Genomic DNA, 55622 nt, shown 5'->3' with positions numbered 1-55622 from the left:
CCGGTACAAGACACCTGGGCAGAGTTCACCGTGACAGACACCGGTCCCGGATTTTCAGAGGCCGCACTGGAACATGCCCTGGAGCCGTTTTTCACGACCAAGGGTGGCGAGGGCACGGGGCTGGGCCTTGCCATGGTTTATGACATGGTCAAGCTTGCAGGTGGCCGGGTCCTGATCGGCAATACCGATCGCGGCGGCAAGGTCAGTCTGCGTCTGCCGCTGCGACCGGCCGCGCTGCCGCTTGTGCCGGGTCTCGTGCTTCTGGTCGAAGACAGCCCAGACCTGCGCATCGGCATCCGCGAGATGCTGCGCGACCAGGGCCACGCGGTCATCGAAGCCGCCAGCGTCAATGAGGCGCTTGCCCTGCTGGATCAGCTGCCGGATATCGCGCTGATCCTGTCCGACATCACCCTTGAGGGGGATGAAACCGGCCTTGACCTGCTGGACCGGCTGCCCGCAGGCCATCCACCCTGCCGTCTGATGACATCCTTGCCGCGGGACCACCCTTACCACAAGAGCGCCGTCGACCGAGTGCCCGTGCTGATGAAACCCTTTACCGCAAGCGGCCTGTCGGCATTCCTGCAAAGCGGAGGCACGACGACATGAGCGCACCACTGGTCACGATCCTTGATGACGAACCGGCCATCCGGAACATGCTGGCCCATGCCCTGACCGAGGCCGGTTTCCGCACGATGAGCTTTGGCCGCGCCACCGAATTCGAAGCCGCGCTGAAAACGGCAACGCCCGATATCTGCCTTGTGGACCTGTCTTTGCCGGATCGCGACGGTCTGACACTGGTGCATCGCCTGGCGCTGGAACAGGGGGCCGTGGTCATCATCATCTCGGGCAGGGCGCAGGTGCAGGACCGGGTGACCGGGCTGGAACTGGGGGCGGATGACTACATCATCAAACCCTTCGATCCCGCCGAGGTGGTCGCCCGCATCCGTGCCCGCCTGCGGCGCGGCCAGCCCGTCACGCAAACCGGCCAGACCGCGCTTTTCAATGGCTGGACAGCCCATTTCGACCGCTACGCGCTGGAAGACGAAAACGGCGCTGAAACCCCGTTTTCCCATGCCGAAGGCGAGGTACTGCGCCTGTTTCTGGAACGCCCCAAACGCCTGATCTCGCGCGCAATGATGCAGGAGATATTGGGCGGGGCCGCGGGCGAGAGTTTCGACCGGGCGATGGATGTCCGCATATCGCGGCTACGCACGAAACTGCGCGAAGATCCCAAGAACCCGCGCCTGATCAAGACCATCTACGGCGCAGGCTACATCTTTCTGGGCGATGTCGCCTGGACCGGGTAGGTCGTCAGGGTGGTTCACCGCGCAGCGGCAAGGGCGGGCAGCGCATCGGCCATGACATGAAGCCCGGTCAGAAGATCGGCTTCGTACGTATCCTCGCCAAAGGCATGACTGATCCCGCCGATCGAGGGCACGAACATCATCGCGGCAGGCATCAGGGCGGCCACGTTGGTGGCGTCATGCAGGGCGCCTGATTGCATCTCGCGCCAGCGGCCGGGCACGCGGATTTCGGCGGATTGGCCCAGCGCGGCGCGGAAGGCAGGATGCATCACGACAGGTTCCAGCCCCAACATGTCCGAGAAAGACAGGTTCATGCCATGGGCGGCGGCGATTTCGGCCAGGGTGTCGCGGATGACATCTTCCATCCGCTTCAGGCGCGTGGTGTCGCCGTCGCGCCATTGCATCGAGAACTCGACGCGCCCCGGCACGATGGAATGGGCGCCGGGATGCAGGCTGACATGGCCGATGGTCCAGACCGACTGCGGTGTCACGATGTTGCGGAGCCGGTCGTTCAAGGCCGTGTTGAAGGCCGACAGCGCCTGAAACGCGTCGCGGCGGCGGTGCATGGGCGTGGTGCCTGCGTGGTTCTGCTCCCCCTCCATGGTGATGGTCATGTCCCTTATGCCGACAATATCCGTCACGACACCGATCACCTGTCCTGCCTCGTGCAACCATGGTCCCTGCTCGATGTGGCATTCCACGAAGCCGGTGAAGCGTGCGGGATCAATCGGATCACCGGCCAGATGCGCCATGGCGGCGCGGGCTTCGGCAAAGCTGACGCCCGCACTGTCGGTGAGGGTATCGGCACGGGCCAGCGGCAACTGGCCCGACCAGATCGCGCTGCCCGTGGTAACGCCAAAGCGCCCTTCCTCGTCCTGGAAATTGGCCACTGAAACGGCGGGGCCACCTGCCTCTTGCGCGGCGCGGGCGATTTCCAGCGCCATGACCACGCCCAGCGCCCCGTCCAGCCAACCGCCCTCGGGCTGGCTGTCGCTATGCGACCCCATCAGAAGCGAGCGCCCCGGCGCGAGGCCGAACAGGTTGCCCACGGCGTCGAAGCGCGGCTCCAACCCCGCATCCGACATGCGCGCGGCCAGCCATTCACGGGCTGCCACATCGGCCTTTGAATAGGCCGGGCGCACCACGCCCTTGCCCACGCCAGATGCACCAAACTGCCGCAGATCATGCAGATCCTTGAGAAACCTTTCGCCGTTCACCCGCATTCCCTTGCCCTTTCCTGTCTGCTGGCTGCTACACAATCTTCATCCGCCGGGTATGTCCAGACGCCGCCTTGCGGGTTGTCTTGCCCCGCGCGCTGACCTAGGTCTGCAACGCAAGCAATCGGAGACGTCCCATGTCGCAGATCACCCTTGTCCGGCACGGGCAGGCCCAGACCGGGGCGCGGGACGAACACGGCTATGACAGCCTGAGCCCGCTTGGCCATCAGCAGGCCGCCTGGCTGGGCGAACATCTGCGGGACACGCGCGAACAGATTACCCGCGTCTATTGCGGCACGCTCATACGTCACGTGGAAACGGCCTCGGCGATGGGCGCGGGCCAGTATGCCGAGATCGTGCAGGATGCGCGGCTGAACGAGATGGAGTTCTTCACCCTGGCCCATCTTTACGGACAGCAGCACGGTGTTCATCTGCCGAACACGCGCGAGGGGTTCGTCAGCTACATGCCCCGGCTTCTGACCGCCTGGCAATCCGGCGAGATCGACAGCCCGCCCGAAAGTTTTGCGGATTTTCACGCCCGCGTCCAGGATGCGATCAGCGACATTTCGGGCGGACGTGGTCCGGCGCTTGTGGTCACCTCAGGCGGTCTGATCGGGATGGTTCTGCGCCAGACCATGGGGTTGGACACCCCTGCCTTCGCCCGCGCCTGCATCGCGATCATGAACACGTCGGTCCACCGTCTGCACCGGTTGGGGGAACATATGGCTCTGACCCAGTTCAATGCGGTGCCGCATCTGGACCGGCCAGATCGCCAACACGCGCAAACGCATCTTTAAGCCGCCCTTGCGCTTGGCTATGCTTCGCGCGACACGTCCACCGAAAGAGTTGAACCATGACACATCTGTGGGTCCGCGCCGAACAGCGCGCCAATGAAGAGCGGGTCGGCCTGACCCCCGATGGCTGCGCCGCGTTGATCAAGGCGGGCCTTCGCGTGACGGTCGAGGATAGCGACGTGCGCGCCATTCCGATCGACGGCTACCGCGCGGCGGGCGCCGTGATCGCGGCGCAGAACAGCTGGCCCGAGGCCCCTGCCGATGCGATCATCTTCGGCCTGAAAGAACTGCCCGAAGACGGCACAGCCCTGCCACATCGTCACATCATGTTCGGCCATGCCTTCAAGGGCCAACCGGCAGGCCAGGAGTTGCTCAAGCGGTTCAAGGCTGGCGGCGGGACGCTGTATGATCTGGAATACCTGGTCGATGAGAATGGCCGCCGTGTCGCGGCCTTCGGGTATTGGGCGGGATTCGCTGGGGCGGCGGTTTCGCTGAAATGCTGGCTGGCGCAGCAACGGGGCGAGATCTGCGGCCCCGTTGGCGTCTATGCGGGACGCGACGCGCTGGTGGCCGACCTGACCGCCGAGATGCGCGGCATCGACACCGGCAGACCCCGCGCCATCGTCATCGGGGCCTTGGGGCGCGTGGGCACCGGGGCATCGGATCTGTGCGAAGCGATGGGCATGCAGGTCACCCGCTGGGACATGGCCGAAACCGCCAGCGGCGGGCCGTTTCCGCAAATCATGCAGCATGAGATCTTCCTGAACTGTATCCTGGCGCGGCCCGGTACGCCTGTTTTCGTGCCTGCAACGGCCCCGACAGACCCGCGCAAATTGACGGTAATCGGCGACATCGCCTGTGATCCGACCAGTGATTTCTCGCCCATCAAGGTCTATGACCGCACCACCACATGGGCCGAACCCGCGTTGCGGGTGCACGATGCCCCCCCGCTGGATGTGACCGCGATCGACAACCTGCCGTCCATGCTGCCGGTCGAAAGCTCGCAGGATTACGCAGCGCAGCTGCTGCCGACGCTTCTTGAACTGAACCACCTTGAAACCGGCGTCTGGGGGCGTGCGAAAGACACGTTCCTGACCCATCTGGCGAAGGTTTGACATGACGCCACTCTACATCGGCTACGCAGCCGCCATACTGGGTACGATCTGCTGGATCCCCCAGGCATTGCAGGTCTGGCGCACCCGCGACACCCGCAGCCTGTCGCTTGTCGCGCAGGTCCTGTTCCTGGTCACGGTCTCGCTTTGGCTGGCTTACGGGATCATGATCGTCGACTGGCCGTTGATCCTGGCCAATATCGTGTCCGTCACGGCGATGATCGCCATCGTCACGGCCAAACTGAAATTCAAGTAAGGAAAGGAAAGCCCATGACCATCCACTGGTGCGGCACCGGCCTGTCGGCCATCCCCGGCCTGCGTCGCCTGATCGAGGCGGGGCATGAGGTTACCGTCTGGAATCGTTCCGCCGACAAGGCGCGCAAGGCGGTGGGCGATCTGACCGACCGGATCAAGGCCTTCGATATCGAGGCTTTGGGCGCCGGTCTGGCCAAGGGTGATGTCATGGTGTCGATGCTGCCCGCCGACTGGCATGTGCCGCTGGCGAAGCTGTGCCTTGAGAAGGGCGCGCATTTCGTGTCGTCGTCCTACATCGCGCCGGAAATGCGCGCGCTGGATGATGCGTTCCGCGACAAGGGCCTGTGTTCTGTCAACGAGGTGGGGCTTGATCCGGGCATCGACCATCTGATGGCGCATCATCTGGTTGCTGAATACCGCGCGTCGGATGCATATGACCCGACGAATGCAATTTCGTTCCTGTCCTATTGCGGCGGCGTGCCCAAGATCGCCAACGCGTTCCGCTACAAGTTCAGCTGGTCACCGCTGGGTGTGCTGAAGGCGCTGCGCTCGCCCTCGCGGTCGATTCGCAACTTCTCGGAGTTGCGGGTGGATCGTCCGTGGAACGCGCTGAGCAGCTATGACGCCCCCTTGCCGACGCCTGAGACGTTCGAGGTCTATCCGAACCGCGATTCGATCCCCTTCATGGAGGATTACCGTTTCGATCCCGCATGGCCGGTGCGCGACTTCGTGCGCGGCACCCTGCGCCTGAACGGCTGGTCCGATGCCTGGGCCGATATCTTTGCCGAGATCGAGACGCTGTCCGGCCCTGAGGGCGATGCACGGCTGAAGGACATGTCCGATCAGTTCTGGTCGGAAAACGCCTATGACGAAGGCGAGCCGGACCGCGTGGTTCTTTGCGTGGAATTGAAGGCCGAAAAGGATGGCAAGACCGTCTGGCACAAATCCTATGTGATGGATGCCTGGGGCGATGCGCGCGGCACGGCAATGGCGCGGCTGGTGTCTGTGCCTGTATCCCTGGCGGTCGAGGCCGTTCTGGCCCGCGAAATACCGGCCGGTGTCACCGCGGCACCATCGGATCCGCGACTGGTATCGCGCTGGATGGCCGAGATCGACAAGCTCGCGCAGCATCTGCAGATCGTGGACCGCGCCGCCGCCTGATCCAGACCCGCACCGCGACAACATAAAACCCCGCCCAGGATGACCTGGACGGGGTTTTTTTGAACAACAGGGCGCTGTTCATTGACGCAGGGGGAGGAGGCCCTGCGTCAGGGGGGCTTAGCGCGGTGCGAAAGTCACGGCGCTGTTGTTGGCCGGTGCGTTGAAGCTGTAGACGGTCACTTGGCCGTTCTCTGCAATCGCCAGATCGCGGGGCTCCAGGATCAGGCCGGCGTCGACCATCCGCTCGGTCCCTGCGGTCGCAGAGATCATGTCGCTGCCGGAAATGCCACGGTCACGTTCGAAGACGATGACGCTGGCGGCTTCGGTGCGGGTGCCCAGGGTGTCGTTGCTGGATACCATGTCGCCTGCATAGGCAACGGTTCCAAAGGTAGCGGCGGCGATTGCGGTCATGATGATGCGGTTCATTGTGTAACTCCGTTTGTTTCGGTTACGATCGTTTTTGATCTGAACCCAATATGACGTCACATCATCGCACATTCAAAACACGCCTGCTCAAGGGAATGTGTGACCGCGCCATCTTGAAAGCTGAAACTTTTTCGAAAGGGTGAAAATCCAGATTTTTCTGTTTTAAATACATATGGTTATGGAATTTCTTCCAAAGACGGACTGAAATGTTGCTAACGGCTCACGCGAATGGCACCAGAATGAGAGGCATTTCGTGAAGCCCGAAAACAGCCTGACTTGAGGTCAGTTCCCGAAATGCCGCACTCGCTTGGTGCATGAACGCACAGATCCGGCAACATTCGACCAAATCAGGCTTTGGAAGCGTCTAACCGCCTCGAATCAAATCATCTTCTTCGTCGATGGCTGACAGGCCAAGCGCATCCAGACCGTTTTCAAGATGATCGGACAGATGGGGCGTGCCCAGCAGGTAATCGGCGGTGGGGGTTGTCGCCTCCTGGGCGGCTGTCCGGATCGCCTCTTCCAGCTCTTCCGGTTCGAAAGAGCCGCGCCCGATCCACATCAGGGCCACGAGGCTGGTCTGCTCTTCCTCGCTCAGCCTGTCGATGAAGGCGCGCAACTCGCCTTCCGCGCGGTTCAACTCGCGGGACATCAGAACGATCTGGGCAATCTTGTTGACTGAAATCTCCAGCATGGCAGGGGTCCTCCTGGTGGCACTATGCCAGACAGTGGTGATCCCTCCAAACGGAAGCGTCCTTGATCTCAGGCAAACAGGCGGTAATACATCCAGTCCGGCATGAACTGGGACAGACGGAACAGCCAGCTGAACACCGTGGGAAAGCTGCGCTTGAAGCGGCCCTGATCGTTCATCAGCTCGAACATGTCCTGCGCCGCCTGATCCGGTTCCATCAGGAAAGGCATGCGAAAGTCGTTCTTGTCGGTCAGGCGGGTGCGGATGAAGCCGGGGTTGGCCACCTGAACCCGCACACCGGTCTTGTGAAGATCGGCATAGAGGCTTTCGGCAAGGGACATCGTGCCCGCCTTGGACGCCGCGTAGCCGATCGCGCCGGGCAGGCCGCGAAACCCGGACAGCGAGCCGGTGATCACGATATGGCCCGCGTCACGTGCGACCATCTGCGGGATCACGGCACCCACCGCGCGCACGGCGCCGGTAAAGTTGATGTCGGCCATCGCCTCGGCCTGATCGGCATTCCAGTCTTGCGCCTTCATCGGCCAGTAGACCCCGGCCAGGTAAACCATCCCGTCGATCTGCCCCACCTGCGCGGCCGCTTTTTCGACGCTGACGCGGTCGCCGACATCGACAGGCACGAACGATGCCTTGCCCGGCAGTTCAGCCACCAAAGCCTTGAGGCGATCCTCGTTACGGGCAGAGACGATCACCTCGACTCCGGCCCGGCTCAGCTTGTGGGCCAGGGCAGCACCCAGACCCTCGCTTGCGCCGATCAGCCAGTACCTCTTGCCTTGCCAGTTCATCATGCCGCGTCCACCTTGCGCATTGTCGCGACCAGTTCGGCCACGGGAATCCCGAATTTGCGGAATTGGCTGCGGTTCATCACCGTGCCATTGGGGGCAAGATACATCCAGTCCACCGTGTCCAGAACATGCCCGCCGGAATCCTGCGGCAGGCGAATACGATATTTCAGCTGCACCGCAGACCCCGACATCCGGCCGCTGCCCGGCTCCACCAGATCGTCGGCATCGGCCTTGATCTGACCGTCATTGCCGATTTCCAGACGCCATTCGCGGTCTTGCGTGGCGCCGCTGTCATAGATGAAATGCTCGCGCATCACGCCACGGTTTCCATCCCAACGCGCCTCGAACTTGCCCACAAACCGCGAGGTCACGCGGCCCAGCGGGCCATAGATCACGCCCTCGCACAGGATCGGCCCGTTCAGATGCTCGCGCAGATCAAACTGGGGCGCACCCTTTTCATAGTCCTGCGGGGTCTGGGAGGTGAATGACCAGAACCTTGCCTTGGCCCATAGCGGGCCAAGAACCAGAACCATCCCGAGAAGCGTGAAGAGAAGATAATCCGCCATCTAGTCCTCTTTCCAGTTGGTTGTGGCCAGCAGGCCAATGGCAAGCAGTTTCAGAAGGCACGGCACCAGCCCGTAGGCCAGGCTGAGCGCCAGAAGCGCATCGTCTGTATTCTCGACCCCGGCACGAAATCCGGCGGCCTCCAAGGCGGGCAGCAGGGCAACGGCGGCAAAGGCCAGCGACAGTTTCGACACGAAGGACCACAGGCCGAACGCGCCGGAAGCGCCAGGTGCAATCCGCGCCATGCGCGCCGCGAAGATCGCGGGCAAAAGCGTCATGTCCGCGCCCAGCGCCGCGCCCGACGCGATGCATATCACCGCGAAGGCCAGGGTGTCGCCGGCACCCAGGGTCAGGGCAAAGGCGAAGGCCGCAATCGACAGGATCATGCCCGCGACAAGAACCCGTTTGGGGCCGTAAACCTCGGCCGCCTTTCCCCAGAACGGGGTGGCAACAGCCGCCGACAGGAAGAACAGCAACAGGAAGGGACCTTCCCACCCGGGGGCGGCAAGCCTGCTTTCGACAAAGAACAGGAACAGGGTCGAGCTGACGGCCACGGGCGCTGCGTTGACCAGCGCGATCAGCAAAAGCCGCCGCGCCACCGGATCGCGCAGCACGGGCGCCATGCCTGCTTCGGGTATTGTCAGCTGGCCGCCCCATTCGTGCCGCATCAGCCAGACAGCGCCAAGCCCCAGAAGGGCAAAGCCAAGGGCAAAGCCTTCGAAACCGCCCAGAACCACAGGCGCCACTGCGGCAACGCAGACCCCAAGAAGGGCGCCTGTTTCACGCCACCGGGCAAGCCTTATATGACCCGTGGCCCCCATCGTCCCGGCGGTTTGCACGCCCTGGGCATAAAAACAGATGGTCAGGAAACTGAAGGCCGAGAATACACCCGCCAGCATCAAGGCGAACCAGATCAAGGGCGCGACGGGTGGAGCGACGGCAAAAAGGCCCAGCATGGATGCAACCATCAGGGCGACACCGCCCGTCACCGCCACTGCGCGCTGATGCCTGAGCGCCCCGGCAAGCCGCGCCAGCAACGGGTCCTGGATCACGTCGAACAGGCGAAGACCGAACAAGACCGCACCCAAAGCCGCCAACGACACGCCATATTCATCCACATACACCTTGGGGGCGTGAATGTAGATCGGCAGCCCGGCTGCGGCCAAGAGGGCCGCAAAAACCCCATAGGCTGGCAGCGCAGGGGCTGCGGGCATCGTGGCGCTCAGGGCTTTCACCTGCTGACCTCTTCGATGGGCGGCTCGGGCCGGGGGCGATAGGCCACGCCCTTCCACCAGAGCTTCAAAGCCTGCCAATGGATCAGGGCCAGAACCCGCCGGGATCCGAACGGACGGCGCAGCGCGCCGCGCAGGATGCCCGCGTTTGTCAAAGGTTTGCGCGCGCCGACAAGCGTGGCGATCACACCGCCATTGCCGCCCGTGTAGTCGATCCAGATGCCGATCCGGTCAGACCGGATGTCAAAGCGAAACTCATACCCGCCCTCGACCGGCTGAAACGGGCTGACATGCATCAGCTTGGTGGCGCGCATCCGGTCATGGGCCGTGATCGGCCCATGATCTTCGCGATGCACCAGATACGAATGGCGATCGCCGAATGTATTCGTGACCTCTGCGATGACCGCGCGCAAGTTCTCATCCGCATCACGGCAGAGCCAGAATGAAACCGGGTTGAACACATGCCCCAGAACGCGCGGCTGGGTCAGCAGTTCGATCCGCGCCGGCGCTTCAAGATCATGCACCGTCAGCACCTCACGCACCCAGGCAGCACCGCGTCCCTGTTTGGGCGGCCCCCCATGGTCGCTGTCCCAAACGGATGTCAGGTTGCCCCGGTTGCGTCCGAAAAGGCTGGGCGCGTCCTGCGGATGTTCCGCATCCAGCAGCAGGTAATCCACCCCGTAGCGAAAGGCGTTATCGACCCCGCCCTTGCGCCCATGCCAGGTGTGACCGGCGATATGGTCTATTCCTGTCACTGCGCCGCCACCAGTGCCACGTTGTTGCGCGACAGCGCCTCGACCACATCGACCGCGCTGGACAGGCCGTCCTCATGGAAACCGTGGCGCATCCACGCCCCGCAGAACCATGTGTTGCGCGTCCCGTTGGTCGCGCGGATCCTGTCCTGCGCGTCCAGTGCGGCCATGTCATAGACAGGGTGGCGCAGTGTCACCTGATCATAGATCAGCTCTTGCCGGATCGGGCGCGTGCTGTTCAGCGTGACGAAATGCGGATCGTCCTGCGGGATCGGCTGGAGCGAATTCATCCAGTAGGTCAGATCGATCTTGTCGGACTGCTTGCCCATGATCTCGGTATAGTTCCAGGATGACCAGACAACCTTGCGCTGCGGCATCACCGCAGGGTCGGCATGCAGCACGATGTCGTTCGGCTGATAGGCGATGGCGCCAAGGTTGGCCTTCTCGTCGGGTGTGGGATCTGCCAGCAGGCGCAGGGTATCGTCGGAATGGGTGGCAAAGATCACCTCGTCAAAGGTTTCCCATTCACCGCCCCTTGCCTTGACCTCGGCGCCCAGATGCAGCCGGCGCACGGCATCGATCGGCGTGCCCAGGCGGAAGGTCACGCCCTGCGCGCGCATCGCGTCACCCAAGCGGCGCACGTATTCGACCGATCCACCCTGCACCGTGAACCATTGGTGCTGCCCCGTGGTGTTCAACAGCGCGTGGTTCTCGAAGAACCGGATCATCGCATGGGCGGGAAAATCCATGATCTGCTCGACAGGCGTGGACCAGATCGCGCCGGACAGGGGCAGAAGATAGTAATCGCGGAACCAGTCGCCGGTGCCAAGCTGCGCCAGGAATTGCCCGGTCGTCAGGCTGCGGTCCTGCGCGATGATCAGCGCCTGCGCGTTGAATTTCAGAATATCGCGCACCATGCCCAGGAATTTGGGGTTCACGATGTTGCGCTTCTGCGCGAACAGCGCTGACAGGCTGGTCAGCGCGTATTCCAGTTGCCCCCCCTTGAGAGAGGCCCCAAAGCTCATGTTCGATTTGACAACCGGCACATCCAGACGATCGAACAGCGCTGCCATGTGCGGGTAGTTGGCATAATTGAACACGATGAAACCGGTATCAACCGGCTGATCGCCGTTCTTGCCCGCCACGATGGTACGGGCATGGCCGCCAAGTCGGGGCTCTGCCTCGAACAGGGTCACGTGATGGGTATCCGCCAGCATATGCGCGGCCCCCATGCCTGAAATCCCTGCTCCGATGACGGCTATTTTTCTTGGGGCGACGCGGCCCGCTTCGAATGGCATGTGGTTCTGACTCCGGTCTTTCTGGATTGGTCTTTGGGGTAGATACGCAGTAAATCGCGTTTTGGATGATTTACAGAAAAATCAGATGCGTGGTGATCCAGTCGCGTCATGCCCCCGTAATCACTTGCATGTTCAACGTCGTTGATCCTTCGGAAGCAAATGTCGCCTCGTCCCCGGCCGCCCTGCGTGCTAGGACAGGGGGCAAGACAGATTTGTCCACGAAGGCGCAGCCGTTGGCCATGAAGACAAAATACGATCCGACCGACTGGATCACCCACATGACCCGCATCAGGGATGATCAGGATCAGACGGCCTTTGCCGAGCTGTTCCAGTATTTCGCCCCGCGGGTTAAGGCATTTCTGATGCGGTCCGGGGCCGACGCAACCCTGGCCGAGGAGTGCACGCAAGAGGTGATGGCGACGCTGTGGCAGAAGGCGCATCTGTTCGATGCATCCCGCGCCTCGGTCGCCACCTGGGTGTTCACGATCGCCCGGAACAGGAAGATCGACGCGCTGCGCAAGCAACGCCGCCCCGAGCCGGAAGATCTGGACTGGGGCCCCGAGGAAGAGCCGGATCAGGCAGACATCCTGAGCCTGCAACAGGAAAGCGAACAACTGGGGCGCGCGATTGCCGCCCTGCCCGCGAAACAAAGGGAACTGATCGAAAAAGCCTATTTCGGCGATTTGTCGCATAGCGAAATCGCAGATCAGACGGGTCTGCCCCTTGGCACGATCAAATCCCGCATCAGATTGGCGTTGGACAGACTGCGCCATGCAATGAAGTGAATATCGAGATGCATAACGTGAAACATCATCTGACCGACCAGCTGCTGATGGCCTATTCCGCCGGCACGCTGCCGGAGGCGTTCAACCTGATCGTCGCCGCCCATGTGTCGATGTGTGACGACTGCCGTGCACAACTGGCAAGTTTCGACAGCGTCGGCGGCGCGCTTCTGGACGGCACGGACAGCCAACCCGTGGCCGAGGATTGTTTCGCCGAGACGATGCGCCTGATCACATCCGGGGCGCTGAGCCCCGTGAAGCGGCCTTCGCCCAGCGCGCAGGGCGCTTCGGTCTTGCCGGCCCCGCTGCGTGACTACGTGGGTGGCGATGTCGACAAGGTGAAGTGGAAACCCATCGGCATGGGCGTGAAACAGGCGATTCTGCCGACCTCCAAAGAAGCCTCGGCACGGCTGCTCTATATCCCTGCAGGCACGGCCGTGCCTGATCATGGCCATCGCGGGATGGAGCTGACGCTGGTTCTGCAAGGCGCCTTCGTGGATGAGACCGACCGTTTTGGCCGCGGCGACATCGAGATCGCGGATGAGGATCTGACCCATACTCCGGTTGCGGACATCGGCGAGGATTGCATCTGCCTTGCAGCGACGGATGCGCCGTTGCGGTTCAACAAGCTGATCCCGCGCATCGCGCAACCCTTCTTCCGTATCTGATCCGGCACGGATCCAGACACCAAAGGGCGGTCCATCAGGGCCGCCCTTTTGCGTTCAGGGATCGCGTCTTTGCCCCTGCGCCAGAACAAGAGGTGGCTGATCGGCCTCGACGTCGGGTACGACATCCTCGAAATCGAAATTGTCCAGCCGTTTGGCGCGGCGCCCGGCCTTGTCGGCGCTGACCTTGATATCCGCAATGTCGCGCGCGGCCTGGCCGAAATGACGATCCAGATTCTCGACCCTTTGGCCCAGACGGTCCACATCCTGCGACAGAAGGCCCAGTTCACGCCTGATGGCCCCCGCCTGTTCGCGCATGCGCGCATCCTTGAGGATCGCACGCATGGTGTTCAACGTGGCCATGCAGGTGGTGGGCGACACGATCCAGACGCGCGCGGCAAAGCCTTCGCGCACCAGTTCGGGGAAATTGGCGTGCAATTCGGCATAGACCGCCTCGGAGGGCAGGAACATCAGCGCACCGTCGGCGGTTTCGCCTTCGATGATGTAACGCTCGGCAATCGCCTTGATATGGCCGCGCACGGATTGGCGCAGCAGGCTGGCCGCGCGATTGAGGTCGTTCGGATTATCCGCACGCCGCAACGCCTCATAGGCTTCCAGCGGGAACTTGCTGTCCACCACGATAGGGCCAGGCGGGTTGGGCAGATGGATCAGGCAATCGGCCCGCCGCCCGTTCGACAGCGTCGCCTGCATCTTGTAGCTGTCCGCAGGCAGCGCCTTGCCGACAATATCGTGCAACTGGATCTCGCCGAAGGCGCCGCGCGTCTGCTTGTTGGACAGGATATCCTGCAAGGACAGCACATCGCCCGACAGCTTGGTGATGTTGTCCTGCGCCTTGTCGATAGCGGCCAGCCTTTGCTGCAATTCGCCCAGCGACTGCGCGGTGCGGCGGGCCGATCCATGCAGGGTTTCTGTCATCTGTCCGGTGACATGGGCCAGACGTTGCTCCATCAGACGCATCATCTGCGCCTGCGATGCCGCCTGCGCCTCGGCCACATGGGTCAGACCACCGGAAAGCTGCTGCTGCCCATCGCCCAGGCCCTGCACCCGCGAGGCCATATAGGCCATCTGCTGCGCCAGTGGTTCCGCCAGCCTTGCAGACCGGGCCGCAGCACGCAGCGCAAGGATCAACAGGATCACGACCAGCAGCGCCAGCAGCAGACCTGCCAGCACCAGCACCACCGCCGGATCATCCAGCGCATAGGTCTGTCCGCCCAGCGTGATCATCGCCGTCCGAACAGCCGCTCTATATCGGCCAGCTTCAGCTCGACATAGGTGGGGCGGCCGTGGTTGCACTGGCCCGAATGGGGTGTGGCTTCCATCTCGCGCAGCAGCGCGTTCATCTCTTCGGCGCGCATCCGGCGGCCTGACCGGATAGAGCCGTGACAAGCCACACGGCTGAGGATCGCCTCAAGCCGGGTCTGGATGCCCGTGGTTTCCCCCTGATCCGCCAGTTCATCAAGGATATCGAGGATCATGGCCCGCGCATTGACTGCACCCAGCAGGGCTGGCGTTTCGCGCACGGCGATGGCCCCGCCGCCAAAGGGTTCAATCCCAAGCCCCAGCCGCGCCAGATCATCGGCATGATCCAGCAGGCGCGCGCAATCGTTAGGGGACAGCTCGACGATCTCGGGGATCAGCAGGGCCTGTGACGCGATGCCATTCTCGGCCATCTGGCGTTTGAGGCGTTCATAGACCAGCCGTTCATGGGCGGCGTGCTGATCGACGATCACCATGCCGGTATCGGTCTGGGCGATGATGTAATTCTCATGCACCTGCGCGCGGGCGGCCCCAAGCGGCAGCGCGGTTTCCTCGACTTCGGGGGATGTGTCCTCGACCCGTGCCGCATAGGTGCTGGCGGGCATATCGGCAAAACCGGGGGCTTGCGCGGCATAGGACGCCTGGCGCGCGGTAAGGCTGGGCCGGTCCATCTGATAGACGCGGGCGGGCTGGCCCGGTGCGACGGGTTCCGGGCGGAAGGCGCCAAGAGTGGCCGATGCAACCGTGGTCGAGGCGCGATGCCCCGCCTCGGCCAGCGCATGACGCAGGGCGGTGACGATCAGGCCACGCGCCATGCCTGGGTCGCGAAAGCGTACTTCGGATTTGGCGGGATGCACGTTCACATCCACCATCTGCGGGTCGCAATCCAGAAACAGGGCGGCCGCCGGGTGACGGTCGCGGCTGAGGAAATCGGCATAGGCCCCGCGCAGCGCGCCGATCAGCAGACGGTCCTGCACCGGACGGCCATTCACGAACAGGAACTGCGCCACGGATGAGCCGCGCGAATAGGTGGGCAAGGCCGCATATCCCGTCAGGTGAAAGCCTTCGCGTTCCGCGTCGATCCGCAGGGCGTTGTCGGCGAATTCGGTGCCCAGAACACGCGCCAGCCGCCCGTGCAGCGCATCGAACAGATCGCCGCTTTCGGCATCGGCCCGGAACAGGACGCGGCCCTCGCCACCGCCCGACACATCGCGCAGGGTAAAAGACACGAAAGGCTCGGCCATCGCCAGCCGCCTGATCACCTCGCTTGTCGCCTGCTGTTCGGCCCGGTCCGAGCGCATGAACTTCAGGCGCGCCGGGGTGGCGTAGAACAGATCGCGCAGTTCCACCACCGTGCCTGCCGTCAGGCCGGCCGGTTTGACCGGGCTCATCTGCCCCCCCGCCACCGTGATCTGCGCTGCGCCCTGCCCGCCTGCGCGGCTTGTGATCGTCAGCCGCCCGACCGCACCAAGCGAGGGCAGCGCCTCGCCCCGGAAGCCGAAGCTGTGGATGTTCAGCAGGTCCGAGCCGTCGATCTTGGAGGTGGCATGGCGTGAGAGGGCCAGGGGCAGGTCATCCGGCGACATGCCGCAGCCATCATCGGTCACGCGGATCAGGGTCTTGCCGCCGTCGGCCAGCGCAATGTCGATCCGCCGCGCACCGGCATCAAGCGCGTTCTCGACCAGTTCCTTGACCGCAGAGGCGGGACGCTCCACCACCTCGCCTGCCGCGATCCTGTTGATCGCGGCCTCATCAAGCTGTCGTATGATGGGGCGATTTTCGCCTATCTTGGGGTTCGGATGTGCCATGCCGCAAAACCTAGCATGACCGGATCCGATTCGACCACCATCGAGCAGCGCGTCAGCGCAGATCAGCCGCCGGTGGCTGCCTTGTACCAGGCCACGATGGCGGCACGTTCCTCTGCCTCCATATAGGACAGGTTCGCGGGGGGCATCGCATGGCTGATACCGGCCTGAAGATAGATCGCGCGCGCCGCGCCGGCGATATGCGCCTCGGTGTCCAGGCGCACACCTTTGGGGGCCCACAGCAGCCCCTCCCAGAAAGGTTCTGCGGCATGGCACATGGAACAGCGGCCCATCACGATGTCATGGACCTGCTCGAAACCTTCGGCCTGCGCGAAGCGCAAGGCGGCCCCCTGCGCTTCCTCTGGCGCATCGGACCGGAACATCGGCGCGGTGCTCAGCCACATGATCGCGATGAAGATCAGAACGGTGGCCGCCCATGTCCATGTGGGGTTGCCGGTGCGTGCGTGCATCGAATTGAAGTAATGCCGGATCGTCACGCCCATCAGGAACACAAGGCTGGCGATGATCCATGTGTTCTCGGTCGCAAAGGCCAGCGGATAGTGGTTCGACAACATCAGGAAGATCACGGGCAGCGTCAGATAGTTGTTATGCGTGCTGCGCTGCTTGGCGATCTTGCCGTATTTCGGATCGGGTTTGCGCCCGGCAATCAGATCAGCGACCACGATCTTCTGGTTGGGGATGATGATGAAAAAGACGTTCCCGCTCATGATCGTGGCGGTGAAGGCGCCCAGGTGCAGCATCGCGGCGCGGCCTGAAAAGACGCTGGTGTAGAAATAGGCCATCGCCACCAGCACCACGAACAGCGCCAGCATCAGACCCGTCTGGTTCGCATCCACGAAGACCTTGCAGAGCGTGTTGTAGACGATCCACCCAAAGGCGAGCGAGGCGAGTGAAATCCCCACGGCCTGCCACGTGGCCAGTTCCATCACGGCGGGGTCGATCAGGTAGAATTCGGCCCCCAGGTAATAGACCAGCACCAGCAGGAAAAAGCCACTCATCCAGGTCCAGTAGCTTTGCCATTTGTGCCAGATCAGCCCGTCGGGCATATGCGCCGGGGCCACCAGGTATTTCTGGATGTGGTAGAAACCACCGCCATGCACCTGCCATTCCTCGCCATCGGCCCCGGTCGCCAGGTTGCGATCGCGGTGCAGGCCCAGATCCAGCGCGATGAAGTAGAACGACGATCCGATCCAGGCGATCGCCGTGATCACGTGCAGCCAGCGCACCGCAAATTCAAGCCAGGCACCCATTGCAGCCAGATCATACATCACGCTCTCCTTTGGACGGGGTTGGGATCAGGCTATCGCAGCACCAACTTGTTTGTTAATCCTTCGAATGACGGGAACAGTTTCAAGCAAAGACTGATAATGGCTTATGTAAACAATATCAGAATGTTCCTGCGCGTCTTCGAATTGGGCAGCATGAGTGCGGCAGCGCGCGACCAGAGGACATCGCCCGCCGTGGCCTCGGCCCGGATCGCCGAGCTTGAGAAGCATCTAGGCGTACGCCTGTTCAACCGCACCACCCGCGCGCTCAACCCCACGGAACACGGGCGTTTGTTCTATGACGGGGCCGCGCGCATCCTTCAGGCCATAGACGAGGCCGAAGCCGACGTTATGGCCGCGACCCAATCGCCGCGCGGCACGTTGTTCGTGGCCGCCCCCCTGGGCGTCGGGCGGCGCTTCATCGCGCCTGCGGTGCCGGGGTTCAAACGGGACTATCCGCAGATCGACATTCGCCTGCGCCTGTCGGACCGGGTCATCGACGTGACGGGTGAAGGTCTGGACCTGGCCTTTCACCTTGGACCGCTGACCGATAGCGACCTGAAAGTGCGCGTGATCGCGGATTGCCCGCGCGTCCTGTGCGCTGCACCTGCCTATATCGCGCAGCGCGGGATGCCTGCCGACGGGGCAGCGCTTGTGCGGGACCGGCACGATTGCCTGAACCTGCGCTTTCCGGGCGCAAAGGAATTCCAGTGGACATTGCTGACGGCAGACGGACCCAAGCGGTTCGAGGTGTCGGGCCCGCTGGAATCCGATGATGGCGATGTCTTGACCGGCTGGGCGCTGGATGGGGCCGGCATCGTGATGAAACCGATCTTCGAGGTGGCCGAACATCTGCGGCGCGGCGCGCTTGTGCCGGTGGCCACGGCCACGCCCCCGCTGCCCACGCAACTGGCGTGTCTGTCGCCCAGCCGCAAGTATCGCGACCCCAAGGTACAGCGCTTCACCGAAGTGATGATCGCCCATTGCAAGGACGCGCTTGCGCGCCTTGATATCCCGCTTGAAACGAAAAACCCTGAAAGGACCGACTGATGAAATCCGAAACCATTGGCAACGCCGTATTCGAAACCTGGACCGCAGAAGAACTGGCTGCCGCATTTGACCGGAACGAGGTGGTGATCATCGACGTACGCACACCCCAGGAATACATGTTCGAGCATATCGAAGGCGCGCTGCTGATGCCGCTGGCCTTTTTCGCGGCCAGCAAGCTGCCCGGTCAGAGCGATAAGCGAATCGTGTTTCATTGCGGCTCAGGCGTGCGTAGCGAACGTGTTTGCCGCGCCGCGATCGAGGCGGGGATCACGCCTATCGCCCATCTGGAAGGCGGGTTTGGCGCCTGGAAAGCCGCCAAGCTGCCGTATGTCGGCACGAACATGGCCACTGGTGCACCCCAGCGGGTTGCCTGACACCGGATCAGCGTCTGGGAATGGGCAACCCCGTGATATCTGTCGGGGCCACGCGGCAGACATGAAAAAACCCGGGCGGGAGCGCCCGGGTTCTCTTTCGTGCTGATCTCTCGGGAGGAAAGGATCAGCCCTTGGTGAATTCGGGATATGCTTCCATCCCCAGTTCGGACACGTCCAGACCGTTGATTTCGGCCTCTTCGCTGACGCGGATCCCCATGGTTGCCTTCAGGATCAGCCAGACAACGGTGCTGACCACGAAGACGAAGGCGCCGATGATTGCGAAGCCGATGATCTGGGTCACGAAGGACGTGCCTTCGGTGTAGAAGGGAACCGCCAGGGTGCCCCAGAAGCCTGCGATCAGGTGCACCGGGATGGCGCCGACCACGTCGTCGATCTTCAGCTTGTCCAGGAAGGGCACGGCCAGAACCACGATCACACCGCCAACAGCACCGATCCACAGCGCGCCGAACAGCGTCGGATCAAGCGGACCCGCGGTGATCGAGACCAGACCGGCCAGTGCGCCGTTCAGAACCATCGTCAGGTCGACCTTCTTGTACATGATCTGCGTCAGGATCAGCGCGGCAACCGCACCGGCCGCAGCGGCCATGTTGGTGTTGGCGAAGATGACGGCGACAGCGTTCGCATCAGCTTCGGTGCCCAGCGCCAGCTGCGAACCGCCGTTGAAGCCGAACCAGCCCAGCCACAGGATGAACGTACCCAGGGTTGCCAGCGCAAGGTTGGAACCCGGCATCGGGTTGACGCGGCCATCCTTGTACTTGCCCAGACGGGGGCCAAGGATCAGCGCACCGGCCAGGGCTGCAAAGCCACCTGCGGCGTGCACCAGGGTCGAGCCTGCGAAGTCGGAGAAGCCCATCTCGGACAGGAAACCGCCGCCCCACTGCCAGGATGCTTCGATCGGGTAGATGAAGCCGGTCAGGATGACGGTGAAGATCAGGAAGGGCCACAGCTTGATGCGCTCGGCCAGGGTGCCCGACACGATCGACGCGGTTGTGGCGCAGAACATCAGCTGGAAGAAGAAGTCGGAACCCGTCGCATAGCCGGTTTCCAATGCGGGATCACCGCCGATATCGGCCGTTGCGAAGATCGGACCAAGCAGGCCCTGCATCCACCAGCCATCGCCAGGATACATCAGGTTATAGCCGACCAGCCAGTACATGATGGCCGCGATCGAAAAAAGCGCGATGTTCTTGGTCAGCTGGGTGGTCACGTTCTTGGAACGCACAAGGCCCGCTTCGAGCATCGCGAAACCCGCCGCCATCCAGAACACCAGGAAGCCGCCGATCAGGAACAGCAGGGTATTGAAGATGAAGGCGTTATCCACGGCCGCTGCGGCCTCGGACGTATCCTGGGCCAGGCCCATCACCGGCACGACAGCCAGTGCTGCGGCAAGCGGCAGCAATTTCAGAGATTTCATGTCCATGTATCCTTTCCCCCGGCGCGGTTAGACCGCGTCCTCATTGGTTTCGCCGGTCCGGACGCGCACGGCCTGTGCCACATCCAGAACGAAGATCTTGCCGTCACCGATCTTGCCGGTCTTGGCGGTTGCCGTGATCGTGTCCACGACCTGATCGGCCATGGCATCGTTCACCACGATCTCGAGTTTGACCTTCGGCACGAAGTTCACGGCATATTCGGCGCCGCGATAGATTTCGGTATGGCCCGACTGAGATCCAAAGCCCTTGATTTCAGTGACCATCATGCCGCGTACGCCGATGTCGGTCAGAGCTTCACGGACCTCCTCGAGCTTGAACGGCTTGATCGTTGCAATGATGAGTTTCACCTGTGTCCCCTTCGTCTGGAGCGGGATGAGGCCCGCATGTTGCAGTTGCAGCAAAACGATGTGGGGGCCGGATTTGAAAGGCTGCGCGGGGAATCCGGCCCGCGAATCCGAAATATTTGTCTAATATTTGTGCGCTTATATTTTTTTGATTATTTATTGTGCAAAACAAAAAGCTGAAAGCGGTGCGGCAAGGGTCAACATTTCCCGGAGAGTCGCTATATTCGCGCGAACAACAATGGCCGGGCAGAGCAGAGCATGAGTGATTCAGGTCGCAGGAAGCCACCCCTGGTGGCGGATAAACGCGTTGGCGCGAAGAAGGCGGGCGCAACGGCCAGGACATCCTCACCCAAACCGGCGAAACCCGCCCGGCGCAAACCCGCGCCGCGGCGCGCAGGCCGGCGGCGCAACCCGATCGTGGCGCTTTTCGCAGCTCTGTTCGGTTGGATCTGGCGCATTGTCTGGGGCTTCACGTGGCGCGTCGGTCTGATCGCAGGGCTGATCCTGGCCGGGGCGATCGGCTATTTCTACACGACCCTGCCCGAGGCAAGCGCGCTTCTGGACGGGCGCCAGCGCGGGTCTGTCACGCTGCTGGATGCGGATGGGCGCGTCTTTGCCTGGCGCGGGAACCAGTTCGGCGGCGTTGTCAGCGCCGAGACGATTTCCCCGCATCTGAAGAATGCTGTCATCGCAACCGAAGACAAACGGTTCTACCGCCATCTGGGTATCTCGCCGCGCGGGATCGCCGGGGCCATCCGCATCAACCTGCGTGAAGGGCGCGGGCCGCTGTCGGGCAACGGGGGGTCCACGATCACCCAGCAGACAGCCAAGCTTTTGTGTCTGGGCGTGGCCTATGACCCGCAACTGTGGGAAACCGAAACCGCCTATGAGGCCGATTGCCGCCGGGGGTCGCTGTCCCGCAAGATAAAAGAGGCTGTCTATGCCTTCGCACTCGAGGCGAAGTATTCCAAGGACGAGATTCTCGCGATCTATATCAACCGCGCCTATCTGGGCGGCGGCGCCTATGGGGCCGAAGCGGCATCGCAGCGGTATTTCGGCAAGTCTTCGGGCCAGCTGATCCCGGCCGAGGCCGCAATGCTGGCCGGGCTTCTGACCGCGCCGACAAGTCTTGCGCCAACCAACAACCTGCAGCGTTCGCAAGACCGGGCCGCCACCGTCATCCGGCTGATGCAGGAACAAGGCTACCTGACCCAGGCGCAAGCGGCTGATGCCCTGGCCAACCCCGCGCAGCTGTCCGAAGCCGCAGAGGCTCGGGCGGGCGGTTTCTTTGCCGATTGGGTCATGTCATCAGGGCCCGAGTTCTTTACCCGCAACACGACCGAAGATGTCGTGATCCGCACCACGCTGGACCCCCGGATCCAGCGCGCCGCCGAAGAGGCGATGCTTTACGCCTTCGAGAACAAGGTGCGCGAAGGATCCAAGGCGCAGGCCGCGATCGTGGTCATGTCCTCGGACGGGGCGGTGCGCGCCATGGTCGGCGGGCGCGACACGCGGGTGGTGGGCGCTTTCAACCGCGCCACGCAGGCGCGGCGCCAGACCGGGTCGGCCTTCAAGCCGTTCGTCTATGCCGCCGCGCTGGATCTTGGCTATTCCCCGAATGACGTGATCGACGATTCGCCCTATTGCGTGAACATCCCCGGATCCGGCGAATGGTGCCCCAACAACTATGACCGCAAGTTCAGCGGCCAGGTCACGATGACCGAAGCCCTGTCTCGGTCGTTGAACATCCCGGCGGTGAAGGTGGCGCAAAGCGTCGGTCTTGAAACCGTACGGACGGTGGCCACGCAATTCGGCATCCAGTCTGACCTGGCGGCCGGGCCTGCCCTGGCGCTTGGCGCCTCGGAGGCCACGTTGATCGAGACGACGGGCGCCTTTGCCGGCATCCTCAACGGCGGTTCGGCCGTGACACCCTATGGCCTGGTGGAGCTGCGGATGCAGGGCGAAAGCGAGCCATTGATGACCGCGACGGGCGGCATGGGCGAGCGTGTGATCCGGCAAGAGGCCGCAGAGCAGCTGACATGGATGCTGCATCAGGTCACGACGCGCGGCACCGGCACGCGGGCGAACCTCAAGGATCGTGAGGTCGCCGGCAAGACCGGCACCACACAGGCAGCGCGCGACGCCTGGTTCATCGGTTATTCGGCGGATTATGTGGCCGGTGTCTGGATGGGATATGACGACAACACGCCCCTGACGGGTGTCACGGGCAGCGGCCTGCCTTCGGAAATCTGGCACGAGGTCATGACCCGGGTGCATGAGGGTCTGCCACCCCGGCCGCTTCCGATGATGGCGCCAGCCGCACAGCTAGCCGTTCCAGGGCCAGAGGTGAATGCGGGTCAGGACCCGTGGCAAGGCCAGGCGCCACGCCGCACCAACAATGGCCAGCCAGAAACCCAGACAGCGATCGAACAATTGTTCCGGGATCTTTTCGGCGCCGGGCGCAACTGATCTGCCATTCGCCGGACACGAAAGCCGGGCACGAAAAAAGGCGCGTCCCATCGGGCGCGCCTGTCTTTTCGGTCAGGATCGCGGCGGTGTCCTGTCAGGCCGCCGCGCGCAGATCGGCAATCATCGCATCGATATTGCCACCGCGCCGATCCATCATCGCGCCGATCTCGGTCCGTTCGGTCAAGAGCATGTTGATACCCTCGATGAACAGGTTGAAGAACAGGTCCTTGCCACTACGATCCGACACCAGGAACGTCACTTCGAACGGGGCCTGACCGCGCAATATCGCAAGGCTTTTCACCTCGTAGAAGCTTTTGACGGCGCGCGCCTCTTGCACTTCGATCTGGCCGCCGATGAACTCGCGGAAGCGTCGGCCATACTTGACCGAGATATAGCGCTGGAACACGGTCGTGAACTCGCGCATCTGCGCCGGTGTTGCGCGACGCGCATCCACACCCAAGGCATAGCTTGCGATCGTGGGCACATCGGCATAGCGGGCGAAGATCCGCTCGAATTCGACATACATCGCCTGCTCGGATTTGCCCGAGGCGATCACGCCATTGATATCCGCCACCAGTGCGTCAACCAGGGTTTTTGCCCGCTCTGTCGTCATCGCCATCGCCGGCAAGCCAAGGCCGGCCAGACCGACCGTCGATGCAAGGGATCCGATGGCGAAGCGGCGTGTCACATCAATCTTCATAGGGGTCCTCATAGGGGTCATCATAGGGGTCGATCGAACCCGCTGAATATGGGTCATCATAGGCGGCACCACCAGACCGGTTGAGCGTAAACCGTCTGTTCTGCAGGTAAATCAATCGCGATTGGGCATAGCTGTCGGCACTGTCGTAGAGGATGGAATCGACCGTGTCGCCGAACCGGCCGCGATCCGCGATCACATCCACGACCTGCGCCCCGATCCGTATCTCGTTCTCGGTCCCCGACAGAACCGTGGACAGCGGGTTTGTGAAAAGGTCCACGACATGGCCCACCGCATCGCGCTGCGTCGAAGGACCCCGGAAGGGCAATTCGACGAAATTCCCCTCTTTCGCGCCCCAGACATGCAGGGTTTCACCGAAATCGGTATCTACCTCGGCCACGCCCGTGATGTCGCCCACATCGACCAGGCCGGCAAAGCCGATAGTGCTGTTGATCGCGAAACGGTAGGTATTTGCCAGCGCCCCCTTGACGTTTCCTTGCAGAAGGTTGTTCACCACCAGCCCTGGGGCCGACAGGTTGGCGGCGAAATTATCTGCCAGCAGCCGGATATCTTCGGGCACGGCACGCGTGTAGCCGCGCGACAACGGGCGAAGAACGGCCCGGTCCACCCCCTTGTTGAACGCGTGGACCCGACGGTTGTGCGCCTCAAAGGGATCGCTGATCCCGTCGCGCGTCACGACAGCGTCAGGATCCTGCACAGCGCAGCCGGCCAGAAACAGAACGGCAAGGCATGGCAACAACCAGCCCCGCGCGGACCGTGGCAGGGAAAACCGAAAGGTGGGGGCAATGTGTTGCAATAGAAAACCCATATTCAAGAGCATTTGATCTGAAGTTCCCGGCAAATGACCGGTAAATCTGAGGTATGCGGCGCACCTGTTGAGGGTATTCCGCCGGCGCCGCTAACCCGAAGTTAGGACATTCCATTATACCGTCCAAGCCGCAGACGGAAGAGCAGTGCGGAAACGAACGGTCAACTCTTGGTGCAATTGGCGGGAAATGTGGCATGCGAACAGCAGATAACCTTCCCGGCCTTTCCGAATTGCGCGCGGCACGGCAGGCCAGTTTGGGGCTTATGTGGTGGGTGGCACTGTTCAGCATCTTCACCAATCTTCTGGTCCTTACCGGCCCGATCTACATGCTTCAGGTCTATGACAGGGTACTTGTCAGCGAGTCCCTGCCAACGCTTGTCGCCCTGACTGTCCTTGCCGGGTTTCTTTATGCCGTGATGGGTGTTCTGGATCACGCAAGGGGTCGGATCATGGTCAGGATCGGCGCGCGGTTCCAGCACAGGATGGAACGGGGTGTCTTTGACGCGATGCTGCGCGACAGGTTGACCAAGGGGCAAGCCCTCGCCGCGCAACAGCCCTCCGGGCCGCATCAGCTTGAGACGGTTCAACGGCTTTTGACATCCCAGGCCTTGCTGGCCCTTTTCGATCTGCCATGGGTGCCGATCTTCGCAATCGGCATCGCGCTGCTTCACCCCTGGCTGGGCGCCCTGGCGGTTGGCGGCGGGGCATTTCTGGTTCTTCTGGCGATGATCAACCAGATCCGCACGCGGCACTCTCTTGTCAGCGCCAACAATGCGGCGGCGAGCGCGCTGGCTTTCGGAACACAGGTCGGCGCTTCGGTCGAAACGGTCTACGGCGTTGGCCTGCGGGAACAGGCATTCGCCCGCTGGCATGCGGCGCGTGACCAGGCGTTGTCGATGCATGTCCATGCGGCAGACGTCGGCGGAAGCCTGACCGTGGCGCTGAAAACATCCCGCCTGTTTCTGCAGTCGGCCATGCTGGGATTGGGTGCCTGGCTGGTCATCAGGGATGAGATCAGCACCGGCACGATGATTGCGGCGTCGATCCTGCTGGCGCGCGGCCTCGCCCCTGTCGAGCAGGTGATCGGCAGTTGGCCCCTGTTCGCGGATGCAAAGCGCGGGTGGCAAGATCTGACCCGCCTTCTGACCGACATGCCGGCCGCGCCACCCCGGCTTGTACTGCCCTCACCAGCGGCACGGCTTGACGTGCAGGCGCTAACCGTCATTCCACCCGGCGCGACACAGCCAATTCTGAGGATGGTGAACTTTGCCGTGCTGCCCGGTCAGGCGATTGGCGTGATCGGACCCTCGGGCGCAGGCAAATCCGCGCTGGCGCGCGCGCTGACGAATGTCTGGTCCCCGATCACTGGGGCGATCCGACTGGATGGCGCGACGCTGGACCAATATGATCCCGCCAGCCTTTGCCGGCATATCGGCTATCTGCCGCAACGGGTCGACCTGTTCGACGGCACCATCGCCGAGAATATCGCCCACCTCCTGCCCGCACCTGAATCCGACAAGGTGGTGGCGGCCGCCCGCAAGGCAGGGGCGCATGACATGATTCTGCGCCTGCCACAGGGCTACGAGACCCGGATCAACGCTGACGGGGGCGGATTGTCAGGGGGGCAGATCCAGCGGATAGGGCTGGCACGCGCCCTGTTTGAAAATCCTGTCCTGCTTGTTCTGGACGAGCCGAACGCGCATCTGGACAATGAAGGCGCCAGCGCCCTGAACCGCACCATCCGCGCGATGAAAGCCGCGGGGCATTCCGTTCTGATCATGACACATCGGCCCACGGCCATCGAAGAATGCGACCTTATCCTTGTGATCGACAGCGGTCAGCGCGTGGCCTTCGGCCCGCGTGACGACATCCTGCGGGATGTTCTGGACAACCCGACAGATCTTCGCCTGCCGCAACGGCAATCCATGGGGGTCCGGGCACCGTGACCGTTGACGCGGCATCACGCTTTCCGACAGGTCGGCCCGTGTTGATCGGTCTGCTGGCGCTGCTTGTCTTGCTGGGCGGCTTCGGGACCTGGGCCGCCTTCGCCAGCATTTCAGGGGCGATCGTTGTCAACGGCCGGATCGAGGTGGAGCGGAACCGGCAACTGGTGCAGCATCCCGATGGCGGTCCGATCCGCGAAATCCTTGTCGAGGAGGGCATGCCCGTTCAGGCAGGTCAGATCCTGCTGCGCATTGATGGCCGGGCACTCGTATCGGAAAAGACCCTGCTGGAGGCGGAACTGTTCGACATCATGGCCCGCCGTGGTCGCAGCGAAGCCGAGCGTGACGGCCTTGCAGAGCCAGTCTTCGACCCTGCTCTTCTGGCGGCTGCGCGTCGAAACCCCGGCATCGCAAGCCTTGTTGACGGGCAGCATGCGTTGATGGTGGCGCGGCGCGGCGCGCGGGACCGACAGGCCAGCCAGCTTGACCTGCGGATCCGGCAGATCGACAAGCAGATCGCGGGGCTGACAGCACAGCGCCTTGCATTGACGCAGCAGCAGGACCTGATCACACAGGAGCTTGCCAATCAGACCGCCTTGCTTGACCGGAGCCTGGCCCAGGCCAGCCGTGTTCTTGCCCTGGAACGGGAATCGGCCGCGTTGACCGGGGCCATCGGCGCGGTGGAGGCCCAGACCGCCGAAGCCGAAAGCCGGATCGCGCAAACACGGGTCGAGATGCTTCAACTGCATGACACCCTGCGCAAAGACGCGATCACGCGCCTCGATGCGCTGCGACCACAAGAGCTTGACCTGCGTGAGAAACACCGCGCCCTGGTCGCGCGGCTGGAACGGCTGGATGTCCGCGCGCCGGTCGCAGGGATCATCCACGGCTTGCAGGTTCACTCGGACGGCGCGGTTCTGCGGCCTGCCGATCCGATCCTGTCGATCATACCGCAGGATCGGCCATTGATCGTGACAGCGCAGATCGATCCGCTGCATGTGGGCCGCGTCTTTCCCGGCCAGTCCGTCACCTTGCGCTTTCCCGCGCTGCAACATCATCGCTCATCTGCCCTGTCGGGAACAGTCGCGCGCATATCGGCCGACGCCTTTGCCGATTCCGCATCGGGGCGGTTTTTCTACCGCGCCACGATTGTCCTGAATGCGTCGGAAACGGCTGGCCTGCCCGAAGGAACGGTTTTGATCCCCGGTATGCAGGTTGACGCCTTCCTGCGCACCGGCGACCGGACAGCCCTGCAATATCTGTTGAGGCCGCTGGCCGACAGTATCGGCAGGGCCCTGCGCGAGGAATAGACCTGCGTTCATATCGGGGCATCACGCCTTTGGTTCGTTTGCGGTTTCCTTCTGCAACGAAGCCCGGTAGCGTCCAGCGCAAATCACCCGTGACACGGAGAATTCCCATGACCAGCGCCATTGAAACCCGTCTTGCCGAGCTTGGAGTAACCCTGCCCTCTGCGCCCGCACCGGCGGCGAATTACGTCCCCTTCGTGCAGGCGGGCAACCTGGTATTTGTTTCAGGTCAGATTTCGAACGGGCCCGACGGGCTGATCAAGGGCCGGCTTGGCGACAACATGGATGTCGAAGCCGGAGCGGCGGCGGCAAAGGCCTGCGCGATCAGCCTTCTGGCGCAGCTCAAGGCGGCCTGCGGCGGCGACATCGACCGGCTGGAGCGTGTGGTCAAGCTGACAGGTTTCGTCAATTCGACTGCGGATTTCACCGATCAACCCAAAGTCATCAACGGCGCTTCGGATTTCCTGGTGGAAGCACTGGGCGACATGGGTCGGCATTCACGGTCTGCCGTGTCCGCGGCCGCGCTGCCGCTGGGCGTGGCCGTCGAAATCGAAGCGATCTTCCAGATCAGATGAACCGCCTGCCCGATGCCTTTCTGAAGGCCCCGATCGCGCATCGCGCCCTGCATGACATCACGGCAGGCCGCCCGGAAAACTCGCCTGCCGCAATCGAAGCCGCGTGCCAGGCCGGATATGGCATAGAGATTGATCTGCAGCTGTCATCTGACGGCCAGGCCATGGTTTTTCATGACTATGACCTCAAGCGTCTGACCGATCAGACGGGGCCAGTCCGCCAGCGCAGCGCTGCGGAACTTGGGCAAATCCGGCTCAAGGGCGGCACTGACACCATCCCGACCCTGGCCCAGGTACTGCAGCAGGTCGCGGGGCGCACACCCCTGCTGATCGAGATCAAGGACCAGGACGGGGCCATGGGCGCGAATGTCGGCGCGCTTGAGGCCGCCGCGGCGCGTGTCCTTGGGGACTATGCAGGGGCGGTTGCCGTCATGTCCTTCAATCCGCATTCCATGATCGCCATGGCGGGGCTGGCCCCTGATGTTCCCCGCGGTCTGACGACCTGTGACTTCAACGCGGAAGACTGGCCGCTTCTGCCCCCCGGCACGCGGACGCGACTGCGCGATATCCCGGATTACGACGCGGCCAAGGCCTGCTTCATCAGCCACGAAGCCTGCGATCTGGGCGCGACGCGCGTGGCCGACCTCAAGGCGCGCGGGGCGGTCATCCTGTGCTGGACGATCAAGTCCGCCGAAGCCGAGACCGAGGCAAGGCAGGTTGCCCATAATGTCACCTTCGAGGGTTACTCTGCCGCGATCCCGGCTTGATCGGCCCATCCGCCGACCCAGATAGAAGGTCGCATGAAGAGGGCACGCCGCCATGAGTGACGACATGATCGAGATCGACATGCTGAACGGCTTGTCAGAGATCCCGCAGCCCGCGTGGGACGCCTGCGCCTGTCCGGAAGCAGCCGATGGCGGCGCCCCGAACGATCCGTTCACGACCTGGCGCTTTCTCAAGGCGCTGGAGGACAGCGGATCGGTGGGCACCGGATCAGGCTGGCAGCCACGCCATCTGGTCGCGCGGCAAGACGGCAAACTGATCGCCTGCGCCCCGATGTATGCCAAATCGCACAGCCAGGGCGAATATATCTTTGATCACAACTGGGCGCATGCCTATGAACGCGCGGGCGGGCGCTATTACCCCAAGCTTCAGATCGCCGTGCCCTTCACGCCCGCCACGGGACGGCGTTTCCTGACCCGAGCCGGATTTGAACAGGCCGGACAGGTCGCACTGGTTCAGGGCGCGGTGGAGTTGACGGACAAGAACAGCCTGTCCTCATTGCATGTCACCTTCTGCACCAAGGCCGAGGCAGAGGCCGGCGCGACGATGGGCCTGATGCATCGCATCACCCAGCAATATCATTGGGAAAACGCGAATTATCCCGATTTCGACGGGTTTCTGGCTTCGCTATCCTCGCGCAAGCGCAAGATGATCCGCAAGGAACGCGAGCGCGCGCAAGCCTTCGGTGGGCAAATCATGGCCCTGACCGGCGACCAGATCGAAAAATGGCACTGGGATCATTTCTGGCGGTTCTATCAGGATACGGGCGCACGCAAATGGGGCACGCCCTATCTGACGCGTCGTTTCTTCGACATCGCGCATGACACGATGCGGAAGGACATGCTGCTTGTGCTGGCCATGCGCGACGGTGTGCCGGTCGCCGGTGCGCTGAACTTCATCGGGCGGCAGGCCTTGTATGGCCGCTACTGGGGCTGCATCGAGGATCATCCCTGCCTTCATTTCGAACTGTGTTATTATCAGGCGATGGATTTCGCGATCGCAAAGGGGATGGCAAGGGTCGAGGCCGGCGCGCAGGGCGAACACAAGCTGGCACGTGGCTATCTGCCGGTGCCCATCCATTCCCTGCACTGGATCCGGGAGCCTGGCTTTGCCGATGCCGTCGCCCGCTACCTTGAGGCGGAACGCCGTGCCGTCACAGAAGACATCGAGGTTCTGACGGCTTATGGTCCGTTCAGAAAGACGCAAGTGGAGGAACAGGAATGACCGAACGCCTCAGCGATACGGGCCGCAAGACAATATTGGCCCCCTTGTTCGAAACCGGCTGGCAGATGGTCGACGACCGCGATGCCATCACCAAGACTTTCCAGTTCAAGGATTTCACGGAAGCCTTTGGCTGGATGACACAGGCGGCCCTCTGGGCTGAAAAATGGAACCATCACCCCGAATGGTCGAATGTCTACAAGACCGTGACGGTCGTTCTGACCACGCATGACGTGGATGGGCTTTCGGCGCTTGACGCAAAGCTGGCGCGCAAGATGGACAGCCTGTGAACCAACCCCGACGCAAACCCAGGGAAGACCGATGCAAGAGTTGATGAACACCGAAATCTGGAACGGCACCACATTGGCGGATGTGCTGACCCTTGAATTCCTGGCCTCTCTGGCCGGATCGGTCGTGGGGGCGCTGGCGCTGGTTCTGGGCGGGTTCATCGTGGCAAGCTGGGCGCGCAACAGGGTCATCGGGCTGTCACGGCGCTACAAGCGGCTGGACGGCACGCTGTTCAGTTTCCTGGGAAACATCCTGCGCTACGTCATCCTGGCTTTCACGGCGCTGTTCGTGCTGAACACTTTCGGGATCCAGACCACATCCATCGTGGCCGTGATCGGTGCCGCCGGTCTGGCCATCGGTCTGGCGTTGCAGGGCACTTTGTCGAACGTGGCGGCAGGTGTGATGATCATCCTGTTCCGGCCTTTCAAGAACGGCGATTTCGTCGAAGTGGCCGGCCAATCGGGAACGGTGCAGGAAATCTCGCTTAACTTCACCGAACTGTCGTCGGTAGGCAATGTGCAGGTGATCATCCCCAACAGCCAGGTTTGGGGCAACGTCATCGTGAACTATTCCGCCTATGACACGCGGCGCGCGGAATGGGTTTTTGGCGTGTCCTATGACGCGGATCTGAAGAAGGCCGAAACCATCATCCGCGATACGATCATGGCCGATCCACGGTCCAGGACCGATCCCGCGCCCTTCTTCCAGGTCAACAACCTTGGCGACTTCTCGGTCGATTTCCTGGTGCGGGTCTGGTGCGCCTCGGGCGATTATTTCCAGTATCAGGCGGATATGAAGCGCGCCGTGAAGGAAGCGCTGGACGCCGGCGGGATCGACATCCCGTTCCCCACAAGGACGATGATCAACGCGGCATAAAAAACCCCCGCCTGGCGATGCAGGCGGGGGTTTTGCCTTGACGGCAAGGGATCAGATCGCGGCCAGCAGGGACTCGCCACCCGAGATCTCGCAGGTGCCGGGGCTTTCCTCGGGGTGGAAAACCTTGACCACACCATCTTCGACCAGCATCGCGTAGCGCTTTGACCGCGCAACCAGCCCTGCGGGCGGCGCATCGAAATCCATGCCGATGGCCTTGGTGAATTCGCTGGCGGCATCCGACAGCATCGTGATGCCTGCGGCGGTAGCGCCTGTTGCCTCACCCCATGCCTTCATCACGAAGGGGTCGTTGACGCTGATGCAGATGATCTCGTCCACGCCCTTGGCGGCGAACTGATCCTTCGTGCGAATGAAACTCGGCACATGGGCCGAATGGCACGTGGGGGTAAACGCCCCCGGAACCGCAAAGATCGCAACCTTGCGACCCTTCAGCTTCTCACCAAGAGCCACCGCTTCCGGCCCTTTGTCACCCATCTTCACAAGTTTAGCGTCGGGCAGTTTTGCCCCGGTCGAAATCGTCATCCTGTTCCTCACCTTGAGTTTGCGTTATCCGGTTCCGTGGATATAGGGTGCCGCGCAATCCGAGACCAATACTTTCGAAAAGGAGCAGGGATGATGCACGTCGTCGTCGTCGGGGCCGGGCAAGCCGGATCATCACTTGTCGCCAAGCTGCGCAATTCCGGTTTTGAGGGACGGATAACCCTGATCGGCGCCGAACCCGTGCCGCCCTACCAGCGCCCCCCGCTGTCCAAAGCCTACCTGCTGGGTGACATGTCACTGGACCGATTGTTCCTGCGTCCTGAAAGTTTCTATGCCGAACACCAGATCGACCTGCGCCTGAACACCCGCGTGACCGGGATTGACCGCGCGGCGCATACCGTCACCCTGAACAGCGAGGTGATGCCCTACGATCACCTGGTGCTTGCCACCGGATCGGATCCGCGCCGCCTGCCCGCCAGCATCGGCGGGACGCTGGATGGCGTTTTCGTCGTGCGCGATCTGGCCGATGTCGATGCGATGGCGCCGCATGTCGTGGAAGGCAAGCGCGCGCTAATCGTGGGCGGCGGCTATATCGGGCTGGAGGCTGCTGCCGTCGCGGCAAAGCGCGGGCTTGAGGTCACACTGGTCGAGATGTCGGACCGCATCCTGCAAAGGGTGGCCGCGCCCGAGACATCCGACTATTTTCGCGCCCTGCACCAAGGGCATGGCGTGACCATCCGCGAGGGTGTGGGGCTTGATCGCCTGCTTGGCGCGGGGCATGTGACCGGCGCGCGGCTGACAGATGGCACCGAACTGGCCGTCGATCTGGTGATCGTCGGTGTCGGCATCACGCCTTCGACCGCGCTGGCCGAGGCCGCGGGGCTGGAGATCGACAACGGCATCAAGGTTGGCGCGCAGGGCCGCACGTCGGACCCGGCGATCTGGGCGGCCGGGGATTGCGCCTCGTTTCCTTGGAAAGGCGGGCGGATCCGTCTGGAAAGCGTGCCGAACGCGATCGATCAGGCCGAATGCGTGGCCGAAAACATCATGGGCGCCGGCAAGGACTATGTCGCGAAACCCTGGTTCTGGTCGGATCAGTATGACGTGAAACTCCAGATCGCGGGGCTGAACGCAGGCTATGACCGTACCGTGGTACGCCCCGGCGACAAGCCGGGCAGCCAGTCTGTCTGGTATTTCCGGGGCGATACCCTGCTGGCCGTGGACGCGATGAACGATCCGCGCGCCTATATGATCGGCAAGCGCCTGATCGAGGCAGGCCAATCCCCCGCGCCAGAAGCCGTCGCTGATCCCGAGATCCCTCTCAAATCGCTGCTTCCCGCATGAGGATCGTCGCGGGCCGCTTTCGGGGCCGCGCCCTTGCGGCCCTGGGCAAGGGCGATCCCGGCGCGCATCTGCGGCCGACAACGGATCGTACCCGCGAAAGCCTGTTCAACATGCTGGCCGGTGGCCGGTTCGGCGATCCGATCACCGGCGCGCGCGTCCTGGACCTGTTCGCAGGCACCGGCGCGCTGGGGCTCGAGGCGCTATCGCGCGGCGCCTCTCATATCACCTTCGTCGATGACGGTGCCAAGGCGCTGGTGCTGATCCGGCAGAACATCGCGCTGTGCGGTGCTGAAACCGATACGCGGATCATCAAGCGTGATGCGCGCCGCCTGCCCCCGAATGACGGCGCGCCCTGCGATCTGGTTTTCCTTGATCCCCCTTATGCAAAGGGCCTGGGCGAGCAGGCCCTGACCCAGGCGCTGGCGCAAGGCTGGATCGCGCCCGAGGCGCTGATCGTCTGGGAAGAAAGCGCCGCGATCACGCCACCCGAAGGTGTCACCCTGCTGGACAGTCGCCGCTATGGCGACACGGTGATCAACCTGCTGCGCGCCAGCTGATCCGACAAGGGATGTCCCGGGCATCTCGAACCCGCGTACGCCTGCCATATCCGCCCAACCCTGCGGCCTGGCAAAAAGGCGACGCGCGACGGGGTCGGAAACAGGAAAGCATGGCAGGGCACGCAGGTTCAGCTTGCCCTGACATTGATCCGGAATACCCATGGCGACCCGTTACATACCAATCTGGACCCGCTTTGCCCCTGCGCCCGGCGTTCGCGGTTTCGCGACCCTCCAGGGTTTCGAGGCGATCACCCGCGGTATCCTGATCTCTGTCTTTCCGCTTGAGATGTATCGCGCCCTCGAGGACGCGCAGACCGTGTCGCAGGTCTATTTCATGATCGGGATCACGTCCTTGCTGGGGGGGTTGATGGTGCCCTGGCTGAACCGGTTCCTGCCACGCCGCTGGATGTATACGACCGGCGCATTGCTTTATGTGATGGGCTCCACCGTGGCGGTTCTGGGTGGTACCGACATGATCATGTTCGCCCTGCTGTGCAATACGCTGGCGACGGTGATCACCTTTGTCTGCTTCAATGCCTATGTGCTGGACTATATCGCAAGGGTCGACCTGGGGCGCGCTGAATCGATGCGGATGTTCTATTCCGCGCTGGGATGGACCGTCGGGCCGGTGCTTGGGGTAACCCTCATGGCGCTCTGGCGGCCCGCGCCATTCGTGGTCGCCGGGATCTCGGCACTGTGTATGCTGTCGGTCTTCTGGTCGATGCGGCTGGGCAATGGCAAGCTGATCAGCCGGGCGCGCGCGCCCGCGCCCAACCCTCTGGCCTTCCTGACGCGCTTCTTCGCACAGCCACGCCTGATCGCGGGCTGGCTTTTCGCGGTAATCAGGTCCTGCGGCTGGTGGGTCTATGTTGTGTACCTGCCGATCTTCGCCGTGCAGTCCGGGCTGGGCGATGCCACAGGCGGTATCGTTCTGTCGATCACCAATGGAACACTGTTCCTGACGCCGTTGATGCTGCGCTTCGTTCAGGCCAGTTCGATCCGCACGGCAGTGCGCTTCGGCTTTTTCGCATCAGGCGTGCTGTTCATCATGGCCGGGATTGGCCAGTGGCTGCCATGGGGGGCGGTGGCCCTGCTGATGCTCGCATCCTTTTGCCTGATCCTGCTGGATGTCTGTGGCGGGCTGCCTTTCCTGATGGCGGTCAAACCTTCGGAACGCACCGAGATGTCGGCCGTTTACTCAAGCTTCCGGGATGTATCGGGTATCCTGACACCCGGCGTGGCCTGGCTTGTCTTGCTGGTTGCCCCCTTGCCCGGCGTCTTCATGGCCTGCGGCGCAGGGCTCTGGCTTGCCTGGGCCCTTGCAGGGCGGCTGCATCCGCGCCTCGGTCATGCGCGCATACGCTTGCCTGCGGCCTGAGGGCTGTGGGCTGTGGGCTGCGATTACGCCCGTTTCTTCTTGCCTGAAATATCCCCGCGCGGAGCGCATTCCGACCGCGCAGGCGATCGCGTCAGCCGTAGGTGGGATGGAACAGTCCCGCAGGGGAAAGGGTGAATATCTCGCATCCCGTGGCGGTGACACCGACGGAATGTTCGAACTGGGCGCTCAGTGACTTGTCGCGGGTCACCGCGGTCCAGTCATCGGCCAGCACCTTGGTTTCAGGACGGCCCAGGTTGACCATCGGCTCGATGGTGAAGAACATCCCTTCCTCAAGAACAGGTCCGGTGCCCGGGCGGCCATAGTGCAGCACATTGGGCGGCGCATGAAACACACGCCCCAGGCCATGCCCGCAGAAGTCCCGCACCACGCTCATGCGATGCCCCTCGACGAAGGACTGGATCGCATGGCCGATGTCGCCAAATGTATTGCCCGGCTTGACCGCCTCGATCCCCAGCATCAGGGCATCATGCGTCACCTGGATCAGGCGCTCGGCCTTCCGGGGCAGGCTACCGGCCGCATACATGCGGCTGGTATCGCCGAACCAGCCGTCCACGATCACCGTCACGTCGATGTTCAGGATATCGCCATCCTTCAGTTTCTTGTCACCGGGAATACCATGGCAGACAACATGGTTCAGGCTGATGCAGCTGGCATGCTGGTAGCCCTTGTAGCCGATCGTGGCGGATTTCGCGCCGGCGGCCTCGACCTTGTCCTCGATGATCCGGTCCAGTTCCGCCGTGGTGATGCCGGGCTGCACATGCTCTGCAATCTCGTCCAGAATGGTTGCCGCCACCTGTCCGGCGCGGTGCATTCCGGCAAAGTCACCGGCTTCGTGAATTCGGATGCCATCCCTTGTGAGGCGGCCGCGATGCTGATCGTTCAAACCGGGGCTCCGTCCTGAAAATCCGTTTTGCCTTTATTTAGGCCGATTTATCCCAAGTTGCCAGTGTCGCCAAGAACAGCAGTCACCGGATGCGACAATCCGATCCCCTCGGGGCTGAGGTCGCAGGCTTGGCAGATCACCTCGACACCGGCCGCGCGCGCGGCTGATGCGGCGGCGGCATAGGCCGGGTCGATGTCGCGCGCCAGCGCGAAACGGGTGCAATCGCTGCGCTGGACAAGATAGAACAGCACCGCCCGGTGCCCTTGCCGCGCCACTTCGGCAAGCTCGCCCAGATGTTTCGCGCCGCGCGCGGTCACGCTGTCGGGAAATTCCGCCAGCCCGTCCTGACGGCTGAGGGTTACGCTTTTCACCTCGACATAGGCATCGGGCAGATTCGGCGCGCGCAACAGGAAATCGACGCGGCTGGATACACCATAACGCTGTTCTGGCCGCACCTCGGCATAGGCGGCAAGCGCGGGCACCTGGCGCGCGATCAGCGCCGCGCGCAGCATCCGGTTGGGCCAGGCCGTATCGATCCCCGTAAAATGACCGTTGCAATGATCCACCAGACGCCAGCCATAGCGCAGCTTTTTCTTCGGATCGTCGTTGTGTTCCAGCCAGATTCTTGTGCCGGGCGCGGCCAGCCCCAGCATCGAGCCGGGATTGGGGCAATGCGCCACCACCTGCTGCCCCGCATCGGGGCCGGTTTCCGGCACGACATCGGCCAGGAACCGCTTGTAGCGGCGGATCAGCCGGGCGGGCAGCAGAGGGGTTGGAAAGCGCATGGGCTTGGGCCTATACCGGGGCATCGAATGTTTCAAGGACAGCGCCATGACCAATCCAACCGCCGCCATGATCGTGATCGGGGACGAGATCCTGTCGGGGCGCACCCGCGACAGCAACATGCATTACCTGGCGGGCGAGCTGACCAAGGTCGGCATCGACCTGCGCGAAGTGCGCGTGGTCAGCGATGACGCCGCCGCGATCATTGCAGCCGTCAAGGCCCTGTCCGCGGCCCATACCCATGTCTTCACCTCGGGCGGGATCGGGCCGACCCATGATGACATCACAGCAGATTGCATCGCCCAGGCCTTCGATCGGCATATCGATGTGCGCGACGACGCGCGCGCATTGCTGGCGGCGCATTACGCCCGTACGGGAAGCGAGCTGAACGCCGCGCGGTTGCGGATGGCCCGCATCCCCGACGGGGCCACCCTGATCGAGAATCCGGTTTCGACTGCGCCAGGTTTCACGGTCGGGAACGTACATGTCATGGCGGGCGTGCCATCTGTCTTTCAGGCGATGGTCGCCTCGGTCCTGCCGACCCTGACCGGCGGCAAGCCGCTGCTGTCGCAGACCCTGCGTATCCAGCGGGGCGAAGGCGATATCGCAGGCCCCCTCGCCGATCTGGCGCAACGCTATCCGGATCTGTCGATGGGGTCCTACCCGTTCCAACTGAATGGCGTGTATGGCGCCAATATCGTGATCCGGGGGCAGGACGGCGCGCGGGTCGATGCCGCGATGGCGGAACTGTCGGCCCTGTTTCCCGCATGACGCCGGATGTGGCGCAACTTTATGACGTGATCGACGGCACCTGGCCCGCCGCCGCGGTTCAGCGGTCCGGACCTTTCATGTTGCGCCGCGGCGATGGCGGCGGGCAGCGCGTATCGGCGGCCACGGCACTTGGCCCTGTCACACCACAGGACATCGACACCGCCGAAGCCGCGATGCAGGCCATGGGGCAGCCGCGCCTGTTTCAGATCAGGAGCGGCGATGCGTCCCTTGATACACTGCTTGCCAGTCGTGGCTATGCCATTGTCGATCCGGTCAATCTCTATGTTGCCCCGGTCGATACACTGGCGACGCGCCGCCCGCCGCCGGTGACAGCCTTTTGCGTATGGGAGCCGCTGGCCATACAGATCGACATCTGGGCCAAGGGCGGGATCGGGCCCGGACGGCTTGCGGTCATGAACAGGGCCAAGGGGCCCAAAACCTCGATCCTCGGGCGGCTCAACGATCATCCCGGCGGCACCGCTTTCGTTGCGATCCATGACGGGGTTGCCATGGTCCACGCGATCGAAGTGCTGCCGCATCAGCGCAAACAGGGCATGGCGGGCTGGTTCATGCGGCTTGCCGCCTTCTGGGCGCGCGACAACGGGGCATCGCATATCTCGGTGGTCTGCACACAGGCGAACGGCGCGGCGAATGCGCTCTATGCTTCCCTCGGGATGGCGCTTGTGGGACAGTATCACTACCGCAAACATCCAGACGACATGAAATGAGCCAACCATGCGCACCACAATCCAGCCCACCGCCCTCGACCTGCCGCAAGTCGATCCGCTGCCGCCCGCCACGCAGAAATATTTCGACATCTGTCAGGACAAGCTGGGCATGGTGCCGAACGTGCTGCGCGCCCATGCGTTTGACATCGAAAAGCTGAACACCTTTTCCGCGCTCTATAATGACCTGATGCTGGCGGACAGCGGCCTGAGCAAGCTTGAGCGCGAGATGATCGCTGTTACCGTATCGTCAATCAATCGCTGCTTCTATTGCCTGACCGCCCATGGCGCCGCCGTGCGGCAGCTGTCCGGCGACCCCAAACTGGGCGAAATGCTGGTGATGAATTACCGCGTGGCGCCGCTGGATGCGCGGCAACGCGCGATGCTGGATTTCGCGGCGCTGGTCACGACGGCTTCGGCCACGATCGAGGAACATCACCGCCAGGCGCTGCGCGATGTGGGTTTCATGGACCGCGATATCTGGGACATTGCCAATGTCGCGGCCTTCTACAACATGACCAACCGGGTCGCTTCGGCCACGGACATGCGCCCCAATGACGAGTATCATGCACAAGCCAGGTGATCTGACGGGATGAGGATATCCCCCATCTCCCACATGCGCGGCCGGGCGATGGCGCTGATCATCGGGCTTGCCCTTGCAAGCCCGTCCGCGGCGCTGGAGCTGACATTGCCCTTCAGCAGCCAGTTGACGACCCGCGTGGTGACCGCGCCAGACAGCCATGCGCTTGCCATCGGCCCCTACGCTGACGGGCAACTACCCGTCCTTGACCTGGAAGGGCAGGTCGAACGGCAGGTCTTTCGGATACCGGGACAGGCGCTGACGACGCTGCAGATCTTCGCCCCACTCCGCGAGCAGATCATCGCGGCAGGATATGACACGATTTTCGAATGTCATGCAGCCTCATGCGGGGGGTTCGACTTCCGCTTTGCGACCGAAGTCATCTCGGCGCCGGACATGTATGTCGATCTGACCGATTTCCGCTTCCTCTCTGCCGCGCGCGGCGAACAGGATCACCTGGGATTGCTTGTCAGCGCATCATCGAATGCCGGCTTCTTGCAGATGATCCGCGTGACCGCCACGGTCGCGGCCGAAGCCCTGCGCGTCTCGCGGCCGGGTGTACCCGCGCAAGCCCGGACGCCCACCGGCACGGAAAGCCCCGCAGAACCGGGAACGGCGCAGACCGGCAACCCTACCCCGTCGCAAGCGTCCTTGTCGCTGGCCGACAGTCTGAACCGGATGGGCCATGTCATTCTGTCCGATCTCAGCTTCCCCACTGGGTCATCCCGCCTGGCATCGGGCAGCACGCCTTCACTTGAAAGCCTGGCAGATTTCCTGCGCGCAGACCCGACACGCCGCGTTGCACTGGTGGGCCATACTGATGCGGTCGGGGCACTGGCTGGCAACATCGCGCTGTCGCGACAACGGGCCGCCGCAGTCCGCGACCGCCTTGTCACGGAATACGGTATTCCGGCCAACCAAATGGAAGCCGAGGGGATGGGCTATCTCTCTCCGATCGCCCCGAATACCACAGCCGCAGGCCGCGAGGCCAACCGCCGGGTCGAGGCGGTTCTTCTGAACACCGAATAGCCTGTTCCGGGTTTTGCCTGAAACACTGCGGTGCCCCGGCTTTTATGGCAAAGCGCGATCAGCCCCGGATCAGGATGGCGCGCAGGTCGTTGACATTGGTGCCTGTTGGCCCCGTCACGAACAACTGACCCACCGCATCGAAGGCGGCCCATGCGTCATGTGCCGCAAGCGTCATCGCGGGATCATACCCGGCACCGCGCATCCGCGCGGCAGTTTCGCCATCCGCGAAGGCGCCCGCGTTGTCCTCGGACCCATCGATGCCGTCCGTATCTGCGGCAAGCGCGGCGATACCGGCGCAGCCCTCGACCGACAGGGCGAATGACAGCAGGAACTCGGTATTCCGGCCGCCGCGCCCGGCCTTGTCGCGGATCGTGACCGTGGTCTCTCCACCCGACAGCATGACGACGGGGGGCGCGAAGGGGCGGCCCCGGCGCGTCACCTCGCGCGCCATGGCGCCGTGCATGCGCGCCACCTCGCGGGCTTCGCCCTCGATCGCGTCGGACAGGATGACCGCATCGACACCGGCCGCCCTGGCAACCTCGGCTGCGGCATCCAGCGAGCGTGCGGCGGATGCAATCACATGAACCTCATTGCCGGCAAGCCGGGGATCGCCCGGCAAGGGGGCATCCTCGGGCGCGTCCGTCAGAAAACGCGCAAGCCGCGTGGGCAATATGATGCCATGATCCCGCAGCGCCGCGCGCGCCTCGGCTCGCCCGACCCTGTCGGCCACGGTCGGACCTGACGCAACTTGCGCCGGATCATCTCCCGGTACATCCGATACGATCAGGCTGACGACCCGTGCGGGATGCGCGGCCAGCGCAAGCCGCCCCCCCTTGATCCGGCTGAACTGCTTGCGGATGGCGTTCATCGCCCCGATCGGCGCGCCAGAGGCCAGCAAAGTCTCGTTCAGCGCAACCTCATCGGACAGGTCCAGCCCTGCGGCAGGGGCGGCCAGAAGGGCAGATCCGCCACCACACACCAGCGCCACCACCAGATCATCCGGCCCCAGCCCAGCAACCGCCGCGAACAGGGCATCCGAGGCCTGAAGGCCGGCCTTGTCAGGCACGGGATGCGCCGCTTCCAGAACCCTGATGTGGCGCGTGGGGCAGGCATAGCCGTAGCGGGTGACCACGACACCCTCCAGCGGTGCATCCCACAGGTCCTCGAAAGCTGCGGCAAGCTGTGCTGCACCCTTTCCGGCGCCAATCACGACGGTGCGGCCCCTTGGGCGGGCAGGCAGATGCGCGGCAAGGGCTTTCCGGGGATCCGCCGCCGCCACGGCAGCCTCGAACATGGACGCCAGAAGGGCGCGATCCTGCGGGGTCATTTCGGGTCTTTCTTCAAGGCTGCGTTGTCAGACGCGCCCTTTCCAGGGCACTGGTTCAAACGCGCCCTTTCCAGGGCACCAGCCACTTTTCCGCCATCCGCATCAGGATGTCGATACCATAGCCGATCACCCCGATCAGGATGATCCCCATGATCACCACATCGGTCAGCTGGAAGCGGCTTGCCACCATGATCATCATGCCCGCGCCCTTTTCGGCGGCCACCAGTTCCGCGGCCACAACCGTGCCCCAGCAAACCCCCATCGCGACCCGTGCGCCGGTGAAGATCTCTGGCAGCGAATTCGGCATGATAACATGGCGCAGGATCTGCCACTTGCTGGCCCCCAGCGAATAGGCGGCATGGACCTTGGAAATGGCCACACCGGAAACCCCCGCCCGCGCCGCGATGGTCATGATCCAGAGTGCGGCCAGAAACAGCAGGATGATCTTTCCAGCCTCGCCGATTCCTGCCCAGATGATCACCAACGGGATCAGGGCCAGCGGCGGCACCGGGCGCATGAATTCCACGATCGGGTCGAACCAGCCACGGAACCAGTCCGACAGGCCCATGGCATAGCCCAGCGGGATACCCACCAGCGCCCCAAGCACGAAGCCCGCGATCACACGGAAAAGCGACCAGCCCAGATGCTCCCAAAGGGTGAAATTCTGGTAACCTGTTGCGGCGATTTCAACCACGCGGGCCACCACTGCCTCGGGCGGGGGCAGCCAGATCGGCTCCATCTGCAAGCCGCGCGGCGGGGAATAGTTCAATGTGCCGCGTGACGTGACCGTGACGCGGCCGGCCTGGGTTTCCACCGTGCTGCCGGCCTCGACGGGCGCGCCTTCGATCGCAACGATCCTCGCGCCATCGGCGCGCGAGATGTCGTCATTGTCATCCCAGGTCACAAGCACGGACCGCCATGCGCTGACGGCCACCACGTCGTTGCGGGCAAAGCCCGCACCCGGTTCTGCATCAGGGGCGGGTGCGCTTTCGCCTACCGGGTTCACACGGGCAAAGACCGTTGCATCATCGCGCGCGCCGTCGGGCCCTTCGACCGTGTAGGTGAATTGCGCCTCGCCGGTGAACGGGCCGGGCGCATGGACAGGAACCCATTTGCTGCCGGTAAAGGCCCCCCACAACAGGAAGATCGCAAGGATCGAGATGATGCTGGCCGCGCGATCCGCCCGCACTGCGCTTTCGTCACCAAAGGTCACGGTCTTGAGCGAGGTAAAGTCATGCCGTTCGCGCAGACGGCGCAATCCCACACGGATCAGGATGAAGCTGCCGGTGAAGATCGCAAGATAGATGAACAGCGGGATCATGCGCCTGCCTCCACGCTGCGGCCCATGATCTCTTCTTCCATGTCCCAGATCATGCTCAGGATCTCCTCGCGTTTGGTCGCGAAATCAGGGTGTTTCTTCACGGTGCGCAGGTCCTGACCCACGCCCATCTCGGCGAAGGGCAGCCGGTATTCGCGATGGATGCGCCCCGGTCTTGGTGCCATCACCAGAAGACGTTCGCCCAGCAGCAATGCCTCCTCGACCGAATGGGTGATCAGGATGATGGTCTTGCCGGTTTCCTTCCACAGCTTCAGCACAAGCCCCTGCATCTTTTCGCGCGTCAGCGCATCCAGCGCGCCAAGCGGCTCGTCCATCAGGATCACGTCAGGATCGTTGGCCAGACAGCGGGCAAGTGCCACGCGCTGCTGCATCCCGCCCGACAGTTCATAGACCGATTTTTCCTTGAAATCGCGCAGGCCGACCACCTCAAGCAGGTGATCGACGTTTCCTTTCCACTGCGCCTCGCGCTGGCCTGCCATGCGCGGCCCGAAACTGACGTTATCGCGGACGCTCATCCATTCGAACAGGGCGCCCTGCTGAAAGACCATGCCGCGCTCAGCCGCGGGCCCCTTCACCCTTGCGCCGTTCAGCGTGATCTGCCCCTCGGTCGGCGCCAGAAAGCCCGCCACGATGTTCAGCAGCGTGGTCTTGCCGCAACCCGACGGTCCCAGAACACTCAGCAACTCGCCCGTGTTCAGCGTCAGGCTGACATCGCGCAGTGCCTGTACATGACCGCCATTCGGCAGATCGAACCGCATCGAGATATTGTCGATGGAAAGCGTCGACACGTGCTGCCCCTTCCTGAGTTCAGGTCCGGTTCCGCGTTGCGCCCCGGAAAGGAACGTCAGGCAACCGGTTTCTTCTTGCTAAAAATATCCCCGCCGGAGGCATCCGACCGAGGCCAAGCAAACCATGCCCCGCGATGGGCACGAACGGGGCAAGACAGCCGCAACAGGCCGCCTTGCCCCGCTTTGGTGTCACATGCCCTGTGCTGCGGCCAGGGGGCCGGTAACCACGCGGTCGGCGTAGCTGTCCAGGGCGGCGGGGATGCTGCCGGCCTCGACAAAGACCTGTGCCACGCCTTGCATGAACTCCTGCGCGCCGCCGCCCAGCCATTTGGCATCAAGCTGCTCGGCCACGGTGGGGAAGACGAAGGTGTCGATTGTGGCTGCGGTCGCATCCAGGTCCATGCCGGCGTCCTTGGCGATGACCGGCAACATCTTGTCGCGGTTCGCGGAGTCCGCCCACATGGCATTGGCGTCGGCCGTGACCTTGAGGAACTTGGCCACCAGATCCGGGTTTTCGGCCACGAAGGATGCGGGCGCGCTGGTCACGTCGAAGACCAGGATGCCCAGCGCCTCTTTCTCGGCCCCGGTCAGCAGGACGTTGCCATGCTCCTTGGCGCGGCGCAGCGATCCGCCCCAGCCGCAGAACATGTCGACAGCGCCCTGCGCGATGGCGGCGGCACCTTCAGGGGGCGCCATGTTCACGATCTCGAGGCTGGCCAGATCGACCCCGAAATGGGACATCTGCTTGAGAAAGCCATAATGTGCGGCAGTTCCCAGCGGCACGGCAACCTTCTTTCCGGCCAGATCGGCGGCGCTGGTCTTGTCGATCTCCAGCGCGCTGGCAACGACGCAGTTGTCATTGTCGGCATAGGAAACCGCGACATCCACGATCTTCAGGTCCTGTCCCGCGCTGGTTGCCACCACGAAGGGCGGGACGCCCTGGCTGACCGACAGCTGCACATCGCCAGATGCCATCGCCGCGCTCATCGCGGTGCCGGTATCAAACGCGCGCCAGTTGACCTTGACGCCCATGACCTCGTCGTAGGTTCCCATTTCCTTGGCGTACTGGAAAGGCATCGGCCATTCAGTGAAATATGCCACGGTGATTTCCTCGGCCATGGCAACGGTCGCCATGGTGCTCATGGCCAGGCCGGCAACGGCCCCCAGCAGTCCTGCTTTCGGTGTCATCAATATCTCCCGTTGGTTACGCCACCTGTTTGCGGTGGTCTGTCGATTCCGGCAAAGGGTGCGTCATGCTCAACAAAGCGGCACCCGACTGCCAGGGATATCGGACTGGAAAAGCCGATTCCGATCAATGATTTTCTGGGTGTTCAAATCCTGACCGCCTGTTCCGGCGGCCTTTTTAAGTCAATCAGAACGAAGTTTTCAGTTTATCTTCAGCCCCTTGGTGCAAGCGGTCGAAAAACAGGCACGGAATTTCCCAAGATCTGGCCTTACTGAAGCTTCTGATTTGGCCCTATTTCTTTAGCACCCTTTGCGTGTGATACTGCGCCTGATAGCCCGCTTTTCCGCGGGCAGATTATTCATGCAGACAGATGGAGCGGCAAGATGATGGACGGCAAGTTCGACAATGACATTCAGGCTGTTGTGGACGCCGATCGCGCCCATGTCTGGCACCACCTGAGCCAGCACAAACCCTATGAGACGACAGATCCCCGGATCATCGTCGAAGGCAAGGGAATGCGCGTCTGGGACCAGAAGGGCAAAGAGCATCTGGATGCCGTGTCCGGCGGGGTCTGGACCGTCAACGTCGGCTATGGCCGCGAGCGGATCGCGAATGCCGTGCGCGACCAGCTGATCAAGCTGAACTACTTTGCCGGCTCTGCCGGGTCGATCCCCGGCGCGATGTTTTCGGAACGGCTGATCGAGAAGATGCCGGGCATGAGCCGCGTCTACTACTGCAACTCGGGGTCCGAGGCGAACGAGAAAGCCTTCAAGATGATCCGCCAGATCGCGCACAAGCGTTATGGCGGCAAGAAGCACAAGATCCTGTATCGGGACCGCGATTATCACGGCACGACCATCGGCTGCCTGTCCGCAGGCGGTCAGGACGAACGGAACGCGCAATACGGCCCCTTTGCCCCCGGTTTCATCCGCGTGCCGCATTGCCTTGAATACCGTGCCGCCGATCAGGGCGCGCCGGTCGAGAATTACGGTGAATGGGCGGCCAACCAGATCGAAGCGGTCATTCTGGCCGAAGGCCCCGATACCGTCGGGGGGATCTGTCTTGAGCCGGTCACAGCCGGTGGCGGGGTCATCACCCCGCCCGAAGGCTATTGGCAGCGCGTGCAGGAGATCTGCCGCAAGTATGATGTCTTGCTGCATATCGACGAGGTCGTCTGCGGCGTGGGTCGCACCGGCACCTGGTTCGGCTATCAGCATTACGGGATCCAGCCGGACATGGTGACCATGGCCAAAGGTGTGGCATCCGGCTACGCCGCCATCGCATGCCTTGTGACGACCGAGGCTGTCTTCGACATGTTCAAGGACGATGCGACCGATCCGCTGAACTATTTCCGCGATATCTCGACCTTCGGCGGATGCACGGCGGGCCCCGCGGCGGCGCTTGAGAATATGGCGATCATCGAAGAGGAAGGTCTGCTGGAGAATACCACCAGGATGGGCCATTACATGCTGGACCGTCTGGCCGAACTGAAAGACAAGCATGCCGTGATCGGCGATGTGCGCGGCAAAGGGCTGTTCCTGGGCGCGGAACTGGTGGCGGATCGCGCAACGCGCGAGCCGATGGCCGAAAAGAAGGTCCAGATGGTCACCGCCGACTGCATGGCGCAGGGCATCATCATCGGGGCCACCAATCGCTCGCTGCCCGGCCTGAACAACACGCTGTGCTTCAGCCCGGCGCTGATCGCGACCAAGGACGACATCGACCAGATCATCGAAGGTGTCGATGCCGCCCTGACCCGCGTCTTCGGCTGACGCCGGCATCGGCAAATTCAAAAGGGGCGCGGGACGTCTTCCGCGCCCCTTTTTTTCATGGCGACTACCCGTGGATCGCCTTGCTGTCGTCGGGCGCCTGGTCCCGATCCATCTTGCCGTAGTCGCGCAATACGTGCAGCACCTTCAGCCTGTAATCGGCAAACATCTGGCCGCGACCGGCCTTCTGAGCGCCGCGATGTTCGGGCAGCTGTCGCCAGCGATCCAGCGCCGCCTCATCCTCGAAGAACGAGATCGACAACAACTTGTCGGGGTTGGTCAGGCTCTGGAAGCGCTCGACGCTGATGAAGCCCTCCATCTCCTCGACCAGCGGGCGCATCTTCGCGGCCATGTCCAGATAGGGCTGTTTCATGCCCTCTTTCGGGGTGACCTCGAATATCACTGCAATCATCTGGCGTTCCCTTTCCTGTCCGATGCGCCAGGCCAGCATCGCCTGTTGCCCCGCTTGGGACAAGCCTTTGACGCTTAAGACCAGTTTACGCACCGGGTAAGTCCAGCATAGACTGTTCGCATGGCCATACCCGTCGAAACCTTTTTCCTTGATCCGGCGTCTCTGGGCACGCTGCAAGCGCGTATCCAGCAGATGATCGCGGGCGGCATTCTTTCAGGACGGTTCCGCCGCGGAGAGAAACTGCCCTCCACCCGGAAACTGGCATCACATCTGGGCATCAGCCGTATCACCGTCACGCTGGCCTATACCGAATTGCTGGCCAATGACTATCTGGCGGCAAAGGGCCGATCCGGGTATTTCGTATCCGAGAACGCGCCGGAACCACCACCATCCGCGGCTGTTCCCAGTCGCGGCGACACCGTGGACTGGACCCGCGCCATAGGGCAGCGATTCACCGGCGGCTCTACCCCGGTAAAGCCACAGGACTGGGCGAGTTTTCGTTATCCTTTCATCTACGGCCAGGCGGATCCGACGCTGTTCGATCATGCCAACTGGCGGCTTTGCGCCTTGCAGGCACTGGGCGCGCGGGACTTCACCGCGCTGACCACGGATTACTATGATCAGGACGATCCGAAACTTGTCGAATTCATCGCCCGCCACACCCTGCCCCGGCGCGGGATCGTGGCGCGCCCATCCGAAATTCTGGTGACGCTTGGCGCGCAGAATGCGCTGTGGCTGACAGCGCAGGTGTTGCTGACCCAACGACGCCTCGCCGCGATCGAGGACCCGTGCTATCACGCGCTGCGCGATATCCTGACGCAATCGCGCTGTCGCCTGGCGCCGGTGGCGGTCGATGCCGACGGATTGCCGCCCGATGCGATCCCGGATGGCACCGATGTCATCTTCACCACGCCAAGCCATCAATGCCCCACGTCCGCGACCATGCCGATGGCCCGCCGCACCGCACTGCTGGACCGCGCCCGCGATCTGGATGCGATCATCGTCGAGGATGATTACGAATTCGAGATGTCATATCTCTCGCCCCCGTCGCCCGCCCTGAAATCCCTCGATGGCGAGGGGCGCGTGATCTATGTGGGCAGCTTCTCCAAGTCGCTTTTTCCGGGGCTGCGGCTGGGCTACCTGGTCGGGTCCGAGGCCTTCATCCGCGAGGCGCGCGCCCTGCGCGCCAGCGTGCTGCGTCATCCGCCCGGCCATATCCAACGCACCGCCGCCTATTTCCTGTCACTGGGTCACTACGATGCACAGATCCGCCGCATGGCCCGGACCCTGGCCGAGCGCCGCCGCGTTCTGGAGGACGCCATCCAGAGCCAGGGCCTGACCATCGCCGGGCGCGGCACCTTTGGCGGCTCCAGCATCTGGATGCGTGCACCTGATGGGGTCGATACGGGGCAGGTGGCCCTGGACCTGCGCGGCGCGGGGGTTCTGATCGAACCCGGCGCGCCATTCTTCGCTGATCCGGTCCCGGCCGCGCCATTCTATCGCCTGGCCTATTCATCGATTCCGGCCGCGCGGATAGGTGAGGGTGTGCGCCTTGTCGCAAAGGCCCTGCAAAATGCTACGCGACACTGATCCTGGACCTAACTGCCAGCCTCAACTGGCCCTATTGCCCCCATGGTCTGCCGCCTAATCTGATCCAAAGGCCCGCTGTGGCCCCTTTCCCATGACCGGAGCTGCCCACATGAAGATGACAACCGAAGAAGCTTTCGTGAAAACCCTGCAGATGCACGGGATCGAACATGCCTTCGGCATCATCGGTTCTGCCTTCATGCCGATTTCGGACCTGTTCCCGCGCGCGGGGATCACTTTCTGGGACTGCGCGCATGAGGGGTCTGGCGGGATGATGGCCGATGGCTACACCCGTGCCACGGGCAAGATGTCGATGATGATTGCCCAGAACGGCCCTGGCATCACCAATTTCGTGACTGCCGTGAAAACCGCCTACTGGAACCACACGCCGCTGTTGCTGGTCACGCCGCAGGCCGCCAACAAGACGATCGGCATGGGCGGCTTCCAGGAAGTCGAACAGATGGCGCTGTTCAAGGACATGGTCGCCTATCAGGAAGAGGTGCGCGATCCATCCCGCGTGGCCGAGGTGCTGAACCGCGTGATCCTGAACGCGCGCCGCATGTCGGCGCCGGCCCAGATCAACATGCCCCGCGATTACTGGACGCAGGTGATCGACATCGACCTGCCCGAGATGGTCACCTTCGAACGCCCCGGCGGCGGTGACCAGGCAGTGCAGCGCGCCGCCGACCTGCTGTCCAGCGCCCGCTTCCCGGTGATCCTGAACGGGGCAGGCGTGGTGCTGGCGGGGGCGATCCCCGCCTCCATGGCGCTGGCCGAACGCCTCGATGCGCCGGTCTGCGTGGGTTATCAGCATAATGATGCCTTCCCCGGCTCGCACCCGCTGTTCGCCGGCCCGCTGGGCTACAACGGGTCCAAGGCGGGCATGGAACTGATCGCCAAGGCGGATGTGGTGCTGTGCCTGGGCACGCGCCTCAACCCCTTCTCGACGCTGCCGGGCTATGGGATCGACTACTGGCCGAAGGACGCGAAAATCATCCAGGTCGATATCAACCCGGACCGGATCGGCCTGACCAAGAAGGTCAGCGTCGGCATTGTCGGTGACGCGAAAAAGGTCGCGGCCTCGATCCTCGAAAAACTCAGCCACACAGCGGGCGATGAGGGTCGCGCCGACCGCAAGGCGCTGATCGCGCAGACCAAATCGCAATGGGCGCAGCAACTGTCCTCGATGGATCACGAAGATGACGATCCCGGCACCACCTGGAACCAGCGCGCCCGCGCCGACAAGCCGGACTGGATGAGCCCGCGCATGGCCTGGCGCGCGATCCAGTCGGCGCTGCCCCGCGAGGCGATCATCAGCAGCGACATCGGCAACAACTGCGCGATCGGCAACGCCTATCCCGCATTCGAGGAAGGGCGCAAATACCTCGCGCCCGGTCTGTTCGGCCCCTGCGGCTACGGCCTGCCCTCGATCATCGGCGCCAAGATCGGCTGCCCAGACACGCCCGTGGTGGGTTTCGCTGGCGATGGCGCCTTCGGCATCGCCGTCACCGAACTGACCGCGATCGGCCGTCCGGAATGGCCCGCCATCACCATGGTCGTGTTCCGCAACTACCAATGGGGCGCGGAAAAGCGCAACTCGACCCTGTGGTATGACGATAACTTCGTCGGCACCGAGCTGGATGAGCAGGTCAGCTATGCCGGTATCGCGCGCGCCTGCGGTTTGCAGGGCGTTCAGGCAAAAACCATGGACGCGCTGCGCGACGCCCTGGCGCGTGCGATCGAGGATCAGATGCAGCATGGCAAGACCACGCTGATCGAGGCGCTGATCAACCAGGAGCTGGGCGAACCCTTCCGCCGTGACGCGATGAAGAAACCTGTGTCGGTCGCCGGCATCTCAGCCGCCGACATGCGCCCGCAGATGCCTGCCTGATCCCCTTTGCCGGCGTCCGGCGTGCCCGCGTTTCTTCTTGCCGCAAATATCCCCGCCGGAGGCATCCCCGGCGGAGGGCTTGCGCCTGCATCCCCGCACGGGCGGAACGCATGTTCTGAATGCTTGCCTATGGCGCCAACCCGTGCTCGATTGAGCCTGTCATGAGAGAACCCTTTCCCTTCCTCTCCGCGATCACGGCGGATGCCCCGCGCCGCCTGCTGGATCAGGCGCGCGGGCTGCCGGTGCCGCGCGTGGCGCTGGTCAATGCGGGCAGCGTGAATGCCCTTGAAGGGATCCGCGAAGCAGCCGAGGCGGGCCTTGCACATCCCGTGCTGATCGGCGACGCGGCGAAGATCCGGCAAGTGGCCGAACAGATCGGCTGGGATATCGCCCCCCTGCGCCTGATCCATGCGCCGGGGCCCGAAGCAGGCCGTCGCGCGGCGGAACTGGCCCGCCAGGGCGAGGTCGACGCGATCATGAAGGGGCAGGTGCATACCTCGGTGTTCCTGAAAAGCCTGCTGCCCCGGTCCGCGGGGCTGCGCGATGCCGCCACGCGCTGCGGGCATGTGTTTCACATCACCGCACCGCATTCGGACCGCCCGCTTTTGCTGACCGATGGCGCGCTGAACGTGGACCCTGATATTCCGACGCGGCAGGCCTGCCTGATCCATGCGGTGGATCTGGCCCGGAAACTTGGGATCGAACGCCCCAAGGCCGGGATCCTGTCCGCCAACGAGGACCCGCTGCCGTCGCTGCAGAATTCCATGGACGCGGCCGTGATCGCCGCCTGGGCAAAGACCGCCCTGCCGCAAGCCGATGTCGCCGGGCCCATGGCGCTCGATCTGATCTTCTCGGCCGAGGCGGCGGCGGCCAAGAACTACATCTCGCCGGTGGCGGGCGATGCCGACATCATCCTGACCCCGAACATCACGACGGGGAATGCGATTTTCAAACTGATGTCACTGGGCATGGGCTGCTGCGCTGCGGGGATCGTGCTGGGGGCCAAGGTGCCGATCCTGCTGACCTCCCGCGCGCAGGGTGCGCCCGCGCGCATCGCCTCGGCCGCTTTGGGCGTCATTGCAGCGGGGGCGCGGCCATGATCCTCGTGGTCAACGCAGGCTCCAGTTCGATCAAGATCGAAGTCTTCGATCACGCACTTGAATCCGTCATCGAGGGCGCCGTGTCCGAAATCGGCGGTGCCGCCCGGATCAAGATCGCAGGCCAGGCGCATGGCGTTGATGCCGCCGATCACGAGGCGGCCCTGTCGCATCTCCTGGCCGCCTTGGCAGAGGCGGGCATCACGCTGGACCGGCTGACCGCCGCGGCCCATCGCATCGTGCATGGCGGCGCGCATCTGACCGCTCCCGTCCGGTTGACACCGGATGTCCTGGCGCAGATCGCTGCCTGCAACACCTTGGCCCCGCTACACAATCCCCACAACCTGTCGGGCATCCATGCGCTTGACCACCTGGCACCGGACCTGCCGCAATTCGGCAGTTTCGACACCGCCTTTCACGCAACGAACCCCGAGGTTGCCGTCACCTATGCGATCCCGCAGGCCGAACGCGCCAAGGGCATCCGGCGCTATGGCTTTCACGGCCTCAGCTATGCCGGTCTGGTCGAGGCACTGCGCCCCGATCTGCCACGCCGCCTGCTGGCCCTGCATCTGGGCAACGGGGCCAGCCTCTGCGCGATCCTTGAGGGTCGCTCGGTCGCAACCTCGATGGGATATTCGCCGCTGGACGGGTTGGTGATGGGCAGCCGCGCCGGCAGTATCGATGGCATGGCGGTTCTGCGGATGGCCGACGATCACGGGATTGAACGCGCTGCCCATCTGCTGAACCATGACAGCGGCCTGCGCGCCATCGGAGGGACCAATGACATGGCGCAGCTTCTGGCCAGCGGGACAACCGAGGCGCGCTTTGCCGTGGATCATTACTGCTACTGGGCCGCGCGGCACGCCGGATCGGCCATCATCGCCATGGGCGGGCTGGATGCCATCGCCTTTACCGGCGGCATTGGCGAGAATGCAGCCGTGGTGCGTGACCGGATTGTCCAGCATCTTGACTGTTTCGGACCTGTCCCCGTCCATGTGGTTCCCGCGGATGAGGAACGCCAGATCGCGCGCGATGCGCTGTCACTGATGGAAGGGGCGCAGGGATGATCCAACCGCATCTGGATACCTCGCCGCCCGTCTCGGACGAGATCCGCAAGACCACCTGCTACATGTGCGCCTGCCGTTGCGGGATCAATGTGCACATGAAGGGCGGCAAGGTCGCCTATATCGAAGGCAATCGCGACCATCCCGTCAACAAGGGCGTTCTGTGCGCCAAGGGATCGGCGGGGATCATGCAGGTCAACGCGCCGTCGCGCCTGCGCGCGCCGCTGAAACGGGTAGGGCCGCGGGGATCGGGCCAGTTCGAAGAAATCAGCTGGGACGAGGCGCTGACGCTTGCCACCTCATGGCTGAAGCCGCTGCGCGACACGGCACCGGAAAAGCTGGCGTTCTTCACCGGCCGCGATCAATCGCAAAGCTTCACCGGCTGGTGGGCGCAGCAATTCGGCACGCCGAATTTCGCCGCCCATGGCGGGTTCTGCAGTGTCAACATGGCAGCCGCCGGCATCTACACGATGGGCGGCGCCTTCTGGGAATTCGGCCAGCCAGACTGGGATCACACCAGGCTTTTCATCCTGTTCGGCGTGGCCGAGGATCACGATAGCAACCCGATCAAGATGGGCATCGGGCGGATCAAGGCGCGGGGTGCGCGCGTCATTGGCGTCAACCCGATCCGGTCCGGCTATAACGCGGTGGCCGATGACTGGCTGGGGATCACGCCCGGCACTGATGGCCTGCTGATCCTGTCGTTGGTGCATGTCCTTTTGCAGGCGGGCAAGATCGACCTTGATTACCTGTCCCGCTACACCAATGCGCCCGTGTTGGTGAATGGCGATCCGAAATCGCCCGAACATGGCCTGTTCCTGCGCGATGAGGCGGGCAAGCCGCTGGTAATCGACCGCGTGACCGGCAAGCTGACGCCATTCGATCAACCTGGTGTGCGCCCTGATCTGGCCGCCTCGCATCGTCACGCGGGCGTGACGCATCGGCCGGTGATGCATCTGCTGGCCGAACGCTACCTCGATCCGCAATACGCACCCGAGACGGTCGCCGGTCGTACCGGCATTCCCGCCGCAAAGATCCGCGCGCTGGCCGCCGAGATCGCGCATACGGCCTTTGACGATCCGGTGATCCTGCACCGCGAATGGACCGATTTCCGTGGCGAAACGCACCAGACCATGATCGGCCGCCCCGTGGCCTTTCACGCGATGCGCGGGATCTCGGCGCATTCCAACGGCTTCCAGACCGCCCGCGCGCTGCATGTGCTGCAAATCCTGCTGGGCGCCGTGGAAACACCCGGCGGCATGCGGTTCAAACCGCCCTATCCCAAGCCGGCCACCGCGCATCCCAAGCCGCATTGCAAGGTCACCCCGGGCGCGCCTCTGGATGGCCCGCACCTGGGCTATGTGCAAGGGCCCGATGATCTGTGCCTGCGCGACGATGGCAGCCCCGCCCGTATCGACAAGGCGTTTACCTGGGACAACCCGATGTCGGCACATGGCCTGATGCATATGGTCATCAGCAACGCCCATGCGGGCGATCCCTACAGGATCGACACGCTGTTCATGTACATGGCCAACATGTCGTGGAACTCGTCGATGAATACCGGCGGCGTGATGCAGATGCTGACCGATACCGATGAAAACGGCGATTACGTGATCCCGCGCATCATCTATTCGGATGCCTATAGTTCCGAAATGGTGGCCTATGCCGACCTGATCCTGCCCGATACCACCTATCTTGAGCGGCATGACTGCATCAGCCTGCTGGATCGCCCCATCGCCGAGGCGGATGCCGCCGCCGATGCGATCCGCTGGCCGGTGATCGAACCGGATCGCGATGTGCGCGGGTTCCAGTCGGTGCTGCTGGATCTTGGCGCGCGGCTGGGCCTGCCGGGCATGGTGCAACCGGACGGAAGCCCGACCTATGCCGACTATGCGGATTACATGGTCAACCACCAGCGCAAGCCCGGCATCGGCCCCCTGGCCGGATGGCGGACGGGTGACAAGGGTCTGGCCCATGGGCGCGGCGGCCCGAATGCCGCGCAGCTGGACGAATATATCGCCAATGGCGGTTTCTTCGTCGCCCATGTGCCGGAAGATGCGGCCTATTTCAAACCCTGGAACCGCGCCTATCAGGATTGGGCTGTTCAGATGGGCTTCTATGACAGCCCGCAGCCCTATCTGTTCCAGCTTTATGTCGAACCCCTGCGGCGTTTCCAGCTGGCCGCCGAAGGGCACGGAACACGCCAGCCGCCCGACCATTTGCGCGCGCGGATCAAGACCACGCTGGATCCGCTGCCGATCTGGTATGCCGCGCTTGAGGATGGCCATGCCGACCCTGAAGAATTCCCGATCCACGCCCTGACCCAGCGCCCGATGGCGATGTATCATTCCTGGGGGACGCAGAATGCATGGCTGCGCCAGATCCATGGGATGAACCCGCTCTATGTGCCGACAAACCTGTGGCGCCAGCATGGCTTTGCCGATGGGGACTGGGCACAGGTGACTTCCGCCCATGGCGTGATCACGGTGCCGGTCGCGCATATGGCGGCGTTGAACGCCAATACCGTCTGGACGTGGAACGCCATCGGCAAGCGCAAGGGCGCCTGGGCGCTGGATGAAACGGCGCCCGAGGCTGAAAAGGGGTTTCTGTTGAACCACCTGATCCATGAATTGCTACCGCCACGCGGCGATGGCCTGCGCTGGTCGAATTCCGATCCGGTGACGGGACAGGCCGCATGGTTCGACCTGCGCGTGAAGATCGAAAAAGCCCCCGCACCGGCCCGCAGCCAGCCCGCCTATCCGCCGATCACATCACCCGTGGGCCAAGGCCCCGCCAATCTTGCCTGGAAGGTAGAGACATGACCCCGACGCAACGCACCCTTCTGGTGATTGCCGTCTTCGTGACGCTGATCGTCGGCAGTTTCATCTGGTTCATCGTCACATGGGATCCGTCGAAGGAAGAGCCTGTGACGCGCCTGCCCGCGCCCCCGATTGCGGAGAATCT

General features: G+C 63.3%; 55 protein-coding genes (2 of these 55 only partly in view). 32 read left to right on the top strand and 23 right to left on the bottom strand.

The window, feature by feature from the left end:
* On the top strand, positions 1 to 606 hold the 3' end of the coding sequence (locus ACFQ3C_RS12135) for a PAS-domain containing protein (protein ID WP_380792079.1). Its footprint begins 1317 nt before the window's first position; 606 of the gene's 1923 nt are visible here — the last part of the coding sequence; its start codon lies off the left edge, out of view; its stop codon occupies positions 604 to 606.
* On the top strand, positions 603 to 1307 hold the full coding sequence (locus tag ACFQ3C_RS12130) for a response regulator transcription factor (RefSeq protein ID WP_380792077.1): 705 nt from the start codon (positions 603 to 605) through the stop codon (positions 1305 to 1307). The genes ACFQ3C_RS12135 and ACFQ3C_RS12130 overlap by 4 nt, the downstream gene beginning before the upstream one ends.
* Positions 1308 to 1321: 14 nt before the next feature.
* Here ACFQ3C_RS12130 and ACFQ3C_RS12125 read toward each other — a convergent pair whose 3' ends face one another.
* Positions 1322 to 2527, bottom strand: coding sequence for a hydantoinase/carbamoylase family amidase (locus ACFQ3C_RS12125; protein WP_380792075.1), 1206 nt, complete (start codon positions 2525 to 2527; stop codon positions 1322 to 1324).
* A gap of 131 nt (positions 2528 to 2658) precedes the next feature.
* Between ACFQ3C_RS12125 and ACFQ3C_RS12120 the strand changes: the two genes are divergently transcribed.
* The 4 genes from ACFQ3C_RS12120 to ACFQ3C_RS12105 are packed head-to-tail and all read left to right on the top strand — an operon-like array spanning position 2659 to position 5843.
* Positions 2659 to 3318 (top strand): histidine phosphatase family protein, encoded by a 660-nt coding sequence (locus ACFQ3C_RS12120; RefSeq protein WP_380792073.1) that lies wholly within the window; start codon positions 2659 to 2661, stop codon positions 3316 to 3318.
* A 56-nt stretch (positions 3319 to 3374) separates the two neighbouring features.
* Positions 3375 to 4430: a saccharopine dehydrogenase gene (locus ACFQ3C_RS12115; RefSeq protein ID WP_380792071.1), complete on the top strand. Its 1056-nt coding sequence runs from the start codon at positions 3375 to 3377 to the stop codon at positions 4428 to 4430.
* A gap of 1 nt (position 4431) precedes the next feature.
* A complete protein-coding gene (locus ACFQ3C_RS12110; RefSeq protein WP_380792069.1) occupies positions 4432 to 4683 on the top strand; it encodes a SemiSWEET transporter in 252 nt (83 codons plus the stop codon).
* A gap of 14 nt (positions 4684 to 4697) precedes the next feature.
* Positions 4698 to 5843: a saccharopine dehydrogenase family protein gene (locus ACFQ3C_RS12105; protein WP_380792067.1), complete on the top strand. Its 1146-nt coding sequence runs from the start codon at positions 4698 to 4700 to the stop codon at positions 5841 to 5843.
* Positions 5844 to 5960: 117 nt separating this feature from the next.
* Here ACFQ3C_RS12105 and ACFQ3C_RS12100 read toward each other — a convergent pair whose 3' ends face one another.
* The 7 genes from ACFQ3C_RS12100 to ACFQ3C_RS12070 form a co-directional block, all read right to left on the bottom strand.
* Positions 5961 to 6269, bottom strand: coding sequence for a hypothetical protein (locus tag ACFQ3C_RS12100; protein ID WP_380792065.1), 309 nt, complete (start codon positions 6267 to 6269; stop codon positions 5961 to 5963).
* 364 nt (positions 6270 to 6633) lie between these two features.
* Positions 6634 to 6960, bottom strand: a complete 327-nt coding sequence (locus tag ACFQ3C_RS12095; RefSeq protein ID WP_380792063.1) for a DUF3775 domain-containing protein — start codon at positions 6958 to 6960, stop codon at positions 6634 to 6636.
* Positions 6961 to 7028: 68 nt separating this feature from the next.
* A complete protein-coding gene (locus ACFQ3C_RS12090) occupies positions 7029 to 7763 on the bottom strand; it encodes an SDR family NAD(P)-dependent oxidoreductase (RefSeq protein WP_380792061.1) in 735 nt (244 codons plus the stop codon).
* Complete coding sequence (locus tag ACFQ3C_RS12085) at positions 7760 to 8326, bottom strand: DUF3833 family protein (protein WP_380792059.1); 567 nt, start codon at positions 8324 to 8326, stop codon at positions 7760 to 7762. The genes ACFQ3C_RS12090 and ACFQ3C_RS12085 overlap by 4 nt, the downstream gene beginning before the upstream one ends.
* Positions 8327 to 9538, bottom strand: a complete 1212-nt coding sequence (locus ACFQ3C_RS12080) for an MFS transporter (RefSeq protein ID WP_380792143.1) — start codon at positions 9536 to 9538, stop codon at positions 8327 to 8329.
* A gap of 17 nt (positions 9539 to 9555) precedes the next feature.
* On the bottom strand, positions 9556 to 10311 hold the full coding sequence (locus ACFQ3C_RS12075; RefSeq protein ID WP_380792057.1) for a DUF1365 domain-containing protein: 756 nt from the start codon (positions 10309 to 10311) through the stop codon (positions 9556 to 9558).
* Positions 10308 to 11606, bottom strand: a complete 1299-nt coding sequence (locus tag ACFQ3C_RS12070) for an NAD(P)/FAD-dependent oxidoreductase (RefSeq protein ID WP_380792055.1) — start codon at positions 11604 to 11606, stop codon at positions 10308 to 10310. Before ACFQ3C_RS12070 ends, ACFQ3C_RS12075 begins: the two co-directional genes overlap by 4 nt.
* A gap of 239 nt (positions 11607 to 11845) precedes the next feature.
* Between ACFQ3C_RS12070 and ACFQ3C_RS12065 the strand changes: the two genes are divergently transcribed.
* Both ACFQ3C_RS12065 and ACFQ3C_RS12060 read left to right on the top strand, forming a co-directional pair.
* The gene (locus tag ACFQ3C_RS12065) at positions 11846 to 12391 is read left to right on the top strand and encodes a sigma-70 family RNA polymerase sigma factor (protein ID WP_380792053.1); all 546 of its coding nucleotides are present in this window, start codon (positions 11846 to 11848) and stop codon (positions 12389 to 12391) included.
* Positions 12392 to 12399: 8 nt separating this feature from the next.
* Entirely contained in the window at positions 12400 to 13056 is a 657-nt protein-coding gene (locus ACFQ3C_RS12060) for a ChrR family anti-sigma-E factor (protein WP_380792051.1), read from the top strand.
* A gap of 54 nt (positions 13057 to 13110) precedes the next feature.
* Here ACFQ3C_RS12060 and ACFQ3C_RS12055 read toward each other — a convergent pair whose 3' ends face one another.
* The 3 genes from ACFQ3C_RS12055 to ACFQ3C_RS12045 form a co-directional block, all read right to left on the bottom strand.
* Positions 13111 to 14298, bottom strand: a complete 1188-nt coding sequence (locus ACFQ3C_RS12055) for a DNA recombination protein RmuC (protein ID WP_380792049.1) — start codon at positions 14296 to 14298, stop codon at positions 13111 to 13113.
* Positions 14295 to 16139, bottom strand: coding sequence for a DNA mismatch repair endonuclease MutL (mutL, locus tag ACFQ3C_RS12050; protein WP_380792047.1), 1845 nt, complete (start codon positions 16137 to 16139; stop codon positions 14295 to 14297). The genes ACFQ3C_RS12055 and mutL overlap by 4 nt, the downstream gene beginning before the upstream one ends.
* 62 nt (positions 16140 to 16201) lie before the next feature.
* Positions 16202 to 17425 carry a urate hydroxylase PuuD gene (locus ACFQ3C_RS12045; protein WP_380792045.1) on the bottom strand — a complete coding sequence of 408 codons (1224 nt, stop codon included), beginning with the start codon at positions 17423 to 17425 and terminating at the stop codon, positions 16202 to 16204.
* A gap of 99 nt (positions 17426 to 17524) precedes the next feature.
* Here ACFQ3C_RS12045 and ACFQ3C_RS12040 point away from each other — a divergent pair, with 99 nt between their 5' ends.
* Entirely contained in the window at positions 17525 to 18472 is a 948-nt protein-coding gene (locus ACFQ3C_RS12040) for a LysR family transcriptional regulator (protein WP_380792043.1), read from the top strand.
* Positions 18472 to 18846, top strand: a complete 375-nt coding sequence (locus ACFQ3C_RS12035; protein ID WP_380792041.1) for a rhodanese-like domain-containing protein — start codon at positions 18472 to 18474, stop codon at positions 18844 to 18846. Before ACFQ3C_RS12040 ends, ACFQ3C_RS12035 begins: the two co-directional genes overlap by 1 nt.
* A 124-nt stretch (positions 18847 to 18970) precedes the next feature.
* Here the strand turns inward: ACFQ3C_RS12035 and ACFQ3C_RS12030 are convergent, their stop codons facing one another.
* Together ACFQ3C_RS12030 and ACFQ3C_RS12025 are read right to left on the bottom strand one after the other, a co-directional pair.
* Positions 18971 to 20281 carry an ammonium transporter gene (locus tag ACFQ3C_RS12030; RefSeq protein ID WP_380792039.1) on the bottom strand — a complete coding sequence of 437 codons (1311 nt, stop codon included), beginning with the start codon at positions 20279 to 20281 and terminating at the stop codon, positions 18971 to 18973.
* A 27-nt stretch (positions 20282 to 20308) separates the two neighbouring features.
* Positions 20309 to 20647 carry a P-II family nitrogen regulator gene (locus tag ACFQ3C_RS12025; protein ID WP_274559249.1) on the bottom strand — a complete coding sequence of 113 codons (339 nt, stop codon included), beginning with the start codon at positions 20645 to 20647 and terminating at the stop codon, positions 20309 to 20311.
* A 255-nt stretch (positions 20648 to 20902) separates the two neighbouring features.
* Between ACFQ3C_RS12025 and ACFQ3C_RS12020 the strand changes: the two genes are divergently transcribed.
* Complete coding sequence (locus ACFQ3C_RS12020) at positions 20903 to 23113, top strand: transglycosylase domain-containing protein (protein ID WP_380792036.1); 2211 nt, start codon at positions 20903 to 20905, stop codon at positions 23111 to 23113.
* A gap of 94 nt (positions 23114 to 23207) precedes the next feature.
* Here ACFQ3C_RS12020 and ACFQ3C_RS12015 read toward each other — a convergent pair whose 3' ends face one another.
* The gene (locus ACFQ3C_RS12015; protein WP_380792034.1) at positions 23208 to 23813 is read right to left on the bottom strand and encodes an MlaC/ttg2D family ABC transporter substrate-binding protein; all 606 of its coding nucleotides are present in this window, start codon (positions 23811 to 23813) and stop codon (positions 23208 to 23210) included.
* Positions 23803 to 24528 carry an MlaA family lipoprotein gene (locus ACFQ3C_RS12010; RefSeq protein WP_380792032.1) on the bottom strand — a complete coding sequence of 242 codons (726 nt, stop codon included), beginning with the start codon at positions 24526 to 24528 and terminating at the stop codon, positions 23803 to 23805. Before ACFQ3C_RS12010 ends, ACFQ3C_RS12015 begins: the two co-directional genes overlap by 11 nt.
* Before the next feature lie 305 nt (positions 24529 to 24833).
* Between ACFQ3C_RS12010 and ACFQ3C_RS12005 the strand changes: the two genes are divergently transcribed.
* From ACFQ3C_RS12005 to ACFQ3C_RS11975, 7 genes are all read left to right on the top strand, one after another.
* Positions 24834 to 26585 carry a type I secretion system permease/ATPase gene (locus tag ACFQ3C_RS12005; protein ID WP_380792030.1) on the top strand — a complete coding sequence of 584 codons (1752 nt, stop codon included), beginning with the start codon at positions 24834 to 24836 and terminating at the stop codon, positions 26583 to 26585.
* The gene (locus tag ACFQ3C_RS12000; RefSeq protein ID WP_380792028.1) at positions 26582 to 27892 is read left to right on the top strand and encodes an HlyD family type I secretion periplasmic adaptor subunit; all 1311 of its coding nucleotides are present in this window, start codon (positions 26582 to 26584) and stop codon (positions 27890 to 27892) included. The genes ACFQ3C_RS12005 and ACFQ3C_RS12000 overlap by 4 nt, the downstream gene beginning before the upstream one ends.
* Before the next feature lie 107 nt (positions 27893 to 27999).
* Positions 28000 to 28464, top strand: coding sequence for a RidA family protein (locus tag ACFQ3C_RS11995; protein ID WP_380792026.1), 465 nt, complete (start codon positions 28000 to 28002; stop codon positions 28462 to 28464).
* Complete coding sequence (locus ACFQ3C_RS11990) at positions 28461 to 29228, top strand: glycerophosphodiester phosphodiesterase family protein (RefSeq protein ID WP_380792024.1); 768 nt, start codon at positions 28461 to 28463, stop codon at positions 29226 to 29228. The genes ACFQ3C_RS11995 and ACFQ3C_RS11990 overlap by 4 nt, the downstream gene beginning before the upstream one ends.
* A 52-nt stretch (positions 29229 to 29280) precedes the next feature.
* Positions 29281 to 30468: a GNAT family N-acetyltransferase gene (locus ACFQ3C_RS11985; RefSeq protein ID WP_380792022.1), complete on the top strand. Its 1188-nt coding sequence runs from the start codon at positions 29281 to 29283 to the stop codon at positions 30466 to 30468.
* Positions 30465 to 30755 (top strand): 4a-hydroxytetrahydrobiopterin dehydratase, encoded by a 291-nt coding sequence (locus ACFQ3C_RS11980; RefSeq protein ID WP_380792020.1) that lies wholly within the window; start codon positions 30465 to 30467, stop codon positions 30753 to 30755. The genes ACFQ3C_RS11985 and ACFQ3C_RS11980 overlap by 4 nt, the downstream gene beginning before the upstream one ends.
* Before the next feature lie 31 nt (positions 30756 to 30786).
* A complete protein-coding gene (locus ACFQ3C_RS11975) occupies positions 30787 to 31629 on the top strand; it encodes a mechanosensitive ion channel family protein (RefSeq protein WP_380792018.1) in 843 nt (280 codons plus the stop codon).
* A gap of 51 nt (positions 31630 to 31680) precedes the next feature.
* Here ACFQ3C_RS11975 and ACFQ3C_RS11970 read toward each other — a convergent pair whose 3' ends face one another.
* Positions 31681 to 32169 carry a peroxiredoxin gene (locus tag ACFQ3C_RS11970; RefSeq protein ID WP_380792016.1) on the bottom strand — a complete coding sequence of 163 codons (489 nt, stop codon included), beginning with the start codon at positions 32167 to 32169 and terminating at the stop codon, positions 31681 to 31683.
* 90 nt (positions 32170 to 32259) lie between these two features.
* Here ACFQ3C_RS11970 and ACFQ3C_RS11965 point away from each other — a divergent pair, with 90 nt between their 5' ends.
* The 3 genes from ACFQ3C_RS11965 (at position 32260) to ACFQ3C_RS11955 (ending at position 35406) form a co-directional block, all read left to right on the top strand.
* Positions 32260 to 33471: an NAD(P)/FAD-dependent oxidoreductase gene (locus ACFQ3C_RS11965; RefSeq protein ID WP_380792014.1), complete on the top strand. Its 1212-nt coding sequence runs from the start codon at positions 32260 to 32262 to the stop codon at positions 33469 to 33471.
* Positions 33468 to 34028, top strand: coding sequence for a 16S rRNA (guanine(966)-N(2))-methyltransferase RsmD (rsmD, locus tag ACFQ3C_RS11960; RefSeq protein WP_380792012.1), 561 nt, complete (start codon positions 33468 to 33470; stop codon positions 34026 to 34028). Before ACFQ3C_RS11965 ends, rsmD begins: the two co-directional genes overlap by 4 nt.
* A 160-nt stretch (positions 34029 to 34188) precedes the next feature.
* The gene (locus ACFQ3C_RS11955) at positions 34189 to 35406 is read left to right on the top strand and encodes an MFS transporter (RefSeq protein WP_380792010.1); all 1218 of its coding nucleotides are present in this window, start codon (positions 34189 to 34191) and stop codon (positions 35404 to 35406) included.
* Between the two features lie 91 nt (positions 35407 to 35497).
* Here the strand turns inward: ACFQ3C_RS11955 and map are convergent, their stop codons facing one another.
* Together map and sfsA are read right to left on the bottom strand one after the other, a co-directional pair.
* Positions 35498 to 36310, bottom strand: a complete 813-nt coding sequence (gene map, locus ACFQ3C_RS11950) for a type I methionyl aminopeptidase (protein ID WP_380792007.1) — start codon at positions 36308 to 36310, stop codon at positions 35498 to 35500.
* Between the two features lie 47 nt (positions 36311 to 36357).
* Positions 36358 to 37095 carry a DNA/RNA nuclease SfsA gene (gene sfsA / locus ACFQ3C_RS11945; RefSeq protein ID WP_380792005.1) on the bottom strand — a complete coding sequence of 246 codons (738 nt, stop codon included), beginning with the start codon at positions 37093 to 37095 and terminating at the stop codon, positions 36358 to 36360.
* A 46-nt stretch (positions 37096 to 37141) separates the two neighbouring features.
* Between sfsA and ACFQ3C_RS11940 the strand changes: the two genes are divergently transcribed.
* Genes ACFQ3C_RS11940 through ACFQ3C_RS11925 form a run of 4 tightly spaced genes read left to right on the top strand, consistent with a single transcriptional unit; the run spans position 37142 to position 40198 of the window.
* Entirely contained in the window at positions 37142 to 37864 is a 723-nt protein-coding gene (locus ACFQ3C_RS11940; RefSeq protein WP_380792003.1) for a competence/damage-inducible protein A, read from the top strand.
* Entirely contained in the window at positions 37861 to 38592 is a 732-nt protein-coding gene (locus ACFQ3C_RS11935; protein WP_380792001.1) for a GNAT family N-acetyltransferase, read from the top strand. Before ACFQ3C_RS11940 ends, ACFQ3C_RS11935 begins: the two co-directional genes overlap by 4 nt.
* A gap of 7 nt (positions 38593 to 38599) precedes the next feature.
* Positions 38600 to 39172 carry a peroxidase-related enzyme gene (locus tag ACFQ3C_RS11930; RefSeq protein ID WP_380791999.1) on the top strand — a complete coding sequence of 191 codons (573 nt, stop codon included), beginning with the start codon at positions 38600 to 38602 and terminating at the stop codon, positions 39170 to 39172.
* A 48-nt stretch (positions 39173 to 39220) separates the two neighbouring features.
* A complete protein-coding gene (locus tag ACFQ3C_RS11925) occupies positions 39221 to 40198 on the top strand; it encodes an OmpA family protein (protein ID WP_380791997.1) in 978 nt (325 codons plus the stop codon).
* Between the two features lie 58 nt (positions 40199 to 40256).
* Here ACFQ3C_RS11925 and ACFQ3C_RS11920 read toward each other — a convergent pair whose 3' ends face one another.
* From ACFQ3C_RS11920 to ACFQ3C_RS11905, 4 genes are all read right to left on the bottom strand, one after another.
* On the bottom strand, positions 40257 to 41525 hold the full coding sequence (locus ACFQ3C_RS11920) for a glycerate kinase type-2 family protein (RefSeq protein ID WP_380791995.1): 1269 nt from the start codon (positions 41523 to 41525) through the stop codon (positions 40257 to 40259).
* A gap of 55 nt (positions 41526 to 41580) precedes the next feature.
* Positions 41581 to 42846 (bottom strand): ABC transporter permease subunit, encoded by a 1266-nt coding sequence (locus ACFQ3C_RS11915; RefSeq protein ID WP_380791993.1) that lies wholly within the window; start codon positions 42844 to 42846, stop codon positions 41581 to 41583.
* Entirely contained in the window at positions 42843 to 43652 is an 810-nt protein-coding gene (locus tag ACFQ3C_RS11910) for a taurine ABC transporter ATP-binding protein (protein WP_380791991.1), read from the bottom strand. The genes ACFQ3C_RS11915 and ACFQ3C_RS11910 overlap by 4 nt, the downstream gene beginning before the upstream one ends.
* A 189-nt stretch (positions 43653 to 43841) precedes the next feature.
* Positions 43842 to 44840, bottom strand: coding sequence for a taurine ABC transporter substrate-binding protein (locus ACFQ3C_RS11905; RefSeq protein ID WP_380791989.1), 999 nt, complete (start codon positions 44838 to 44840; stop codon positions 43842 to 43844).
* Between the two features lie 384 nt (positions 44841 to 45224).
* Between ACFQ3C_RS11905 and ACFQ3C_RS11900 the strand changes: the two genes are divergently transcribed.
* Complete coding sequence (locus ACFQ3C_RS11900) at positions 45225 to 46610, top strand: aminotransferase family protein (protein ID WP_380792141.1); 1386 nt, start codon at positions 45225 to 45227, stop codon at positions 46608 to 46610.
* 64 nt (positions 46611 to 46674) lie between these two features.
* Here the strand turns inward: ACFQ3C_RS11900 and ACFQ3C_RS11895 are convergent, their stop codons facing one another.
* Positions 46675 to 47019 carry an antibiotic biosynthesis monooxygenase family protein gene (locus ACFQ3C_RS11895; protein ID WP_380791987.1) on the bottom strand — a complete coding sequence of 115 codons (345 nt, stop codon included), beginning with the start codon at positions 47017 to 47019 and terminating at the stop codon, positions 46675 to 46677.
* 120 nt (positions 47020 to 47139) lie between these two features.
* On the opposite strand from ACFQ3C_RS11895, the gene pdxR reads away from it, so the two are divergent.
* From pdxR to ACFQ3C_RS11865, 6 genes are all read left to right on the top strand, one after another.
* Entirely contained in the window at positions 47140 to 48609 is a 1470-nt protein-coding gene (gene pdxR / locus ACFQ3C_RS11890; RefSeq protein ID WP_380791985.1) for a MocR-like pyridoxine biosynthesis transcription factor PdxR, read from the top strand.
* A gap of 109 nt (positions 48610 to 48718) precedes the next feature.
* Complete coding sequence (gene xsc / locus ACFQ3C_RS11885; RefSeq protein ID WP_380791983.1) at positions 48719 to 50497, top strand: sulfoacetaldehyde acetyltransferase; 1779 nt, start codon at positions 48719 to 48721, stop codon at positions 50495 to 50497.
* 161 nt (positions 50498 to 50658) lie between these two features.
* Complete coding sequence (locus ACFQ3C_RS11880; RefSeq protein ID WP_380791981.1) at positions 50659 to 51597, top strand: phosphate acyltransferase; 939 nt, start codon at positions 50659 to 50661, stop codon at positions 51595 to 51597.
* Complete coding sequence (locus tag ACFQ3C_RS11875; protein ID WP_380791979.1) at positions 51594 to 52661, top strand: acetate/propionate family kinase; 1068 nt, start codon at positions 51594 to 51596, stop codon at positions 52659 to 52661. The genes ACFQ3C_RS11880 and ACFQ3C_RS11875 overlap by 4 nt, the downstream gene beginning before the upstream one ends.
* On the top strand, positions 52658 to 55480 hold the full coding sequence (locus ACFQ3C_RS11870) for a molybdopterin oxidoreductase family protein (RefSeq protein ID WP_380791977.1): 2823 nt from the start codon (positions 52658 to 52660) through the stop codon (positions 55478 to 55480). The genes ACFQ3C_RS11875 and ACFQ3C_RS11870 overlap by 4 nt, the downstream gene beginning before the upstream one ends.
* A protein-coding gene (locus tag ACFQ3C_RS11865; RefSeq protein WP_380791975.1) for a hypothetical protein crosses the window boundary here: on the top strand, positions 55477 to 55622 show its 5' portion. The gene runs 7 nt beyond the window's last position; the window shows 146 of its 153 coding nt (coding positions 1-146); the start codon lies at positions 55477 to 55479; its stop codon lies off the right edge, out of view. The genes ACFQ3C_RS11870 and ACFQ3C_RS11865 overlap by 4 nt, the downstream gene beginning before the upstream one ends.

Source organism: Seohaeicola saemankumensis, assembly GCF_042678485.1.
Lineage (GTDB): Bacteria > Pseudomonadota > Alphaproteobacteria > Rhodobacterales > Rhodobacteraceae > Seohaeicola > Seohaeicola saemankumensis.
This window is presented reverse-complemented; position numbering and strand designations above follow the sequence as displayed.

What these genes read in the sequence shown, in the direction of transcription:
- ACFQ3C_RS12020 (WP_380792036.1), top strand. Translation starts at nt 20,903, where the DNA reads ATGAGTGATTCAGGTCGCAGGAAGCCACCCCTGGTGGCGGATAAACGC.
- ACFQ3C_RS11980 (WP_380792020.1), top strand. Translation starts at nt 30,465, where the DNA reads ATGACCGAACGCCTCAGCGATACGGGCCGCAAGACAATATTGGCCCCC.
- xsc (WP_380791983.1), top strand. Translation starts at nt 48,719, where the DNA reads ATGAAGATGACAACCGAAGAAGCTTTCGTGAAAACCCTGCAGATGCAC.
- ACFQ3C_RS11880 (WP_380791981.1), top strand. Translation starts at nt 50,659, where the DNA reads ATGAGAGAACCCTTTCCCTTCCTCTCCGCGATCACGGCGGATGCCCCG.
- ACFQ3C_RS11930 (WP_380791999.1), top strand. Translation starts at nt 38,600, where the DNA reads ATGCGCACCACAATCCAGCCCACCGCCCTCGACCTGCCGCAAGTCGAT.
- ACFQ3C_RS11920 (WP_380791995.1), bottom strand. Translation starts at nt 41,525, where the DNA reads ATGACCCCGCAGGATCGCGCCCTTCTGGCGTCCATGTTCGAGGCTGCC.
- ACFQ3C_RS12045 (WP_380792045.1), bottom strand. Translation starts at nt 17,425, where the DNA reads ATGTATGATCTGGCTGCAATGGGTGCCTGGCTTGAATTTGCGGTGCGC.
- ACFQ3C_RS11965 (WP_380792014.1), top strand. Translation starts at nt 32,260, where the DNA reads ATGATGCACGTCGTCGTCGTCGGGGCCGGGCAAGCCGGATCATCACTT.
- ACFQ3C_RS11870 (WP_380791977.1), top strand. Translation starts at nt 52,658, where the DNA reads ATGATCCAACCGCATCTGGATACCTCGCCGCCCGTCTCGGACGAGATC.
- ACFQ3C_RS12005 (WP_380792030.1), top strand. Translation starts at nt 24,834, where the DNA reads ATGCGAACAGCAGATAACCTTCCCGGCCTTTCCGAATTGCGCGCGGCA.
- ACFQ3C_RS11990 (WP_380792024.1), top strand. Translation starts at nt 28,461, where the DNA reads ATGAACCGCCTGCCCGATGCCTTTCTGAAGGCCCCGATCGCGCATCGC.
- ACFQ3C_RS12015 (WP_380792034.1), bottom strand. Translation starts at nt 23,813, where the DNA reads ATGAAGATTGATGTGACACGCCGCTTCGCCATCGGATCCCTTGCATCG.
- ACFQ3C_RS12055 (WP_380792049.1), bottom strand. Translation starts at nt 14,298, where the DNA reads ATGATCACGCTGGGCGGACAGACCTATGCGCTGGATGATCCGGCGGTG.
- ACFQ3C_RS12030 (WP_380792039.1), bottom strand. Translation starts at nt 20,281, where the DNA reads ATGAAATCTCTGAAATTGCTGCCGCTTGCCGCAGCACTGGCTGTCGTG.
- ACFQ3C_RS12130 (WP_380792077.1), top strand. Translation starts at nt 603, where the DNA reads ATGAGCGCACCACTGGTCACGATCCTTGATGACGAACCGGCCATCCGG.
- ACFQ3C_RS12065 (WP_380792053.1), top strand. Translation starts at nt 11,846, where the DNA reads ATGAAGACAAAATACGATCCGACCGACTGGATCACCCACATGACCCGC.
- ACFQ3C_RS12090 (WP_380792061.1), bottom strand. Translation starts at nt 7,763, where the DNA reads ATGATGAACTGGCAAGGCAAGAGGTACTGGCTGATCGGCGCAAGCGAG.
- ACFQ3C_RS11895 (WP_380791987.1), bottom strand. Translation starts at nt 47,019, where the DNA reads ATGATTGCAGTGATATTCGAGGTCACCCCGAAAGAGGGCATGAAACAG.
- rsmD (WP_380792012.1), top strand. Translation starts at nt 33,468, where the DNA reads ATGAGGATCGTCGCGGGCCGCTTTCGGGGCCGCGCCCTTGCGGCCCTG.
- pdxR (WP_380791985.1), top strand. Translation starts at nt 47,140, where the DNA reads ATGGCCATACCCGTCGAAACCTTTTTCCTTGATCCGGCGTCTCTGGGC.
- ACFQ3C_RS11875 (WP_380791979.1), top strand. Translation starts at nt 51,594, where the DNA reads ATGATCCTCGTGGTCAACGCAGGCTCCAGTTCGATCAAGATCGAAGTC.
- ACFQ3C_RS12100 (WP_380792065.1), bottom strand. Translation starts at nt 6,269, where the DNA reads ATGAACCGCATCATCATGACCGCAATCGCCGCCGCTACCTTTGGAACC.
- ACFQ3C_RS12115 (WP_380792071.1), top strand. Translation starts at nt 3,375, where the DNA reads ATGACACATCTGTGGGTCCGCGCCGAACAGCGCGCCAATGAAGAGCGG.
- ACFQ3C_RS11905 (WP_380791989.1), bottom strand. Translation starts at nt 44,840, where the DNA reads ATGACACCGAAAGCAGGACTGCTGGGGGCCGTTGCCGGCCTGGCCATG.
- ACFQ3C_RS12085 (WP_380792059.1), bottom strand. Translation starts at nt 8,326, where the DNA reads ATGGCGGATTATCTTCTCTTCACGCTTCTCGGGATGGTTCTGGTTCTT.
- ACFQ3C_RS11985 (WP_380792022.1), top strand. Translation starts at nt 29,281, where the DNA reads ATGAGTGACGACATGATCGAGATCGACATGCTGAACGGCTTGTCAGAG.
- ACFQ3C_RS12080 (WP_380792143.1), bottom strand. Translation starts at nt 9,538, where the DNA reads ATGCCCGCAGCCCCTGCGCTGCCAGCCTATGGGGTTTTTGCGGCCCTC.
- sfsA (WP_380792005.1), bottom strand. Translation starts at nt 37,095, where the DNA reads ATGCGCTTTCCAACCCCTCTGCTGCCCGCCCGGCTGATCCGCCGCTAC.
- ACFQ3C_RS11955 (WP_380792010.1), top strand. Translation starts at nt 34,189, where the DNA reads ATGGCGACCCGTTACATACCAATCTGGACCCGCTTTGCCCCTGCGCCC.
- mutL (WP_380792047.1), bottom strand. Translation starts at nt 16,139, where the DNA reads ATGGCACATCCGAACCCCAAGATAGGCGAAAATCGCCCCATCATACGA.
- ACFQ3C_RS12125 (WP_380792075.1), bottom strand. Translation starts at nt 2,527, where the DNA reads ATGCGGGTGAACGGCGAAAGGTTTCTCAAGGATCTGCATGATCTGCGG.
- ACFQ3C_RS12095 (WP_380792063.1), bottom strand. Translation starts at nt 6,960, where the DNA reads ATGCTGGAGATTTCAGTCAACAAGATTGCCCAGATCGTTCTGATGTCC.
- ACFQ3C_RS12070 (WP_380792055.1), bottom strand. Translation starts at nt 11,606, where the DNA reads ATGCCATTCGAAGCGGGCCGCGTCGCCCCAAGAAAAATAGCCGTCATC.
- ACFQ3C_RS12110 (WP_380792069.1), top strand. Translation starts at nt 4,432, where the DNA reads ATGACGCCACTCTACATCGGCTACGCAGCCGCCATACTGGGTACGATC.
- ACFQ3C_RS11940 (WP_380792003.1), top strand. Translation starts at nt 37,142, where the DNA reads ATGACCAATCCAACCGCCGCCATGATCGTGATCGGGGACGAGATCCTG.
- ACFQ3C_RS11975 (WP_380792018.1), top strand. Translation starts at nt 30,787, where the DNA reads ATGCAAGAGTTGATGAACACCGAAATCTGGAACGGCACCACATTGGCG.
- ACFQ3C_RS11935 (WP_380792001.1), top strand. Translation starts at nt 37,861, where the DNA reads ATGACGCCGGATGTGGCGCAACTTTATGACGTGATCGACGGCACCTGG.
- ACFQ3C_RS11970 (WP_380792016.1), bottom strand. Translation starts at nt 32,169, where the DNA reads ATGACGATTTCGACCGGGGCAAAACTGCCCGACGCTAAACTTGTGAAG.
- ACFQ3C_RS11925 (WP_380791997.1), top strand. Translation starts at nt 39,221, where the DNA reads ATGGCGCTGATCATCGGGCTTGCCCTTGCAAGCCCGTCCGCGGCGCTG.
- ACFQ3C_RS12040 (WP_380792043.1), top strand. Translation starts at nt 17,525, where the DNA reads ATGGCTTATGTAAACAATATCAGAATGTTCCTGCGCGTCTTCGAATTG.
- ACFQ3C_RS11915 (WP_380791993.1), bottom strand. Translation starts at nt 42,846, where the DNA reads ATGATCCCGCTGTTCATCTATCTTGCGATCTTCACCGGCAGCTTCATC.
- ACFQ3C_RS12120 (WP_380792073.1), top strand. Translation starts at nt 2,659, where the DNA reads ATGTCGCAGATCACCCTTGTCCGGCACGGGCAGGCCCAGACCGGGGCG.
- ACFQ3C_RS12105 (WP_380792067.1), top strand. Translation starts at nt 4,698, where the DNA reads ATGACCATCCACTGGTGCGGCACCGGCCTGTCGGCCATCCCCGGCCTG.
- ACFQ3C_RS12060 (WP_380792051.1), top strand. Translation starts at nt 12,400, where the DNA reads ATGCATAACGTGAAACATCATCTGACCGACCAGCTGCTGATGGCCTAT.
- ACFQ3C_RS11900 (WP_380792141.1), top strand. Translation starts at nt 45,225, where the DNA reads ATGGACGGCAAGTTCGACAATGACATTCAGGCTGTTGTGGACGCCGAT.
- ACFQ3C_RS12035 (WP_380792041.1), top strand. Translation starts at nt 18,472, where the DNA reads ATGAAATCCGAAACCATTGGCAACGCCGTATTCGAAACCTGGACCGCA.
- ACFQ3C_RS11995 (WP_380792026.1), top strand. Translation starts at nt 28,000, where the DNA reads ATGACCAGCGCCATTGAAACCCGTCTTGCCGAGCTTGGAGTAACCCTG.